Consider the following 57431-nt stretch of genomic DNA (forward strand, 5'->3'; position numbering starts at 1 on the left):
GGACTGGTGCTCTCCGCCGCCGGCGGGGCCGGTGGCCGGCTCTTCCCGCTGTTCCGCCTCGGGCTCGGCGGGCGGCTCGGTGACGGGCGGCAGTACTGGAGCTTCATCTCACTGGCGGACGAGGTCGCGGCGCTGCGGTTCCTGCTCGACCGGGACGACCTGAGCGGCGCGTTCAACCTCAGCGCGCCGGAGCCGGTCACCAACGCCGAGCTGACGGCGGCGCTCGGCCGGGCGCTGAAGCGGCCGACGCCGTTCCCGGTGCCGGAGGCGGTGCTCACGGCGGTGCTGGGCGAGCTGGCGGTCGAGGTGGTCGGCAGTCACCGGGTGGTGCCGCGACGGCTGCTGGAGGCCGGCTTCCGCTTCGCGCACCCGGATGTGGACTCGGCGGCGCGGGCGGCGCTGTAGCGGCGGGGCGGCCCCGGGACCGGGGCGGTGGGGGTGCGCGCCGGGCGGGCGGGTGCGGTAGACCGGCTGCTCCCGGTGCGGCACCCCGCCCGGGCGGTCCCGCGTACGCCCGCTACGGCATTCGCGCTGGCCGGAGGCATATGCCGAGCGGAGCCGGGCGGGGCTCCGACAGGGGGCGCACGGGAGCACGCACCGGGCGCGCCGCACGCCCCCGGTGACCGTGCGCGCCCGCCGACCCGGAAGGCGGCCGGTTGCGCGCACCGTGCGTGACCACATCCCCACCGCACGCTGTCGAACCCTCTCCGGGGCCCGGATAGGACCCGGTGTGCTTGTCTGACGCTCGCACTGACTGGGCATCACACCGTCGGACCGTGTCCCGGCACCCCGCTGCCTGCGTCGGCCGAAGCTCCGGGACCAGGGAGGGAGCACGCCAGTGCCCACATACGACTTCACTCGCCGCACCCGCCGACAGTCCGATCCGGACGTCATCGTGGTGGGCGCCGGACTCGCGGGCCTGGCCGCCGCCCGCGCGCTCACCGGCCACGGCCTGACCGTCCAGGTCCTGGAGGCCTCGGGCCGGATCGGCGGCCGGATGGCCACCCGCGAGCTGGACGGGTTCCGGCTCGACCACGGCAGCCAGCTGTTGAACACCGCCTACCCCGAGCTGAACCGTGCCCTCGACCTGGACCGGCTCGGCCTGCGGCCGCTCGCGCCCGGCGTGCTCGTGCACAGCGGCGGCCGCCGGTACCGCGCCGGGGACCCGCAGCTGACCGCCGCCCGGCAAGCGGCCTCGCGGGCACCGCTCGGCAGTCCGCTGGACAAGGCCCGACTGGGCAGCTGGCTCGGCCGGCTCGCCGCCACCCCGGCCGGCCGGCTGCAGTCCCGGCCGGAGACCACCACCGCCCGCGCGCTCGGCGAACGCGGCCTCGCACCGCGCACCGTCGACGGCTTCCTGCGGCCGCTGCTCGGCGCCCTGCTCAGCGACCCGGCCCTGGGCACCAGCAGCCGGATCGCCGACCTGGTGCTGCGCTGCTACGCGCGCGGCCGGCTCTGTCTGCCCGCCGACGGGCTCGCGGCCGTGCCGGCCCAGGTGGCCGCCGCCCTGCCGGTCGGCACCCTGCGGACCGGCGTGCGGGTCACCTCGATCGCGGCCGACGGCGTGGAGACCGCCGGCCACGGCCGGATCGGGGCCCAGGCCGTCGTGGTGGCCACCGACGCACGCTCCGCCGCCGGCCTGCTGCCCGGACTGCGGCTGCCGGACTTCCACCCCGTCACCACCTTCTACCACGCGACCGACCGGGCGCCGATCGGCGAGGCCGTGCTGCTGCTGGACGGCGACCGGCCGAACGGGCACCCGCCGCTGGTCTCGCACTCCCTGGTGCTCAGCGAGCTGCACTCCTCGTACGCCCCGGCCGGACAGGCACTGGTCGCCACCACGGTGCTGGGGCGGCGCTCCTTCGACTCCGGTGGGCCCGCCGCGCTGGAACCCGCCGTCCGCGCACGGCTGGCGGAGCTGTACGGCGCCCCGACCAAGGGGTGGCAGTTCCTGAGCGTGCGCCACGTCCCGGACGCGGTGCCCGCCATGCCGCCGCCGCACAACAACCGGCGCCCGGTGCGGCTGCTGGCCGGGCTGTACGTCTGCGGCGACCACCGGGACACCAGCAGTGCCCAGGGCGCACTGGTCTCGGGGCGGCGGGCGGCGCGCGCGGTGGTGCGCGACCTCGGACTGCCGGTCGTCACCCGGGAGTCGGAAGCGGCGGCGTAACACGCGACCGGCGGGCTGCCGGGGCGGCACGCTACAGCATGCCAGTATGCCGATATGACCGCTAATCGGATGCTTTCCGTCCAGAGCCCCCCACCCGTCGCCCGGTGAGCGCCGACTGCCCGGTCGACCCGCTCGCCCTGGTCCTGATCCCGGCCGCCGCCGTGGCCGCGCCGCTGCTCGCCGACCGGCTGCCGCGGTGGATCGCCGTCCCCACGGTGGTGTTCGAGATCGTGCTCGGAGTGCTGATCGGGCCCGATGTCCTGAACTGGGCGCAGGTCAGCGGCCTGGTCGACGCGCTCTCCGAGTTCGGCCTGGCGATGCTGATGTTCCTGGCCGGTTACGAGATCGACTTCGCCAAGCTGCGCGGCGGCCCGCTGAAACGGGCGGGCGCCGCGTGGCTGGCGTCCCTGGTGGTGGCACTCGGTGTGGGCGCGATGGTGAACCGGGACCCGCTGAACGGCGCCTTCGCCGGGCTCGCGCTCACCACCACCGCGCTCGGCACCATCCTGCCGATCCTGCGGGACTCCGGGGAGCTGCCGACCCCGTTCGGCTCGCTGGTGATGGCCACCGGGGCGGTCGGCGAGTTCGGGCCGATCATCGCGGTCGCGATCCTGCTCAGCGGCAACAGCCCGGTCCGGACCGCCGTGATCCTGGCCGCCTTCGCGGTGATCACGGCCGCCGCCGTCGGCTACGCGCGCCGGCCCCGGCCGGACTGGATGACCCGGCTGATCCGGCGGACCCTGCGCACCTCCGGCCAGTTCGCGATCCGCACGGTGGTCCTGGTGCTCGCCGCGATGGTGTCCGCCGCGATCTGGCTCGATCTGGACATGCTGCTCGGCGCCTTCACCGCCGGGATCGTCTCCCACCTGCTGCTCGCCGACGTGCCCGAGGCCGAGGAGGAGGTCATCGAGGCCAAACTGGAGGGGATCGGCTTCGGCTTCCTCGTCCCGGTGTTCTTCGTGGTCAGCGGGATGAAGTTCGACCTGGAGGCACTGCTCCGGGATCCGGGCACCCTGCTTCTCGTCCCCGTGTTCCTGCTGCTGCTCCTGGCCGTGCGCGGACTGCCGGCCGCCCTCCTGGCCCCCATCGGACTCGGCCGGCGCGACCGGGCCGCGCTCGGCCTGTACGGCGCGACCGCGCTGCCGCTGGTCGTGGTGATCACCACGATCGAGGTGGACGCCGGGCACCTGCCGTCCTCCACCGCGGCCGCGCTGGTCGGCGCCGGCATGCTCTCCGTGCTCGCCTTCCCGCTGCTGGCCCAGCGGCTGCGCGGATCCGCCCGCCCGCCGGCCGCCGAGGGCGACCGGCAGCGGGTCAACGCCGAGAGCTGGTAGCCGCGGCGGGCCGGGCCCGGCACGGCCCGCCGTCAGATCACCCCCGCCTGGCGCGCCGTCTCCTCGAAGGCGCGGGCCACCGGGCTGCCCCGGTAGGGGGTGAGCCGGCGGTGGAAGTCCCGGACGTACTCCAGCGAACGGGCCGAGCGCATCTCTCCGGCCGCCCGCAGCGCGTCGGTGGCCATGGTGCAGGCCTCGTCCAAGTCCCCCATGCCGAGCCGGGCGGTGGCCAGCACCATCCGGCAGAAGATCCGGCTGCGGGCGTAGGCGGGCGAGCGCAGCCGCAGCGACTTCTCGGCGTGCTGGGCCGACGTCCGCCACTGCTGGAGGTCCCGGTAGCAGTGGGCGAACTCGTCGGAGAGCTGCGCCTCGTCGAAGTACCGCGCCCAGGAGGGCAGTTCGTCGCCGGCCCGGGCCCCGGCCAGGGCCCGCTCGGAGCGCACCAGCGCGGTGGTGCAGGAGCGCACGTCACCGAGCAGGCCGTGCCCGCGCGCCTCGGCGGCGTGCAGCAGCGACTGCACGGTGGGCGGTACGGCGGTGCCCACGCCCTGCTGGGCGACCCGGGCCAGCTGGACCGCCTCCCGGCCGTGGCCGAGGTGCACGGCCTGCTGGCTCATCGTCACCAGGATGTAGCCGCCGAGCGCGCGGTCCCCCGCCGCCTGGGAGAGCCGCAGCGCCTGGACGAAGTAGCGCTGGGCCAGACCGTGCGCGGCGATGTCGAAGGACGTCCAGCCTGCCAGCCTGGTCAGGTCGGCGACGGCACCGAAGAGCGCCCGCCCGATCTGCTCGCCGTAGCGGCCGCGCAGCATCGGCTCCGCCTCGCTCTCCAGGTAGCGGACCAGCGCCTGGCGGGCGTGGCCGCCACCGTAGGCGTGGTCCAGCGCGCGGAAGAGGTCCCCGACGGCGCGGATGGCGGCGATGTCGCCCCGGCCGACCCGCAGCGCCGGCCTCGGCTCGCGGGCCGGGTCGGTGTACGGCGGCTCGACGGCGACGGGCGGACGGCGGCTCTGGGTCGGCACCCGGCCGAGCGCGCCGGCGGCGCCGGGCGACGCGGCGGCGGGAGCCGAGGAGGCGGCCGCACCGGCGGCGCTCCGGGCGGGCTGCGCGGCGGGCCCACCGGGCGCGCCGGGCGCCGTACCGCGCGCCGGGGCCGCACCGGGCGCGCCGGGCGCGGCCGGCCCGGCGGGCGGCGCCCCCGTGGCGGTGTCGGGCCGGGGCAGGGTGGAGCCGTCCCGGGCGACCCGCTCGTCGGTGCGGCCGATCAGCCAGTCCCGGCTGGGGACGACCAGACCGGCCGGGGTGAAGGCGATCCGGCGCAGCTCGGACTGCGGGCCGTTGTCCTTGCGCCACATGCTCGCCACGATGTCCACCGCCTCCTGCGGCGTCTCGGCGAACTCCAGGCCGGCGTAGACCGGGGCGCAGGCGTCCAGACCGAGGTCCTGGGCGGTGAGCCGGCGGCCCAGCCGGCGGGTGAACACCTCGGCGATCAGCGCCGGGGTGGCGCCGCGCGGCTGCTGGCCGCGGAGCCAGCGGGTCACGGAGGTCTTGTCGTACCGCAGGTCCAGACCGTGCTCCAGACCGAGCTGGTCCACCCGGCGGGCCAGGCCGGCGTGCGAGAAGCCGGCCTCCTCGATCAGGGCGGCCAGCTGGCCGTTCTGCGGGGCCGGACCGGTATGGGCGGCCGCCGGGGGCTGTACGGGCACGACCGGCGCGTCCGAGGGCGCCGGGGCGCTGCGCTGCCGTGCGGTCGTGACCTGCGCGGGCAGCCGCGGTTCGTCGGCGGCCGGGGCGTCGGGGGCGTCCGGAAGGGCCCGGCCGACCGGGCCCCGGTGCTGGTCGAGCGGGTCGAGCGGTCCGTACGCCGGGCTGTCGGTTGCAGGCCGTTGGGGCATAGTCAGTCAACACCTCTCGGACGCCGCACCGGCTCCACCAGCACTTCGGCTGCCTGTGGCGGCGCCCCCTGTCGGGAATCGGCGTGAATGTAGCGAGCATTCGGGCGCTATGGGCGGTTCTGACCGAGCAATCCTCCGAACGGGTGAAGCATCGGCGCCCATTGTGGGGAAGCCCGGACGGCACGGGTTTGGCCTGGGGCAGCCGGACCGCCGATCGACCGTCATAGCCGTGACCACCACAGCAGACCCGGCCACTGTGGTGCACCACCACATGGGAGCCGGGCCGCCGGATTCCTACCGTTCTCGGCCATGGACACCACTTCAGCCCGACCGCTCGACGGCCGCACGGCCCTGGTCACCGGGGCCGCCTCGGGCATCGGCCGGGCCTGCGCCGAAGCCTTCGCCGCGGCCGGCGCCCGGGTCTACGTCGTCGACCTCGCGGCCGCCCCGGCCCGGGAGCTCGCCGACCGGATCGGCGGCGTGGCGCACGTCGCCGACCTGGCCGACCCGGAGGCGGTGGAGGCGCTGCCGGACGACGCCGACATCGTGGTCAACAACGCCGGCCTCCAGCACGTCGCGCCCGTCCACGAGTTCCCGCTCGACCGCTTCACCCAGATCCAGCGGGTGATGGTCGAGGCCCCGTTCCGCATCCTGCGCCGCACCCTGCCGCACATGTACGCGCAGGACTGGGGGCGGGTGGTCAACATCTCCTCCGTCCACGGCCTGCGGGCCAGCGCCTTCAAGTCGGCCTACGTGACGGCGAAGCACGCGCTGGAGGGGCTGAGCAAGACGGTCGCTCTGGAGGGCGCGCCGTACGGCGTCACCAGCAACTGCATCAACCCGGGGTACGTCCGCACCCCGCTGGTGGAGCGGCAGATCGCCGCCCAGGCACTGGCACACGGCATCCGCGAGGACGAGGTGGTGGAGCAGATCATGCTCGACCGCACCGCCGTCAAGCGGCTGATCGAACCCGACGAGGTGGCGCAGCTGGCCGTCTGGCTCTGCTGCGCGCACGCCTCCTACATCACCGGCGCCAGCCTCCCCGTCGACGGCGGCTGGACGGCGCGCTGATGCCCCCTCACCCCACTCCCCCCTTCGAGGTGACCCCGCCCATGGCCAGTTCCCCCGCCGTCGCGAGACCAGGCTCCCCCCTGTGGAAGGTGGTCGGCGCCAGCCTCATCGGCACCACCATCGAGTGGTACGACTACTTCCTGTACGGCACGGCTGCCGCGCTCGTCTTCGGCAAGGTGTTCTTCCCGGCCAGCGATCCGCTGACCGGAACGCTGCTCGCCTTCCTCACCTATGCGATCGGCTTCGCCGCCCGGCCGCTCGGCGCGCTGGTGTTCGGGCACTTCGGCGACCGGGTCGGCCGCAAGAAGCTGCTGGTGGTGAGCCTGCTGCTGATGGGCGGCTCGACCACGCTGATCGGCCTGCTGCCGACGTACCACCAGATCGGCGCCGCCGCCCCGGTGCTGCTGACCGTGCTGCGGCTGGTGCAGGGCTTCGCGCTCGGCGGCGAGTGGGGCGGCGCGGTACTGCTGGTCTCCGAACACGGGGACGCGCGGCGGCGCGGGTTCTGGGCCTCCTGGCCGCAGGGCGGCGCCCCCGCGGGCAACCTGCTGGCGGCGGGCGTGCTGTCGCTGCTGACCACCGTGCAGTCGGACGCCACCTTCCTGTCCTGGGGCTGGCGGGTGCCGTTCCTGCTGTCGGCGGTGCTGGTGGCGGTCGGGATGTGGATCCGGCTGGCGGTGGACGAGTCCCCGCTGTTCCAGCAGGCGCTGGCCGCCGCCGAGGCCCGCAAGGCGGCGGGCCGGGCGGAGGAGCAGCCCCCGCTGGTGGCGGTGCTGAGGCACCACTGGCGGGAGGTGCTGGTGGCGATGGGCGCCCGGATGGCGGAGAACATCTCGTACTACGTGATGACCACCTTTGTGCTGGCGTACGCGGTGACCCAGGTGCACCTGCCGAAGCAGACCGCGCTGAACGCGGTGCTGATCGCCTCCGCGATCCAGTTCGCGCTGATCCCGGTGTTCGGGGCGCTCTCCGACCGGGTCGGGCGCAAGCCGGTGTACCTGGTGGGCGCGGTCGGCGTCGGGGTCTGGGCGTTCGTCTTCTTCGGGCTGGTGGACACCCGGTCCTTCGGTTCGCTGCTGCTGGCGGTGACCGTCGGGCTGGTCTTCCACAGCGCGATGTACGCGCCGCAGGCGGCCTTCTTCTCCGAGATGTTCGCGACCCGGATGCGGTACTCGGGTGCCTCCATCGGCGCCCAGTTCGCCTCGGTGGCGGCCGGCGCGCCGGCCCCGCTGATCGCGACGGCGCTGCTCAAGGACTACGGCAGCTCGACGCCGATCGCCGTGTACGTGGCCATCGCCTCGGTGATCACCGTCCTCGCGGTGCTCTGCGCCCGGGAGACCCGCGGCCGGGACCTGACCGAGCCCGGAGCCGGACCCGGAGCCGAACCGGCGGCGGCCCCGGCGGCGAACGCGCCGCAGGACGCCGTGGTCACCAAGGCCGCGAGGGCCTGACGAACCGGTGGCCGGCGCCCGTCACCCGGGAGCGCCGGCCACCCGCGCCCGCCGGGCCCGAGCGGCTAGGATCGCGCTTCCGTCCTGGCGCCCCTCGGGGCCGGAGACCCACAGCCGATTGGCGGCCGTACCGTGAACGACCCCCGTCCCGAGACCGGCGCGGCACCGGCGCTGCGGCGGTTACTGGACCTCCTCGCCTCCGGCGCCGCCACCGAGGACTTCGCCGACGTCCTGGCCGACGCGCGCCGCCGGGGGGCGCCGGCCGCCGTGCTGAGCGAGATCGACGACGCCACCTGGCAGGCGCTGCGGGTGCACCGGACCCTGCGTCAGCACCGGCGCCGCGAGGCCGAACTGACCGCGCTCTTCGACACCGCCGGCGACCTCGCCGCCTCCCGGGACCTGGACACCGTGCTGCAGGCGATCGTCCGCCGGGCCCGGCTGCTGCTCGGCACCGACACCGCCTATCTGACCCTCCCGGACGAGGCCGCCGGCGACACCTACATGCGGGTCACCGACGGCTCGGTCTCGGTGCTCTTCCAGACCCTGCGGCTGAGCCTGGGCGACGGCCTCGGCGGGCTGGTCGCCCAGACCGCCCGCCCGTACGCCACCCCCGACTACCGGACCGACGAACGGTTCCACCACACCGGCACGATCGACGCGGGCGTGCTGGACGAGGGCCTGGTCGCGATCATCGGGGTGCCGCTGCTGCTCGGCGGCCGGGTGATCGGGGTGCTGTTCGCCGCCGACCGCTCCCCGCGCGCCTTCTCCCCCGACGAGGTCGCGCTGCTCTGCTCCCTGGCCGCGCACGCCGCGATCGCGCTGGACACCGCCGGGTCGCTGGCCGGCACCCGGGCCGCGCTGGCCGAGCTGAACAGCGCCAACGAGCTGATCCGGGCCCACTCCGCCGCCGTCCAGCGGGCCGAGCAGGGCCACGACCGGCTCACCGACCTCGTCCTGCGCGGCGCCGAGGTACCGGACGTCGCCGCCGCGGTGGCCGCCCTGCTGGGCGGCGAGATAGCCGTACTGGACACCGAGGGCGACCCGCTGGCCGGCCGGGCCGGGCCCGCCGAGGGACTGGCCGAGGCCGTCGCCGCCTCCCGGGCCGAGGGCCGGTCGGTGCGGCACGGCGAGGACTGGGTCTGCGCCGTACTGGCCGGCCAGGAGCCGCTGGGGACGCTCGTGCTGCGCGGGCGGCCCGGCCTGGAGGACGCCGACCGGCGGCTGTTCGAACGGGCCGGCGTGGTCACCGCGCTGCTCCTGCTGCTGCGCCGCTCGGTGGCCGAGACCGAGAACCGGGTGCGCGGCGAACTGCTCGCCGACCTGCTGACCGCCCCCGACCGCGACCCGGCCGGCCTGACCGCGCGCGGCCGCCGGCTCGGCGTGGACCTCGGCCGCCCGCATCTGGTGCTGGTCGCCGAACCGGCCGGCGCCCCGGGCAACGCGCCGGCCGACCGCGGCCGGCTGGCGGGCGCCGCCGGGCGGTACCTGTTCGGCTCGCGCGGCATCAGCGCGGAGCACGACGAGGCCGTGGTCCTGCTGCTCCCGGACGACGGCTCGACGCTCGGCCCGGCGGGCGCCGCGGGCACGACGCGAACCGTGGCGGGCGCGCTGAGCGCCGCGGCGGGTGCGGCGGTCGCCCAGCAGGTGGCCGAGCTGGCCGCCGAGCGGCTCGCCCGGCTGGCCGGGTTCCCGGTCACGGTGGGTGTCGGCCGCCCGGCCGCCGGGCCGGTCGCGCTGGCCTCCTCGTACGCCGAGGGCCTGCGCTGCGTCCGGGCCCTGCGGGTGCTCGGCCGGGCGGGGGACGGCGCCTCGGCCCGCGCCCTCGGCTTCCTGGGCGTCCTGCTCGGCGACGGCCACGACGTGGACGGCTTCGTCGGCGCGACGCTCGGTCCGCTGCTGGACTACGACGCCCGGCGCGGCACCGAACTCGTCCGCACCCTGCGGGCCTACTTCGACTGCGGGGGCAGCCTGACCCGCGCCAAGGACGAGCTGCACGTCCATGTGAACACCGTGGTGCAGCGGCTGGACCGGGTCGAGGTGCTGCTCGGCCGGGACTGGAACCACCCCGAGCGCTCGCTGGAGCTCCAGCTGGCGCTGCGCCTGCAGCTGCTCGCGGGCACCTGAACCACCGCGTCCGGGCCCGCGGGCCCCCTCGGGCAGCCCCGGGCCCCCGGCCACCCTCGGGCACCTGAACGGCCGAAAGTGGCGCGGGCGTACAGTGGCGAGGTTGGTCTCGAACGCCTGGCAAGGAGCAGCAGTGGCCACAGAGCGCAACGAGGTGGGCGCATGAGCGGGAACGTACGGTTCGTGCGCCTGGGCACCGGCGATGCCGCCGTGCCCTACCAGGAGGCCTGGGAGGAGCAGCAGCGGCTGCACGCCCTGCGGGTCGCGGACGAGATCCCCGACACCGTGCTGCTGCTGGAGCACCCGCCGGTGTACACGATGGGCCGCCGCACCAACCCGGCCGACCTGCCGCTGGACGGCACCCCGGTGGTCGAGGTGAACCGGGGCGGCGAGATCACCTGGCACGGGCCCGGCCAGCTGGTCGGCTACCCGATCGTCAAGCTCCCCGAGCCGATGGACGTCGTCGCCTACGTGCGCCGGCTGGAGGAGGCCCTGATCCGGGCCTGCGGCGAATTCGGCGTGGAGACCACCCGGATCGAGGGCCGCAGCGGGGTCTGGGTGCTGGGCGCGACCATCCCGGACGCGGTGGTGGACCCGGCGCAGGTGGTCGACATGGGCAAGCTGACCCTGCGGATGGGCCTGCCGCTGGGCCTCGACCCGCGGCTGGCCGGCCCCGAGTACGCGCCGTCCAACGCCGGACAGCGCGGCGACGACCGCAAGCTCGCCGCGATCGGCGTCCGGGTCTCGCGCGGGGTGACGATGCACGGCTTCGCGCTGAACTGCAATCCCGACATGACCTGGTTCGACCGGATCGTGCCGTGCGGGATCCGGGACGCGGGCGTGGCCTCGCTCTCCGGTGAGCTGGCGCGGGACTTCGGGGTCGGCGAGGCGCTGTCCGTGGTCGAGAAGCGCCTGGCGGAGGTGTTCGCCGAACTGCCGGAACCGGCACTCGGCCGCTGAGTCCGAACCCGGGCGCGGGCCGACCGCGCCACCCGGGAATCTACCTGCCGGTAGCACTGTTGCCCTGCGTTTGAGGGCCACGGGCCCGGCGCAGGCCGTACAAGCACAGGCGTACCCTGGGGGTACCCCGTCTAGTTCTAGGAGTCGCACGTGTCCGCTGTCGCACCCGACGGCAGGAAGCTGCTCCGCCTGGAGGTCCGCAACAGCGAGACCCCCATCGAGCGGAAGCCCGAGTGGATCAAGACCCGCGCGAAGATGGGGCCGGAGTACAACGCCCTCCAGTCGCTGGTGAAGAAGGAGGGGCTGCACACGGTCTGCCAGGAGGCCGGCTGCCCCAACATCTTCGAGTGCTGGGAGGACCGCGAGGCGACCTTCCTCATCGGCGGTGACCAGTGCACCCGCCGCTGCGACTTCTGTCAGATCGACACCGGCAAGCCCGCCGATTTCGACCGCGACGAGCCGCGCCGGGTCGCCGAGTCCATCGTGACCATGGACCTCAACTACGCCACCATCACCGGCGTCGCCCGCGACGACCTGGCGGACGGCGGCTCCTGGCTGTACGCCGAGACGGTGCGCCAGGTGCACGCGCTGACCGCCGGCCGCGAGAGCGGCCGCACCGGCGTCGAGCTGCTGATCCCCGACTTCAACGCGGTGCCGGAGCAGCTGGCCGAGGTCTTCTCGTCCCGCCCCGAGGTGCTGGCGCACAACGTCGAGACGGTGCCGCGGATCTTCAAGCGGATCCGCCCCGCGTTCCGCTACGAGCGCTCGCTGGACGTCATCACCCAGGCCCGCGCGGCCGGGCTGGTCACCAAGTCCAACCTGATCCTGGGCATGGGCGAGACCCGCGAGGAGGTCAGCCAGGCGCTGGCCGACCTGGTCGGCGCCGGCTGCGAGCTGATCACCATCACCCAGTACCTGCGCCCGTCGCTGCGCCACCACCCGGTCGAGCGCTGGGTGAAGCCGCACGAGTTCGTCGAGCTGCAGCAGGAGGCCGAGGAGCTCGGCTTCGCCGGGGTCATGTCCGGCCCGCTGGTGCGCTCCTCGTACCGCGCCGGGCGGCTGTACCGGCAGGCGCTGGAGCACCGCGCGCGGGCGACGGCGGTCTGACCGCCGTCCGGTCCGCGCACCGGTCGGCCGCGAACGGGTCGAGCTGGAGCGGATCGAGCCGGAGCGGGTCGGCGGCGAACGGGTCGGCCCGATCGCGGTCCGGTCCGACCACCGGTCGGTTTGAGCCATCTGAGGGGCGGAGCTTCGGCTCCGCCCTTTCGGGTTCACCAGGCTTTGACTGGCAGGTCACGGGCTGGTAACACGGGGTGGTGAGGATGGAAGCGTTCGAATCATTTCCGCCACAAGAGGAGCTGTTCGACATGCAGGTCGGCATCCGGTCGATGGGCACCGCGCTGCGGCTGGCCGAGAGTGTGCTGCTCGCGGGCGGGCAGCGGCAGGCCCGGCGCAACGCCTGGGCCGCGGTCTGCGAGGACCGCCGCTACGCGGCCGACCGCGAGCGCGACGCCCTGCCGGGCGGCCCCGCGGTGGAGTCCGCACGCCGCTGACCCCGGCCCGGAACGGCCACCGTGCGCGTTCGTCCCGGGGCACTCGGGTCACGGTTCGGGGCGAACGGGTACCCGGGCTTGGTTATCCCGTACCCACGGCACGTACCATGAGCGTTATGGCGAGGGAAACATCCGAGAACCCCGGGCGACTGAAGCAGATCCGCCTGGCTTACACCATGACCAAGAAGGTCGACACCAAGATCGGCCTGATCATCGCCGGCGTCGGCCTGCTGACCTTCGGCGTGTTCCTCGCCATCGGCTTCGCAATCGACCACCCGGTCTATCTGGGCATCCTGGGCTTCATCGTGGCCTTCCTGGCCATGGCGATCGTCTTCGGGCGCCGGGCCGAACGCGCCGCGTTCGGGCAGATGGAAGGGCAGCCGGGGGCCGTGGCGGCGGTGCTGAACAACATCAAGCGAGGGTGGAGCGCGAGTTCCACCCCGGTGGCGGTCACCCGTAACCAGGACGCGGTCTACCGCGCCGTGGGCCGGGCCGGCATCGCGCTGATCGGCGAGGGCAACCCGAACCGGGTCCGCCAGCTGCTGGCGTCCGAGAAGAAGAAGATGGCCCGGGTCGTCGGCGACGTACCGGTGCACGACATCGTGGTGGGCACCGGCGAGGGCGAGATCCCGCTCAAGAAGCTGCAGATCCACCTGATGCGACTGCCCCGCGCGATCACGCCCGCCCAGGTCACCGAGACCAACGACCGCCTCCGCGCGCTGGGCGACCTGCTCTCCAAGGCGCCGATCCCCAAGGGCCCGATGCCCAAGGGTGCCCGGATGCCCAAGGGCGGCCAGGTCCGCTGACCCCCTCCCCCATCGACATGAACGGCCCCGCCGCGGAATCTCCGCGGCGGGGCCGTTCATCGTTCGGGGGGCCGGCCTGCCGGTCCGGGTCGTCCGCCCGGCGGGCGGGGGTCCGGCGGGCGGGCCGTAGGGGCTAGATGCGGACCTCGACCGTGCCGACCGCCTTGTCGTGCAGACCGCGGGTGTCGCGGTCCCAGACCAGGGCCGGCACCACCAGGCAGAGCAGCAGGGTGCGCAGCAGCACCTGCGGGATGGTGGCGCGACGGCCGTCCAGGCGGACCACCCGCAGGCCGAACAGCCGCTTGCCCACGGTCGTCCCCGTGGTGGCGAGCAGCAGCACGGTGACGGCGAAGAACAGCGGGGTGGTCCACAGGTTGGCCGAGGCCGGGGAGCCCTTGCCGAGCAGCCCGTAGGCCACCAGGGCGACCAGCCAGCCGTCGACGAACAGCGCGCCCAGGCGCCGGCCCGGGCCGGCGATCGAGCCGGTGCCCTCCCGGGGCAGTCCGAGGCGCTCACCGCGGTGGCCGAAGTCGGCACCCATCTTCTCGGCGGCCGCCTTCGGGCCGTCGATCCACGATCCCAACGCTTCTCTGGTGTCCACGAATCCACACTAACCGGGCGGACGGCGCGGCCCGGCACCGGCTCCCCCGGAGGGTGAATCGCGTCTCCCGGGGCTTCCCGGGTGGTCCAGACCACTCAACGCCCGCGATCCGGGCGGGCGTGGCATTTTGCCCCGGAGCATACGACTTTGCCGCCCACCGGAGGGCGGCGGTTAACATTCAGGAAACGACCGGGTCACCGGTTGGAAACGGCCCGTTCCTAGGGTGAGGCCCATTCGCACGCCGAGGAGGATGGATGTTCAACAACGCCGCCGAAGTGAAGCAGTTCATTCAGGACGAAGATGTCAAGTTCATCGACGTCCGGTTCTGCGATCTCCCGGGCGTCATGCAGCACTTCTCCGTGCCCGCGGCGACCTTCGACCCGTCCGAGACCCTGATGTTCGACGGTTCGTCGATCCGCGGCTTCCAGGCCATCCACGAGTCCGACATGGCACTCGTCCCGGACCTGGCCACGGCCCGGCTCGACCCGTTCCGCAGGGACAAGCACCTCAACATCAACTTCTTCATCCAGGACCCGGTCACCGGCGAGGCCTACAGCCGCGACCCGCGCAACGTCGCGAAGAAGGCCGAGGCGTACCTCGCCTCCTCCGGCATCGCCGACACCGCGTACTTCGGCCCCGAGGCCGAGTTCTACGTCTTCGACTCGGTGCGCTTCGACACCAGCGCCAACGCGTCGTACTACCACATCGACTCCGAGGCCGGCGCCTGGAACAGCGGCTCCGCCGAGGGCGACGTGCGCGGCTACAAGGTCAAGTACAAGGGCGGCTACTTCCCGATCCCGCCCGTCGACCACTTCGCCGACCTGCGCGCCGAGATGTCGCTGGAGCTGGCCGCGGCCGGGCTGGAGGTCGAGCGCCAGCACCACGAGGTGGGCACGGCCGGCCAGGCGGAGATCAACTACAAGTTCAACACGCTGCTGCACGCGGCCGACGACCTGATGCTGTTCAAGTACATCATCAAGAACGTCGCGTGGCGCAACGGCAAGACCGCCACCTTCATGCCGAAGCCGATCTTCGGCGACAACGGCTCGGGCATGCACGTCCACCAGTCCCTGTGGACCGAGGGCTCGCCGCTCTTCTACGACGAGCAGGGCTACGCCGGGCTCTCCGACACCGCCCGCTACTACATCGGCGGGCTGCTCAAGCACGCCCCCTCGCTGCTCGCCTTCACCAACCCGTCGGTCAACTCCTACCACCGCCTGGTGCCCGGCTTCGAGGCGCCGGTCAACCTGGTGTACTCGCAGCGCAACCGCTCGGCCGCGATCCGGATCCCGATCACCGGCTCCAACGCCAAGGCCAAGCGCATCGAGTTCCGCGCGCCGGACCCGTCGTCCAACCCGTACCTCGCGTTCGCCGCGATGCTGATGGCCGGCCTCGACGGCATCAAGAACAAGATCGAGCCGCTGCAGCCGGTCGACAAGGACCTCTACGAGCTGGCCCCCGAGGAGCACGCCAACGTGCCGCAGGTGCCGTCCTCGCTCCCGGCCGTGCTGGAGGCCCTGGAGGCGGACCACGAGTACCTGCTCGCGGGCAACGTCTTCACGCCCGACCTGATCGAGACCTGGATCGACTTCAAGCGCACCAACGAGATCGCCCCGATCGCCCTGCGGCCGCACCCGCACGAGTTCGAGCTGTACTACGACCTGTAGAAGGCCCTCCGGCCTGCGGGAACGCAGGTCGGTCTCTCACCGTTTCCGCAGGTCAGCACCCCGCTGGCCTGCGGAAACGTCGTTCGGCCGAGCCGCGTCGAGCTGTCACGTCGCAGGTCGGGCGTTCGGGCGGCCGGGGCGCTTCTTGATCAAGGCACGGGATCCTTCGGCAGCGCGGGCCGTGGCAGTTCACTGACGGAGCCCTGGACGGCGTTGGCTGCCGCGCGCCGCGGGCCGTGACCGGGACGGACCGCCCGGCTCTGCTCGTGCCGGGCGGTGGGCGCGGGTCGGGGCCACGGTCGGCCAGGAGAGGTCCGCGGGGTTCGGTGGACTACGGCGTGGTGGCGTCGTCGACGCGGTCGAGGACGGCGGGCAGGTCGGTGACGCTGTCGAGGATGTGGGTGTGGGGGACGGTGGCGAAGTCGGTGTCGGCGTGGGAGCCGGTGCGGACCGCGGCGGCGATACGTGCACCAGCGCGGTGGGCGGCGAGGAGGTCGCTGGTGGTGTCGCCGGCGGCGGCGAGGTGGTGGACGGACTCGGTGCCGGTGCGCAGCAGGGCGGCGAGGAGCATGTCGGGGTGGGGGCGGCCGCGGCCCGCGTCGGCGGGTGAGAGGGCGAGGGTGACGAGGTCCTGCCAGCCGAGGGCGCGCAGGATGCGGTCACGGGTGGCGGCGGAGAAGCCGGTGGTGAGGACGACGTGACGGCCGGCGGTGCGCAGGCGCTCGATGGTGTCGGCGGCACCGGGGATCTCGCGTACGCCGGCGGCGTCGATGGACTGGTCGTAGGCGGTTTCGAAGGCGTGGTTGGCGGCCCGGGCGCGGTCTTCGTCGCCCGCGGTGAGGGCGCGGAAGACCTCGATCTTGGACTGGCCCATGGTGTCGAGGGCGTAGGCGACGGCGGTGTCGTGTTCGGGGGAGCCGGTGGGGATGCCGATGGTGTCGAGCGCCTGGTGGAAGGCGGCGAGGACGGCGCCGCCGTCGTGGACGGTGGTACCGGCCATGTCGAGGCAGACGAGCTGGATGGGGAAGCGGGGGGTGGTCATGACGGAGTCCTGTTCGTCAGGGGGCGGAGGGCGGGGCGGGTCCGGCGGGCTGTCGTGAGGTAGGGGCGCGGCGGGGGCCGGGGCCTACGGCGGGTGCTGTGCGGCTTGGACATCCGGTGGCAGCTTGTCCTTACAGGAGGTCGGTTGTTCATCTGGCGGATGCCGGAGCGGGGTGGCGGATTCGCCTGGAACGCGGGCTCGGCAGGGGTCGCGGCGGGGCGGAGAACATGTGGTGACAGGTGGTTGTCGGGGGCGGGCGGCAGGCCTGTAGGGTCGGTTCCGTGAAGGAATCACTGCACGGCGTGGTCGCCGCCGAACTGCGCCGGCGGATCCGCGGCGGCTCGTTGAAGGTGGGCGAGTTCCTGCCCTCGGAGGCGGAGTTGTGCGAGGAGTTCGCGGCCTCGCGGACGCCGGTGCGACAGGCGCTGGCGGCACTGCGGGAGGAGGGACTGATCAGCGGCGGCCAGGGGCGGCGTTCGGTGGTGCTGGACGCGGTGCCCTCCCAGCCGTTCGAGTCGCTGCTCTCCTTCACGACGAGGGCCCGGCTGACCGGGCACGCCCCGGGGCAGCGCCTGCAGGAGATCGCCCTGCGCCGTCCCCAGGCGGCCGTCGCGGCGGCGCTGGAGGTGGACCCGGACGCGTTGGTGGTGCAGTTGCTGCGGCTTCGGCTGCTGGACGGGCGTCCGGCGATGCTGGAGCGGATGACGTACATCGAGGCGGTGGGCCGCCCGCTGCTGGACGCGGATCTCGACGCCGGTTCGATCTACGCACTGCTGACGGCGAACGGGGTGGAGCTGGCCGCGGCCCGGCACACCTTCGACGCGGTGGCCGCCGACGAGGTCGACGCGCAGCTGCTGGAGGTGGGGGTGGGTGCGCCGCTGCTGCGCGAGCGGCGGCTGACGACGGACGCGCGCGGGGTGGCGGTGGAGTGGTCGGAGGACCGCTACCGCCCGGACGTGGCGAACGTGACGGTCACCAACACCCGCTCGGCGCGCTCCGCGCAGCTGTAACGGTCGGCGCGGGCAGGTCGCGCTCACTGGGCGGGCGCGTGGGGGGCGAGTGCCTGGCGCGGGGCGACGCCGCTGCGGGCGGCTTCGACGGCGTCGGCGATGCGGTCGAGGGGGTGAGCGTCGGCGACCAGGTCCGCGAACGGGAAGCTGCGGTGATGGTCCGTCAGGAAGCGTACGGCGGCGTCCAGGTGCTCGGGACGGTAGTTGTGGACGCCGGTGACGGTGTGCAGGCCGCGCACCAGGCGTTCGGGGTCGAGGGCGACGGAGGGGCCCGGGGAGACGGAGCCGACGAGAACGGCCCGGCCGCCGACGGCGAGCGAGTCCAGGCAGCGCTGGACGGCGGCGGGGTGTCCGGAGAAGTCGAGGGCGAGGTCGGCTTCGCCGCTGTCCTCGGTGGTGTCGAGGGCGAAGCTCGCGCCGAAGCACAGGGCTCGGGAGCGCCGTTCGGGGTCGGGGTCGACGGCGGTGACGCGGCCTCCGGCGGCGGCGGCCATCGCGGCGGCGGTCAGGCCGAGCATGCCCGCGCCGGTGATCAGGACCCGGCGTGCGGCGAGCGGGCCGGCGGCGGCGAGCGCGGCGGCGACCGTGGCGGTGGCGCAGGAGGCGGGGCTGGCGACGGCGTCGGGCAGGTCGGCGGGGACGGCGACCACGGCGGTGCCTGCCAGCACGACGCAGTGGGTGGCGAAGCCGCCGTTCAGTGGGGCCTGCGGGGACCACGGTTCGTGGCCGTACTTGCGCAGCTCCAGGCATTTGTTCGGCAGTCCGCGGGTGCACCGTTCGCAGGTGCCGCAGGCGGCGGCGACCGACCAGACCACCCGCATGCCCTCGGTGACGGGGGTGCCGTCCACACAGCGCACGCCGCCGGCGCCGACGCCGACCACCGTGCCGACCTGTTCGTGGCCGAGCAGGGAGGGGGCGGGCGAGGGGCGGCGGCCCTCGACGGTGTGCAGGTCGCTGCCGCACACGGTGGCGAGGTCGATGCGCACCAGCAGTTCGCCGGGGCCGGGGGTACGGGCGGTGACGGTCTCCAGCAGGGCGAAGGGCCTGTCCACGCCCTCCCAGCGGGCAAGGCGGACCGGGATCGTGTCGATGGGAACGCTCATGGGCCGAACTTGTCATGAAACTCGACCGCGATCAAGTACTTGTCATGACAAGAATAGGGAAGAGTGGGTGAACCCCTGCTGCCGCGACCCGGTGAAGAGGTCGCGGCAGCAGGGGTTCGAGGGTGGGACTTCGGTGCCGGTCGGTCAGGCGGGGTGGCCGAGTTCGGTGGCGGTGCGGTGGACCTCGAACAGGCGCTTGCCGTCCCGGTTGATCCAGGTGGCGGTGAGCGTCGCCGGGGAGACGGTGGTGTCGGCGACGAGCTTGAGGAAGGTGTAGGGCTCGACGGCGCTGGACACCAGGGCGGGGTTGGCGGCGTTGAGACCGGAGATGGTGCTGCCGTGCAGCGGGCTGACGACGAACTGCCACAGGTCGTAGCCGATCCGAGGGCCGTAGTTGAGGGCCTGTGAGCTGTGGATGTCGCCGCTGAGCAGGAAGCACCCGGGGATCCGCTCGGCGGCCAGGAAGTCGAGGATCGCGTCCTTCTCGTAGGAGTAGGTCGCCCAGTCGTCGGTCTCCGCGTTGCCCTTGTCGTCCCAGATCATGCCGGAGGCGATCGCCTTGAACGGGGCGGTGCTGGCGCGCAGCGCGGCCCGCAGCCAGTCCCACTGGGCCTGCCCGAGACAGGTGGTCCGGGTGGGGTCGGCCCAGCTGGGGCCGGTGGCACTGAACCAGCGCGGGTCGAGCAGGAAGACCTCGACGGGGCCCCGGCGGAAGGAGGTGTACACGCCCTGTCCGGCGGTCCTGGCGGTCAGGCGGGTGCCGTCGGCGGCGTGGCCGAAGGAGGCGTTGGCGCGGTAGTCGACGAAGGCGGCGCGGGTGTTGGCCTTGCCGGCGAAGGAGCCGTTGACGCCGTTGGTGCCGAAGTCGTGGTCGTCCCAGGTGCCCCAGGTCGGCATGGCCGCGACCATCTTGGCCAGTTCGGGCTGGGCGAGGAAGGCCCGGTGCTTGCCGCGCGCCACCGCGAGGTCGCCGGAGTCGACGTAGGGAGTGTCGCCGAGCATGACGAAGCTGTCGCAGCCCTCGTCGACGATCCGCGTCCAGACCGTGTTCGGTACGGACGGGGCGCAGGAGCCCAGGCCCATGGTCACCACCGCGGCCGCGCCGGCGGCGGGAGAGGTGGTGAACGAGCCCGCCAACGGGGTGAAGCCGGGCGCGCTCACCACGGGAGCGATGGTGAAGGTGTAGTGGTTCGCTGGCTGCAGGCCGCCGACGTCGGCCAGCAGGGTGTTGTCGTTGGCCGTGGAGACGGGGACGTCGACGCTGGTCGACCAGCCCGCCGCCGTGCGGACGGTGCAGCGCCAGGTCGGGTAGACGGCGGGGTCCAGGCCCGGGCGCGCCCACAGCCGGGCGGTCGTGGTGTCGACATGGCCGACCAGCGGGCCGACGGGGGCCTGGGCGGGCATCGGGGTCGGGGTCACGGCGGGGGCGGTGCCCGCGCGCACCCGGGCGACGTAGGAGGCGAGAGCGGTGAAGAAGGTGACGCTGTCCTGCACCGCGGCGGCCGGCTGGACCGCCGCTCCGGTGCTGTCGAAGCACTTGTCGACGGTCAGACTGGTCACCAGGAACCGGCCCGCGCCGTGCGCGCCCTCCAGTAGGGCGGGGGTGGCACCGCCGGTGGTGCAGGCCATCAGGACCCGCATCGACGTCCAACTGCCGACGGTCTCCCAGCTGACCCGGATGCCGGTGGCACGGCCGGTCAGCACCTTGCCGGAGGCCACCGGCAACGCCGACACCAGCGGGTGGTCGGTGGCGACGGGCAGGATCGTGTCGTAGTCGGCGTCGGTGCGCACCGCGCCGAGGGCGGGCGGCAGGTAGGAGACGGCAGCGCCGTACTGGTCGGACTGGGCGAGGTCCAGCACCACGCCGCCGCCGGCCGCGAAGTCGCGCAGCGAGGCGGCCTGCGCGGCCACGTAGGCCGGGTACTGGGAGCCGTTGTTGGTGAAGCTGCCGAACGCGATCAGGTCGACGCCCTGCGCGGTGGCCGCGCGGGCGGTGTCCAAGGGGACGACGGTGAAGCCGGCTCGGCGCAGCAGTTCGGCCAGGCCGGTGGCCTTGGTCCACTGGTCGGCGTACTCGAGCACCGCGGCGCGCGGTGGCACGGCGGTGTCGGCGCCGGCCGGGTGGGCGGTGGCGACAGTGGTGGCGACGGCGGTGGTCAGGGCGGCTGCGCCGCCGACCAGGAAGGACCGTCGGTGGATTCCGTCTGAGCTCATGATGGTGTTCCTCCTTCGGCGGAAACCGTCGCAGCGAACCTCGCCCACCGGCAATAACCTGTCACGACAAGTCATTCACTGTTCACTCCGCAGGCCTGCGGGGCGAACGGGCCGGGCAAGCAGAGAGACCCGTCCGACTGCCCCGATCGACCCTCGGGCCTGCCCAATTCGTCCACTCGCTCCGCCTGTCGGCCCGCCCGGCCGACCGGACAGGCGAGGTCACGGGCGGATGAACAGGAAGTGACTTGTCACAACAAGCGGTTGACCTGTGACGGCGGGGCCTGACAGCGTTCCGGTTGCCGGCCCTTCGACGGCGCCCCGAGCGGTCACCGCCGGCCCGCGCCCCGGCCCCTCCCAGCTGCTCACCCCGGAGCCCCCCGTGCGCGTTCGTCCTCTCGCCCTCCTGCTCACCGGCGCCCTCGCCGCGCTGTCGCTGACCGCCTGCGGCAGCGGCGGCTCCTCCTCGGCCGCGAAGTCCGCGACCTGCCAGGGAGGGAAGATCCGCTTCGGCGTGGAGCCCTTCGAGGACCCGGCCAAGCTCACCCCCGCCGCCCAGGTGCTGGCCGAGTCCCTCGGTGAGCAGCTGAAGTGCCCCGTGCAGCTCACCATCACCGAGGACTACTCCGCCGAGGTCCTGGCCCTGCAGAACGGCAAGCTCGACATCGCCATGTTCGGCCCGCTCGGCTACGTCTTCGCCCAGCAGCGCGCGGGCGCCGAGGCCGTCGCCTCCTTCGGCGACAGCTCCGGCAAGGTCTCCAGCTACACCGCCGGCATCTGGGTCCCCGCCGACTCCCCCGTCCAGAGCGTCAAGGACCTCGCCGGACACTCCCTCGCCCTGTCCTCGGTCGGCTCCACCTCCGGCGACGCGCTGCCCCGCAAGGCCGTCATCGACGCCGGCCTGAAGCCCGAGGACGTCAAGGTCAACTACGCGGGCGGCCACGCCGAATCGCTGCTCGCCCTCGCCAAGGGCACCGTCGACGCCGCCGAGATCAACTCCCAGCAGCAGGCCAGCGCCACCGCCTCCAAGACCTTCGACCCCGCGAAGTTCCGCAAGATCTGGGCCTCCGACGCCATCCCCAACGACCCCATCACGGTGCGTGGCAACCTCGACCCCGCGTTCAAGCAGGCGGTCGCCGACGCCCTGCTGCACCTGCCCGCGGACAAGGTCGGCCAGATCGGCGCCCTGCTCGCCGTCAAGCCCGCCGCCCCCCTGGTCGCCGTCGACAAGAGCACCTACCAGCCGCTGTTCGACCTCGCCGCCACCCTCCACCTCACCGACAAGGACCTGTGATGCTCGCGCTCGCCGGCATCACGGTGCGCTACGGCGAACGCGAGGTCCTGCGCGGTGTCGATCTCACCGTCCCGCGCGGCCAGTTCCTCGCGGTGCTCGGGGCCAACGGCTGCGGCAAGTCCACCCTGCTGCGCGCCGCCGCCGGCCTGCAGCCGATGGCGGAGGGCGAGGTGACCCTCGACGGCGGGGCCGGTGACCCGCTCGTCCTCGCCATGGTCTTCCAGCAGATCCACCTGGTGGCCCGGCGCACCGTCCTGGACAACGTGTGTGCCGGAGCCCTCGGGCGCCTGCCGCTGCGGCACTCGCTGCATCCCCGTCTGTTCCCCCGTGACCTGCGCGAGGAGGCCATGGCCTGCCTGGACCGGGTCGGACTGGCCGACCGCGCGCACGACCGCGCCGACCGCCTCTCCGGCGGTCAGCAGCAGCGCGTCGCCGTCGCCCGCGCCCTGTGCCAGCGGCCTTCCGTCATCCTCGCCGACGAACCCGTCGCCGCCCTCGACCCCGCGGCCTCCGAACAGGTCCTGGCCCTGCTCGCCGAACTCGCGCACGACGAAGGGCTCGCCGTGGTCGCCGTCCTGCACCAGCCCTCGCTCGCCGCCCGCCACGCCGACCGGATCGTCGGCCTGCACGGGGGCCGGATCCTGCTCGACGGACCGCCCGACCAGGACGTCGACATCCTCTACCAGCCCCAGACCCGGCCCGAACCCGCGAAGAGCCTGTCATGACAACCGCCCCCCGAGGCCTGCGCCGCCTTCCCGTCCCGGCCCGCCCCCGCCGCCCCCGCGCCGTCGCCACCGCGGTCGCGGTCACCGGCGCCCTGGCCGCCGTCCATGTCATCGCCTGGAACACCACGGAGATGTCCCTCGGCGCCCTCGCCGACGGCTGGCACGGCATGGCCTCCTTCCTCGCCGAGGCCTTCCCGCCGAGGCTCGAATGGTCCGTCCTCAAGCCCAGCCTGGACGCTGCCCTGGTCACCCTGTGGATCGGCCTGCTCGGCACCACCCTGTCGATCCCGCCCTCCCTGCTGCTCGCCCTGCTCGCCGCCCGCGACGTCGCCCCCTCCGGCCTCGTCTACCAGACCGCCCGCTCCGTGCTGTCCTTCCTGCGGTCCGTGCCCGACGTCGTCTTCGCGCTGGTCTTCGTCACCGCCGTCGGTCTGGGCCCGTTCCCCGGCGTCCTCGCCCTGGTCGCCCACAACGTCGGCGTGATGGGCAAGCTGTGGGCCGAGGCCATCGAGGACGCCGACCCCGGCCCCTCCCGCGCCCTGCGCTCCGCCGGCGCCAGCCGCGTCCAGGTCGCCCTGCACGCCCTGCTGCCCACCGTCACCCCCCGGCTCGCCGGCCTGCTCCTCTACCGCCTGGACGTCAACGTCCGCGCCTCTCTGATCCTCGGCCTCGTCGGCGCGGGCGGCATCGGCTTCCTCATCAACCAGTCCATCAAGCTGTTCCGCTTCGACGAGATGCTCACCCACATCCTCGTGGTCCTCGTCCTCATCGTCGCCGTCGACCTGCTCTCCGCCGCGGTCCGCCGCCGCCTCGCCTGAGCACGCCGACAGGCCGGACACCCGGGGGTGGGGAGGTCCGCGGCGGAGACGGTCCCGCACGACAAGGGCCGCCGCCGGCGCCGCACGCCGAACGTGTGACCGGGGCGCGGGCGGGCGGGCGGGGCCGCGCGAGGGCCGTCAGGCGGGGGTGAGGGCGAGGACGGCGAGGTCGTCGGCGAGCAGGCCCGCGTAGGCGTGGACGTCCTGGGCGAGGAAGGAGACCAGCCGGTCCGGGGCGGTCGTGCCGAGGGCGGCGAGCCGGTGGGCGAGCGGGTAGAAGGCGCCGGAGGCGTCCCGGGCCTCGCTGACGCCGTCGGTGTAGAGCAGCAGGGTCTGGCCGGGCGCCAGCGGGACGGTCGACGGTCCGGGACGGGCGGGCCGGTCCGCTCCGGACAGGGCCGCTCCGGGCCGGTTGAGATGGCCGAGGCCGAGCGGCAGGTCGAACGGGCAGTGCACCGGGGCGATGCCGCGGTCGGCGAGCAGCAGCGGCGTGACGTGGCCCCGGTTGACGATCTCCACCTCGTTCGAGCCGGACCGGTACTGGAGCAGGACGGCCGTCACGAACAGCTCGTCGTCGCCGCGGTCGGCCGCGTCCCGCAGGACCGCGCGGTCCAGTTGCTCGGCGAGCTCGACCAGGTCGGCGGTGTCGTGCGCGGTCGCCCGGAACGCGCCCAGCACGTCCGCGACCGTCCGGACCGCGCCGAGGCCCTTGCCCCGGACGTCGCCGAGCAGCACCCGGACCCCGAAGGGGGTGTCGCACACCTCGTAGAGGTCGCCGCCGATCAGCGCCTCGGCCTGTGAGGGGCGGTACAGGCCGGCCACCCGCAGCCCGCCGGCCCGCTCGGGGACCGGGCGCAGCACGGTGCGCTGCAGGGTCTCGGCGACCGTCCGGGTGCGCAGCAGGGTGCGGTGCTGCCGCGTCCGCTGCCAGGACAGCGCGGTGCCCATCACGCCGGCCAGCAGGGTGGAGATGTAGACCCAGACGTGGTGCTGCTCGTAGAGGTGTCCGGCCCGCCCCGCCAGGGCGAGTTGGAGCCCGAGGGCCCCGGCGGTGGCACCGGCGGTCAGCACCGGGCCGTAGGAGAACGCCACCACGACCGGCAGCGCGGTGAGCAGGAACCCGGCCGCGACCGCGTCGGGGACGACCGCCTCGGCCACCAGGTCGAGCAGGACCAGGAGCACCGGCAGCCAGGCCACCCAGCGGGGTGCGCTCGGTTCCACGGCCGCCCGGTCCGGCGGACGGGGCGCTGTGGGCACGGCGGGGACCTCCTGGCCGACCGGCAGGGGCCGCGGTCGGGGTGACCGGGCCGGAAACGACCGGTTCGTCCCTTCCATGCTCTCCCACCGCCGCCCGAACGGCCCCCTTGCTTTGGTCCCGGCCGCCCGGGCCCAACGGCCCGTTTCGGAGCCGGCCCGGCGCCCCCGTGCGGAGCCGCCCGGCGGCTCAGCGGACGGTGACCGGCAGGGTCTCGAAGCCGCGCAGGACGAGCCGGTCCCGCCGGGTGGGCACACCGCCGGGCGCGAGCCGCGGGAAGCGGTCCAGCAGGGCCGGCACCGCGACCTCGGCCTCCAGCCGGGCCAGCTGGGAGCCGAGACAGAAGTGCGGGCCGCCGCCGAAGCTGAGCGGCTGGCTGTCCGTCCGGCTCGGGTCGAACAGTTCCGGGCGGTGGTAGCGGGCCGGGTCGTGGTTGGCGGCGGCCAGCAGGATCAGCGCCATGGTGCCGGGCGGCACGGGCACACCGGCCACCGAGAGCCCCTCGGCGGTCGCGATCCGGGTGGTGAGCTGGACCGGCGAGTCGTGGCGCAGCACCTCGTCGGTGAACCGGGCCGGGTCGAGTGCGCCGGTGCGCAGCCCCTCCATCGCCCGCGGGTGCCGGAAGAGCAGGGCGAGCCCGTTGCCGAGCAGATTGGTGGTGGTCTCGAAGCCGGCCACCAGCAGCAGGACCAGGTTGGCCAGCAGCTCGCGGCCGGAGATCCGCTCCGGGGCGTCGGCGGCGATCCGGGCGAGGTCGCTGACCAGGTCGTCCTTCGGGCGGGCCAGCCGCTCGGCCACCAGCGCGGTGAAGTAGCCGGACAGCTCGTCGGCGGCGGCGTCGGCGACCGCCAGCTCGGCGAGGTCCTGGACCAGTTCCAGGGCGATGGTCAGGTCCCCCGCGAGGCCGCGGAAGCGGTAGCGGTCCGGCTCCGGGACGCCCAGCAGCTCGCAGATGACCTCGACCGGCAGCCGGAAGGCGAAGGCGTCCATGAAGTCGACCGGTGAGCCGTCCCCGCCCTGCTCCGCCATCGTGTCCAGCAGCCGGCCGACCGCGGCCCCGACGACCGGTCGCAGCGCGGCCACCCGGCGGGCGTTGAAGGCCGAGGCGATCAGCGAGCGCACCCGGGCGTGGTCGGGGGCGTTGCGCTGCAGGATCGAGCGGCCGAGCAGGGTCACCGACGCGTGCCGGGCCAGCTCGGCGTCCGCCTGCCCCAGCAGCTCGATGTCCGCCAGGCCGAAGCCGGGGTTGCGCAGCACCTGGTTGGCCGCGGTGTGCCCGACCACCACGACCGTGCCGGGCCCGGCGGCGAAGGCCGCGCCGAGCTCGTGCGCCCGCGCGTACAGCGGGTACGGATCGGCCGTGCCCCTGTCGGCCGTCAGCCTCTCGATGATCGACGCGCCGTCCACCCGGTGCTCCCCTCCCGCGACCCGCTCCCGGGGCCGCGCTCCCGCGGTCCCGCTGCCGGTTCGTAAACCGCCGGTGGACGCACGGTAGTTCCCGCGAACCCGGGTTCACCCGATCGGGGACCGGCGGTCGGTACCCTGGCGGCATGGAGATCTGGATCAACCCCCGCTGCGGGAAGTGCCGTACCGCGCTCGGCGCGCTGGAAGCGGCCGGCGCGAAGTACACCGTGCGGCGCTACCTGGAGGACCCGCCGACCGCCGCGGAGCTGGAGCAGGTCCTGGAGCGGCTGGCGCTGGAGCCGTGGGACATCACCCGGCTCGACGAGCAGACCTCCCAGGACCTGGGCATGAAGCGCTGGACCAGGGAGCCGGGCGACCGGGCGCGCTGGATCGCGGCGCTGGCCGACCACCCGATCCTGATCCAGCGCCCGATCATCACCGCGGACGACGGCCGCGCCGTGGTGGCCCGCACCCCCGACGTCCTCAAGTCCGTCCTGCCGTAGCCGGGGCGGCCGCGGTCAGTGCCGCTGGATCCGCCGTACCGGCTCCCCCGGGTGCCAGGAGGTGATCCACAGGTGGTCGTCGCCCACCGTGGTGTGCACCACCTGCTCCAGCTCCAGCCGGAAGGCCTGGAAGGGACCGGGCGGCGGCTCCGGCAGGTCCGCCGCGTAGGCGGCCAGCTCGGTCTCGTCGGTGATCTCGACGGCCCGGCCGGAGACCTTGGAGTCACCGCCCGCCAAGGTCTCGTCGCTGGGATTGCTGTGCAGCGCGAAGCGGGCGTCCCGCTGGAGGTCGCGCGCCTTCATCGCGCCGTGCATCGACCCGAGGGTCAGATCGGCGCCGTTGAAGTCCACCTCGGTACCGCTCACCCGGGGTGAGCCGTCGCTGCGCAGCGTCGCCAGGACGTGGTGCTTGTTCGCCTCGAAGCGGGCCCGCACGGCGGAGGCCAGCTCGGGTGCCTCGTGCTCGAAATCCTGCCAGGTAGCCATGGCGCCAGTCTGGCACCGGGCACCGACGGCCGGCCTCCGGTGGCCGTCTGTGGCCGGTGGTGCCCGGTGCTTGTCGGTGGCCGCTGCCAGACTGGGCGGGTGACCACCACGACCACGTACATCGCGTTCCTCCGGGCCGTCAACGTCGCCGGCCGGACGGTGAGGATGGAGCGGCTGCGCGCCCTCTTCACCGAGCTGGGCCTCGACGAGGTGCGCTCGTACATCCAGAGCGGCAACGTCTTCTTCCGCACCGCCGAGCCGGACCGCGCCGCGCTCACCCGGCGTATCGAGGAGCACCTGGCCGAGGCGCTCGGCTACCCCGTCCCGGTGATGCTGCGCACCGTCGACGAGGTGGCGGAGCTGCTCGCCGCCGAACCGTTCGCGGGCATCGAGGTCACACCGGAGATCCGACTGGTGGTCAACTTCCTCTCCGAGCCGCTGCCGGCGGACTTCCCGGTCCCGTACACCTCGCCCAAGGGGGACTACGAGGTGGTCGGTGCCGACGCCGGCGCCGCCTATGTGGTGGTCCACCTGAAGGACGGCAAGTGGCGGGCCGGCCGCAAGCTCTTCGGCCCGTCCTACCAGGGCTCGGCCACCGCCCGGTTCCTGCACACCACCGTCAAGATCCTGGCCGCCGCCCGGAAGTCCTGACCCCGGAGGCCGGGCCGCCGTCCCGGGGGCGGCGTGCCCCGACGGACCGGAGCACCCGGCAATCTGGACAGCCGGGGGCGGCCGAGCCGACAATCGGGCCATGACGTCTCCAGAGATCCGGACGAGCGTGGTCCGGCCGTCCGAGGCCGAGCGGGACCACGCGCTCGGGGTCCTGCGAGAGGGTGCGGGCAGCGGCCGGCTGTCCCACGACACCTTTCTCGGGCGGATGGAGCTGGTGCTGCACGCCAACAGCCGGGCCGAGCTCGACCGGGCGATGGCCGACCTGCCGACCGGCAACCCGGTCGGCCGCTTCGTGCTGCGGACGGTCGGTCAGCTCTCGTCCTTCGGGGTGCGGTTGCGCGGGGCCTGGCGGACCGAGCGCCTGCCCGGACTGAGCCTGCCGCACCCGGCGGCACGGCAGTTGACGATCGGCCGGATCCCCGGCTCCGGCCTGCGGCTGCACGACGCCTCGGTGTCGCGCCACCACGCCGAGCTGCGGCGGGAGGGCGACGACTGGGTCCTGTACGACCTCGGCTCGACCAACGGCACGCATGTGAACGGCCTCCGGGTCGCGGGCGGCGTCCGGGTCCGCCCCGGGGACCAGGTCCGGTTCGGCAACCTGGAGTTCCGGCTGGCCCCGGGCTGAGCGCCCGCCCCCGCGGGAGGGGCGCCCCAGCGCGGGAGCACCGGCCGCCGTCGACTCCGGCCGCCATCGGCTCCGGCCGCCGTCAGTGCGGGAACTGGCGGGGCGGGCGCTGGGCCGGCAGGCCGTCGCGGAACTCCTCGATCACACTGCTGATCTGCCGGGTCAGCACCGTGCGCTCGATCAGGTGCAGGTAGCGGTGTTCGGCCGCCAGCGCCTCGACGGTGACGCCGAAGTAGAGCGTCATCAGGGGATTGACGAACAGCGGGCCGCCCTTGGTGCGGTCGGTGAAACGGACGTCGCCGAACTCGCCCCGCAGCGCGGCCGCCACCGAGCCGTTGACGATGCTCGGGTGCTCGGGGAACGCCGCCCTGGCGTGTTCGACGGCGTCCAGGTAGAGCACGCCCTCCCGGCTGTCGCGCGGGATCGAGAAGGCCCCGAGGTAGCCGCCGGCCCGCTCCAGCGCGGCGAGGTTCTCCAGCACCAGGGCGTGGTTGACGCCGTGGAAGGCATCGATCCCGAAGCCCAGACAGGCCACCAGGCGTTCGGGGACCTCCGTCAGCCCGGCGACCGCGCCCAGGCTGGCCATGTCCTCCTCGGGCGTGCCGAGCCCCGCCTCGTCCCCGCGCATCAGGATGTCGGTGCCGCCGTCGACCAGCAGCACGGCGTCGACGGCGAGGTGGGCGGTGAGCGCCCGGTAGGCGGCGCGCAGCGGCCGCACACCGACCGAGGGGAACGCCCAGACGGTGTCGGGCATGCCGTGCCGGTGCAGCCAGCGGGCCAGCGTCCGCTCCGGGAAGTAGCCCTCGGGGGCGGCGGTGTCGGGACGGATCCGGGCGACGTCCTGCTCCCACCAGGCCTCGGCGGGCAGGCCGTAGAGGTGGCTGAAGGAGAGGTTGGCCAGGTGCACCTCCTTGCCGGCCGCGCGCAGGGCGAGCGCCAGCGGCAGGCCCGCGTACACGTCGAATCCGCCGCCGGCGCCGGCGACCAGGATGCGCTCGGCACCCAGCAGACGGGTCATCAGGGGCGGTTCGAGGAGGGAGGGCATCGGGGGACATCAGCACCGGGGGCGGTCGGCGGGACTGTCGGTGGTCGGTGCGAGGATGCGGGCATGAACCAGGAGACCGAGCTCAGCTTCGAGGTACGGCGCGAGGCCGAGGAGCGTGCCCGCGAGTTGATCCGCTGCGGCTTCCAGGAGCCGGACGAGATAGCCGAGTCCCTGGTCGACGAGTTCGAGGACCAGGGACTGGAACCGGAGGACGCCGAGGAGATCGTCGCCCCGGTCTGGCAGGAGCGGCTGGCCGAGCAGGCGTCGTGGCCGGAGACGACGGACGTGGACCGGCTGGAGGAGGCCTTCGACGCGCTGGAGGAGCAGGGCATCGTCGCGGCGATGGACTTCACCTGCTGCGCCGGCTGCGGCTACGCGGAGATCGGCGGCGAGGCGGACGAGGACTCGCGCGGCTTCGTCTTCTTCCACCAGCAGGACACCGAAGGGGCGGCCGCCGGGCTCGGCCTGATGCTGCGCTACGGCGGATTCCGGGCCGAGGACGAGAGCACGGAGTCGGCGGAGCGCAGGACGGTGGAGATCGGCCGCGCGGTGGTCGCGGCGCTGGAGGCGGCCGGCCTGTCGGTGGAGTGGGACGGTTCGCCGCAGAAGGCGATCGCGGTGACGCCGCTGACCTGGCTCAACCGGCTGCCCGAGTAGCGGGTGCGGCACTCGACGGGCACAGGTCTCGGCGGGCGCGGCACTCGGCGGGTGCGGTGTTCGGCGGGTGCGGTGTTCGGCGGATACGGGGGCTCAGCGGCTGACGTGGAGTTCGGCGTAGTGGTCGTGGGCGTCGGCCTTGCGCAGAGTGATCTTCGCGGTGCCGACGGCGGTCTCGGCCCCTTCGGTGATGGTCCTGGTCTCGTCGCCGATCTTCACCTCGGCCGCTTTATCGGTGATGTGACTGATGGTCAGCTTCACGGTCCGGTCGCCGCCGAAGACCTCGACACTGTGCGTGGCGTCACCGCCGTCGGTGCGCACGACGACGTCGCAGCTGGTGTCGGTGGTGCAGAGCGAGGCACCGCCCTTGCAGGCGGTCAGACCGGCTCCGAGCAGCAGCACGGCGGCGGCCGCGAGCAGGGCCGGGCGGACCGGTGCGGGGCGGCGTGCGGGGCGCGCGGTGATGGTCGTTGTGGTCATGGCTCCGACGGTAGGCGGCGGCCCGGGCCGCGCCATCGACCCCCGGCGGTACCCTCCCCCTGGCCGCCCCCGGAGCGCCCGGGCCACCCCGCCCCGAAGGACACCGGGGTGAATCCCCTAGGGGATACCAGGAGTTGACGGTCCGAGGACCTTCTCCACGCCGGCCACGACGACGGCCAGACCGCGCTCGAAGCGCTGCTCGAAGCCCCCGAAGAAGTCCCGCCCGGCCGCGGCGGCCAACCCGTGCGCGGGATCGATGGCGGCGGCCCGCTCCGCCGGGTCGTAGCCGGGAGCCCGCTCCCCCGGCACGGGGTGGACGGCCTGCTCCTCGATCACGAAGCCGATGGTGTACGCGTACGCGGTCGTGAACGCCTGTGCGGCGTCGCCGAGTTCGAATCCGGCGCGGACGAACACGGCCAGCACGGCGTTCTGGCCCTCGATGTGGCCGTAGTCGGTGAGCCGCGTCCCGCTGAAGACCTTGGCGCCGTCCCGGTAGCCGAGCAGGGCGGCCCGCAGGGTCCGACAGGTGCCGGTGAGCGCCTCCTGCCAGGACTCCGGCACCGCCGGGCCGGCGGACATCCGGCGCAGCATCTCGGTGGCCATCTCGTCCAGCAGGGCCTGCTTGTTGGCGAAGTGCCAGTAGAGCGCGGGCGCCTTGACGTCCAGCGCGGTGGCGATGCGACGCAGGGTGAGACCGTCGAGCCCGGTCTCGTCGAGCAGGCGCAGGGCGGCGTCGACCACCTGCGCGCGGTCCAGCTTCGACGGCATCCCGGCCGCCCCTTCCTGTCGTCCCGATCCCCGGCATTGACAATTTAACACCGTTAAGCCCATGCTCTCCCCATCGGCCAACTTAACGTCGTTAAGGAGAGTCCTCATGACGCCTGCCCAGCAGCAGCCCACCCCGCAGCGGCCCGCCCGGCACCCGGATCGCACCGACGTCCTGATCGTCGGCGCCGGACCGGCCGGCCTCACCCTGGCCTGCGACCTCGCCCGCCGCGGCGTGGACGCCGTGCTGGTGGAACGCGCCGGAGCACTGTTCCCCGGCTCGCGCGGCAAGGGGCTGCAGCCCCGCACCCAGGAGGTCCTCGACGACCTCGGCGTCCTGTCCGCCGTGCGGGCGTACGGCGCGCCGTACCCCCGGATGCTGTCCTGGCAGGACGGCGAGCGGCAGGGCGAGTGGGACCTCGTGGACCGGAGCCTGCCCGACCCGACCGTCCCGCACCCGGACGTCTGGATGATCCCGCAGTGGCGCACCCAGGAGCTGCTGCACGCCAGGCTGGTGGAGCTCGGCGGCCGGACCTCCTTCGACACCGCGCTCACCGGCCTCGACCAGTACCCCGACCGGGTCGGGGCCACCCTGACCGGCCCGGACGGCATCGGGCGGACCGTCTCGGCCCGCTACCTGGTGGCCGCCGACGGCGGACGCAGCACGGTGCGCCGCGCGGTGGGCATCACGATGGCCGGCGAGGAGGTCGACCCCCGGCCGGCGCTGGTCGCGGACGTCGGGATCGACGGCCTCGACCGCGGCAACTGGCACGTCTGGCCCCACGGGCCCGGCGGGCCGCTGCTGCTCTGCCCGCTCCCCGGCACCACCGACTTCCAGTTGTTCGCCCAGTTCGACCCGGACGAGACGCCGGACACCTCGCCCGACGGGGTACGCCGGGTGATCGCGGCCCGGACCCACCTCGCCGCGTCGGCGGTCGGCGAGGTGCGCTGGGCCTCCGACTTCCGCCCGCGCGCGGCGCTGGCCGAGCGGTTCCGGGCCGGCCGGGTCTTCCTCACCGGGGACGCCGCCCACATCCACTCCCCCGCGGGCGGGCAGGGCCTGAACACCGGCGTCCAGGACGCCTACAACCTGGGCTGGAAGCTCGGCCAGGTCCTGCGGCACGGCGCACCGGAGGAGCTGCTGGACAGCTACGAGGCGGAGCGGCTGCCGATCGCCGCCGACGTCCTGGAGCTCTCCACCCGGCTGCACCGCGCGGGCGGGGTGCAGGACGGCGGACTGCGCCGGGGGCCCCGGACGGAACAGCTGGGGCTCGGCTACGAGCACGGCCCGCTGACCGTGGAGGCGCGCTCCGGCCTGGCCGAGGACGCGCTGCGTGCCGGGGAGCGCGCGCCGGACGCACCACTGGACGCGGCACCGGGCACGGCGGGAACCCGGCTGTTCGACGTGTTCCGGGGCCCGCAGGTGACGGTGCTCGCGGTCGGTCACGAGCTGCCGGACGTCCCGGCCGGCGTGCGGACGCACCGCGTCGACGACGGGGTGACGGCCGAGGCCTACGGCCGCGGGCTCTTCGTGGTCCGGCCGGACGGCTATCTCGGACTGGCCACCCACGACCCGGCCGACCTGCCGGGGTACCTCGCCCGGCTCGGCCTGCACCGGTCCTGAACGGGGCCGGGGCGGGAGCGGGGGCTCGACGCGCCGGAAGGGTTCGACGCGCCGGACTGCGTGGCACGGGCCTCCGGCATATGCCACGCGCGTAGATCAAGGGCCCGAAAAAGACCCGCCGCTCACTCGGCGGAGCCGTCCGAGGTGTCGGCGGGCCCCCACAGCAGGGCGGTGCAGCGCTGGTAGGTCGCGTGCCAGTGCGGCCAGTTGCGGGCCACGTCGTCGTCGCAGTCGGCCAGCAGCCGTTCGACCACCGCGGGCTCGACACCGTCCAGCAGCCAGGCGAGCGCGTCGGCACTGCCGGGGCCGTCGGCGGAGCGCAGCAGGTCCAGCAGCTCCGGCAGGCCGCCGACCCGCGAGGTGTCCGCGAAGACCCGCTCCATCCGGGGCAGCAGCTGACGCTCCTCGATCCGCAGGTGGGTCTCCAGCCGGGCCGCCAGGTCGTCCATCGCGTAGGCGACCGGCCAGGCACTGCCCGCGTCCCGGCTGGCGATCCGGACCAGGGTGGTGACCCGGGTGAAGGAGTGGTCCAGGTTGTGGTGGTCGGCCTCCAGCCAGTTGAGCAGCAGCCGCAGCTCGGGCGCGAACCGGCGGACGATCGGCCAGATCCGGGTGTCCTGCTGCTCGTGGTGGCAGGTCAGCATCGCGGTGACGAAGGTCCAGTGCCGCAGCAGCGCCTCGCCCTTCTCGTCCTCACCGGGCTGCAGCAGCCGCAGCGCGTTGGGCAGCCGGGCGAGGTCGCGGCGGAGGGCGTCGTGCACCAGTCGCAGTCCGGCGAACCGGACGGCTTGCGACTCCTCGTCGGCGGCCCGCTGACGCTGGGAGCCCGCCTGGGCGGGCACGGAGGGGGACGCTACGGGCAGCAGGTGGCTCGGCATGGCACTCTCTTCACGACTTGGCACGGCGGGCTTGCACGGCATGGCACGACCGGGTTCACGGCCGGGTTCGCGGCTGGCGGCACTGGCGGAATGCGGTCCCATCACAGTGGCCGTAGTCGATCAGAGGCGAATCAATGTCCGATTGACGTGCAGGTCAGCGGCCTGGCGCGGGGCGTCGCGGCGGCTCCGCGCACCGCGGGCCGAGTGCGCGCGGGGCCGTGCCGGGGTGCGTCGGCGAGACGGTGGAGGTGCGGGCCGGCGGGGCCGGGGCGGGCACCCGACGGGCCGGGGCGCGGGCACGCACGCAGCGGGCACGTACGGCAGCGGGCGCGAACGGCAGCGGGCGCGGGCGCCCGGGCGCCGGCACCGGACGCGTCCGCGGTGCTTCGCCGGCGCACCGGAGGCGGACGGTCAGACGGTCGGCGGGCCGGCCGGACCGCCCGACGGGCGGCCGGTGCCCACGCCCACCGGCCACCCCCGCGGGGTCAGTCGCTCTGCGGCCCCGCGAGGTTCTTGGTCAGCCACTGCAGCGTGTCCGGGATCATCTTCTTGAAGTCAGTGGTCAGGTGCTTGCCACCGGCCTGCTCGTAGTACTCGACGGTGAGCGGCGCCGCGGCCTTGCCGACCCACGCCTTGACCAGCTTCATCTCGAACGGGTTGGCGCCGCCCGCGGTCGCGAGCAGCCTGACGTCGGCCTTGCCCTGAGCGACCATCAGCTCGGGGCTGTTGGCCTGGCGCTCCGCCTCGTGGCCCTTCCAGAGCGGCGAGTCCGGGTTGAAGTAGCCGTCGATCGGGACGGCGGCCTTGAACTTGTCCGGGTGCTGCAGCGCCAGCTTGGCACTGCAGAACGCGCCGGTGGAGGCACCCATCAGCCCCCAGCCGTCGCGGCCCTTCACCGTCCGGAAGTTGGCGCGGACGAAGTCCGGGATGTCCTCGGCCATCCAGGTGCCCATCTTGGGCTGCCCCGGGATGTCGGCGCACTCCAGGGCCTTGGCCTCGTTGGAGTCGAGGTTCTGCACCGGCATGATCATGATGAACGGGTGCGCCGTGCCGGCCGCCGCCAGGTTGGCGTCGATCTCCTGGATCGGCAGCTGGTTGTCGGTCCAGGTGTTGTACCCGGCGCTCTGGCCGCCCGCGTAGAGGGTGAGCACGGGGAAGCCGGTCCGGGCGAACTTCGGGTCGTTGTACTGGGGCGGCAGCCAGACCCAGACCTTGCCGGAGACGCCCGACTTGGGACCGTTCAGCGTGGTCACCATGATCTGCCCGGCCGCGGTGTCGCGGGCCTTGGTGAAGGCCGTGGCCGGACCGGCGGGCATCAGGACCTTGCCGGCCGGGCTCGGGGCCGGCGGCGTGGTCGCGCTGCCGGAGGCCGTCGGGGTGCCCGGCGCGGTGGTACCGCTCGCCGTGCCGCCCTTGGCGGCGTTCCCCTTGACGGCGTCCCCCTTTCCGCTGCCGTCCGTACTGCCACAGGCTGCCAGCGAGGCGGCCAGGGCCAAGGCGGCGGCGCCGGTCAGGACGGCGCGGATACGGGTGGACTGCGGCTGCACGGTGAGGACTCTCCGACCGATCTCGCGCCCGCTCCCTCGGGAGCCGGGCGGCGGCCCCCGGGTGGGGCCGGACAGACCCGGGGTGCGACGTCGTGCCTGCCCCCGGGGCGGCGGCGCGCCGTCCCTCGCGGGAGCGCGTCGTCCTGCGATCTTATGACGTGGTCCCGGGCGGCCCGGTTGCGCCGGACCCGGCGTCGGCCCAAGGTTTGTCCCCGATCGGGTAAAGGCCGGCGGGTGGCTCTGCCGATCGGCGGGGGAAGCCCCCCGCCGGGTGGCGGGGAGGGAGCCCTCCACAGCCGGCGGCCCGCCGGACGGGCCGGACTTTGGGGCCTTCCACCAGTGACTCCGGGCCGCGGATCGGGAACGATCGGCACACCCGCCGTCGACCGACGAGCCGCCCGAAGACCCCCGAGGAGTACCGCCATGCCGCAGCAGATCGCCGTCGTCACCGGAGCCGGCAGCGGGGTGGGGCGCGCCGTGGCCGTGGAGCTGGCCGCCGCCGGGTGGCGGCCGGTGCTCGCCGGGCGGCGGGAGGAGCCGCTGCGCGAGACGGCCCGGCGCTGCGCGGCGGCCGGACCGGGCGGCGACGTGGCCGTCGTGGTGCCGACCGACGTCACCGACCCGGCGGCGGTGGACGCGCTCTTCGCGGCGGCCGCCGAGCGGTTCGGCCGGGTCGACGTGCTGTTCAACAACGCCGGGACGTTCGGCGCGCCCGCCGCGGTGGACGAGTTGGACATCGCCGAGTGGCGGGCCGTGGTCGACCTCAATCTGACCGGCGCCTTCCTCTGCGCGCGGGCCGCGTTCCGGCAGATGAAGGCGCAGGACCCGCAGGGCGGCCGGATCATCAACAACGGGTCGATCTCCGCGCACGTGCCGCGGCCGCACTCGATCGCCTACACGGCGACCAAGCACGCCGTCACCGGGCTGACCAAGTCGCTGTCGCTGGACGGGCGGCCGTACCGGATCGCCTGCGGGCAGATCGACATCGGCAACGCGGCGACCGAGATGACGGCGCCGATGAGCCTCGGGGTGCGGCAGGCGGACGGGCGGGTCGCGGTGGAGCCGACCATGGACGTCGCGGACGTGGCCCGCACCGTGCGGCACATGGCGGAGCTGCCGCTGGAGGCCAATGTGCAGTTCGCCACGGTGATGGCGACCGCCATGCCGTACATCGGCCGGGGCTGACCGGGCGGCGGCGGGCGGCGGGCGCTACTCGTCGTGGGAGTAGCGGTAGTGCCACCGGCCTCCCGTGTCGTCCAGCCGGTAGACGCAGGTGGTCGGCCAGTACTCGCCGGCCTCGGCGGCGGGCAGTTCGGCCCGCAGCGCCATCCGCAGCGACGGTGGCGGGGCCGTGGCGTTGACCCGCTTGCGGTGGCCGTCCCAACGGCCGCCGAGGAGTTCGACGTCGAGGACGACAGGGGTGGCTCTCATCCCGTGATGCTGGCAGCGCCGGCCCGTCCCGGCGGGTGGAACCGGGGCGGCGCCACCCGCGCGGGCGAATTCCCGGACGGCGCGCTGACGGCCGCCGCCCTCCCCCGCGCCGGGCGCGGGACGGAGGGCGGCGGCCGGCGCGGTGAATCAGGCGCGCCAGGTGTCGTTCAGCGCCACGCCGCCCGAAGTCGGCACCGTCGCCGTGCGGTTGGCCCCGGACTCCCAGGTCACCGCCCCGGAGGCGTCCTTGCGGACGTACTTGTACTCGAACGCCGTCCCGGCCGGCATCGCCACGTCGAGCTTCCAGACCGGGTACCCGGCCGAGGAGAGCGGCAGCGCCTTCGCGGTGTCCCAGGCACCGAGCGCGGCCGTGTTGCCGACCACGAAGACGTTCTGCCCGTAGACGGTGGTCGCGTTGACCGCGAAGGACGCGCCGCCGCTCACCGGTGTGCCGCCGCCGGAGCCGCCGGGAGCGCCCACGTACAGCGCCACCGCGTCACCCGCGCCGACGGTGGCGGTGAAGCGGCCGTCGGACCCGACGGTGTAGGACGGGCCGGTGCAGCCGCCCGACGCCGGGTCACCGTGCTGGACGTCGCAGTAGGAGCCGGCCGGCAGCGAGGTCTGGAAGGTCTGGGTGACCGGGCCCGACTCGCGGTTGATCGCCACGAAGCCCTTGCCCCCGCGCCCGAAGGCGATCGCGTTGTTGCCGTTGGACCACCAGTTGGTGATCCCGGTCCCCGCCACCGCGTTGCGGAAGCCCACCATGTTGGCGACCTGGCGCCAGGCGTGGGTGCAGTTCCAGCCGTCGCTGTAGCAGGCGTTGACGGTGCCGCCGTTCGGCGGGCCGTCGTCGTGCCCGGAGAAGGCGTAGCCGGAGTACACGTTGGGCGAGCCGTAGGGGCTGGCCAGCATGAAGACGTTGGCCAGGGTGTAGGCGGAGCCGTCCTTGTAGGTCAGCGTGGAGCCGTTGCGCTCGGTGTCCCAGTTGTCGACGAAGGTGCGGGCCTTGTCGCTCGGCAGCAGCCCGGAGCCCCAGCTGCCGAGGTCGGCGATCCGGCCGCCCTGGAAGGCGCTCTTCAGCCAGGTGCCCGAGCGGAACTCGTCGACGTCGCCGGTCCCCGTGTACTCGGTGGGCTGGATCGGCTCGCCCGCGCCGTAGATGACCTCCTGCACCCAGTACGCGTTGGGGTTGGCGGTCTTCGCCTTGATCGCGGCGAGGTCGGCGGCGGCGATGTGCTTGGCCGCGTCGATGCGGTAGCCGTCGACGCCGAGCGAGGCCAGGTCGTTCAGGTAGCCGGCGATGGTCTGCTGGACGTAGCCGCTGCCGGTGTTCAGGTCGGAGAGGTTGACCAGCTCGCAGTTCTGCACGTTCGAGCGGTCACCGTAGTTGCTGATCGCGGTGCGGCAGGAGTGGAAGTCCTGGTCCTGGTAGTACCCGGGGTAGGTGTACTTGGTGTAGTTCGTACCGCCGGTGCCGGTGCCGGAGCCGGCCGACATGTGGTTGATCACCGAGTCGGCGATCACCTTGACGCCCGCCGCGTGGCAGGTGTCGATCATGCTCTTGAAGGACGCCCGGTCGCCGAGGCGCCCGGCTATCCGGTAGCTCACCGGCTGGTAGGACGTCCACCACTGGCTGCCCTGGATGTGCTCCTGGGGCGGCGAGACCTCGACGAAGCCGTAGCCCTTGGGGCCGAGGGTGTCGGCGCAGGCCTTGGCGACGGAGTCGAAGCGCCACTCGAAGAGCGTGGCCGTGACGTCCTTGCCGCTGCCCGGCGGGGCGGCCTGGGCGGTGGGGGCGGCGCCGAAGGCCGCGGTGAGCGAGAGCGCGAGCGCCGCCGAGGCGGTGAGCGCGCCCGCCGTCCGGGCAGGCCGGCGGGTGGGGGCGATGGTGACCACGATGTCTCCTGGGGGCTGGGGTGGGGGCAGCCTGGGGTACCGCTCGTGAAAGATTGCTGAAACTTGCTGGAAACTTGCAGCGCTGAACCTAGGGTCGCGATGAGGGCCCGTCAAGGCCTTGGGAGCAACGTTTCTGCAGCCCCGGAAAGCTCGTGTGCGACTCGTCCGCGCGCCACGGCGTGGACAGTGGCGACAGCGCAGGACGGCAGAGGGCCGACCGCGGAGGGCGGCGGCCGACAGCGGGACCGGACACCCGCCGACGGGCGCCGGCCGGCCGGCGGAGGACCACAGCCGGCGAACGGCACACGGGGGCGGCTGAGCAGGGCGGGCGACTTCGAGGACTTCGCGGCGAAGCGGGCCGGACGGCTCTTCCAGGTCGCCTGCCTGATGTGCGGCGACGGGCAGCAGGCCCGGGACCTCGTCCGGCCCGCCCTCGCCCCGATGTTCCCGGTCCGGGGCCGGCTCCGGCGCGGCGAGAAGGGCCCCTCGCCGGACACCTGCGCGCGCAGGGTGCTGCCGCGCCACGACGACGGGAACGACACCGGCACGGTGCCGGCCGAGGTGTTCGACCCGGCCTCGCAGGCCACCGCGCCGGCCCGCGGCAGCCGCGGCAGCCGCGGCGGGACGGACGGACGGCGAGTCGCGGCTCAGCCCGTGCCCCACCCGGGCCGGGCCACCGTTCACGCTCGGGCCGTGGCAGCAGACCGCCGCCGACAGCCGGCCGGCCCGGACCCGCCGCCGACGGCCCGCCGGAACTGCGGGCTGCCCGGACCGCGCGGCACCCGGACCGCAGGACGCCCGGACCGCGCGGCGGAACCACCCGGCGTCGGAACTACCCGAACTACACCGCGTCCGGACCGCGTTCGCCGGTACGGACCCGGACGACGGTCTCCACCGGCACCGCCCAGACCTTGCCGTCGCCGATCTTGCCCGTCCGGGCGGCCCGGACGATCTCCTCGATCACCTGCTCGGCATCGGCGTCCTCGACCACCACCTCGATCCGGGCCTTGGGCACCAGGTCGATCCGGTACTCGGCACCCCGGTAGACCTCGGTGTGGCCGTGCTGGCGCCCGTACCCACTGGCCTCGGTGACGGTCAGTCCGTGCACGCCGATGGCCTGCAGCGCGTTCTTGACCTCGTCCAGCTTGAACGGCTTGACGATCGCGGTGATCAGCTTCATGCGGAGGGGGTCCTGTCGGACGAGTGCGTGAGCACGGTGGTGGCGTGGGCGGTCGTGCCGTGGCCCAGGACGCCGTGATCGTACGCGGTCTCGGCGTGCACGGCGAGGTCCAGACCGGTGAGTTCGTGCTCCTCCGTGGCGCGGAAGCCCATCACCCGGTCGATCACCCGCCCGATCCCGTACGTCATGGCGAAGGCGTACCCGGCGACGGCGGCCACCGCGGCGAGCTGCTTGCCGAGTTGGCCGAGGCCACCGCCGTGCAGCAGCCCGACCGGACCGCCGGTCATCACGGCGCTCGCGAACAGGCCGATCAGCGCGGTGCCGATGGCCCCGGCCACGAAGTGCACCCCCACCACGTCGAGCGAGTCGTCGAAACCGAAGCGGAACTTCCAGCTGACCGCGTACGAGCAGACCACACCCGCCACCAGCCCGATCACCAGCGCGCCGAGCAGGTCGACGCTCCCGCAGGAGGGGGTGATGGCGACCAGGCCGGCCACCGCCCCGGAGGCGGCGCCCAGCGTGGTGGCGTGGCCGTCCCGGAGCTTCTCGACCAGCAGCCAGCCCAGCAGCCCGGTGCAGCCGGCCGCCTGGGTGTTGAGCAGCACGGACGCGGCCAGGCCGTTGGCGCCCAGCGCCGAGCCCGCGTTGAAGCCGAACCAGCCGAACCAGAGCAGGCCCGCGCCGAGCAGCACCAGGGGCAGGCTGTGCGGGCGCATCGCCTCCTTGCGGAAGCCGATCCGGGGTCCGAGCAGCAGCGCCAGGGCCAGTCCGCCGGCCCCGCAGTTGACCTCGACCACGGTGCCGCCGGCGAAGTCGAGCGCGCCGAGCCTGGCCAGGATCCAGCCGCCGGGCGCGAACACCCAGTGCGCCACCGGGACGTAGACCAGCAGTGTCCAGACGGCGGTGAAGGCGACCCAGGAGCCGAACCGCGCGCGGTCGGCGATGGCGCCGCTGATCAGGGCGGCGGTGATGATCGCGAAGGTCAGCTGGAAGGTGGCGAACAGCACCGTGGGGACGTGGCCGGTGAGCGAGGAGGGAGTGATCCCGGCCATCCCGAGGTGGTCCAGGCCGCCGATCAGGCCCCACCCGCCGACGTCCGGCCCGAACGCGAGCGAGTAGCCGGCCAGCAGCCAGACCACGGTGACCACGGCGATGGAGACGAAGCTCATCATGATCATGTTGAGCACGCTCTTGGTGCGGACCATGCCGCCGTAGAAGAGCGCCAGGCCGGGGGTCATCAGCAGGACGAGAGCGGTGCTGGCCAGCAGCCAGGCGGTGTCACCGGTGTCGAGGCCGGACGACGGGTCAGCCAGGAACATAGGGGCGTGCCTTCCCACGGGCCCGCGCCAGGGGGGAGCGCGGGTCGGTTGGGAGAGTGTCGCGAGGGCGGATTTCTGGTTGCGGACGGACACGTTTCGCCCGTGTTTCGTGTTGCCCGGCGGTTGCCCCGCAGTTGCCGGGCGGTTTCCGAAAGCTCACTCCCCCGCGTCCGGCGGCCGGGCCGGAAAGCACCGCACCGGGCACCGCCGACCGGCCCGGAACGCACCGCGGACCGGCCCGGACGGACGGACGCGGGGCCCGGCAGCCGTGGCTGCCGGACCCCGCTCCCTGTCCTACTTGGTTCTACCGACCGCCGAGGCGGGTCAGCTGGTGGCGATCGAGGTGTCGTCGATCACGAAGCTCGTCTGCAGCGAGGCGTCCTCGGTGCCGGCGAACTTCAGGGTGACCGTCTGGCCCGCGTAGGACGAGAGGTCGAAGGTGCGCAGCTGGTAGCCGGCCGCGGCGTCCACGTTGGAGTAGGTCTTCAGCGCGGTGCCGTTGACGGTGACCGCCAGCTTGTCGTACGCCGTGGAGCCGGTCTCCGCGGTGTCCACGTGCAGGTAGAAGCTGAGCGAGGCCTTGCAGCCGGCCGGGATGGTCACCGTCTGCGAGAGGTTGTCCGAGTGGGTGGAGCCGTAGCCGTTCAGCCAGGACTTCCACGACCCGCCGTGCGCGGCCTGCGAGGCGCTGTTGTCGACGACCCCGCTGGAGGCGGTCCACGGCGCGGCGGTGCCGGTCTCGAAGCCGGCGTTGCCGAGCAGCTGCGCCGGGGTGCAGGTGCTGCTGCTGTCGCTGACGGTCCAGGTGAAGCTCGCGGTGCCGGTCTTGTTGGCAGCGTCCTTCGCCGTGACGGTCACGGTGGACGTGCCGATCGTGGTCGGGGTGCCGGTGATCAGGCCGGAGGAGGCGTTGATCGACAGGCCGGCGGGCAGGCCGGTGGCCGAGTAGGTGAGCGGGGCGGTGCCGCCGCTGGCCTTGATGCTCAGGCTGACCGCGGTGCCGACCTTGGTGCTCTGGTTGCCCGGGCTGGTGACGGTGACGCCGCCCGGGTTGTTGGGCAGGCTGCCGACGTTGACGGCGGCCCAGGCGGTGCCGACCGCGATCAGCTCGGGGCTGCCGGCGCCGTACAGGTCGGTGGCCGCCTTCTCCGTCGCGGTGCGCGCCGCGGCGTAGTTGGTGGTCGAGGTCATGTACGAGGTCAGCGCCTTGTACCAGATCTGCAGCGCCTTGTCCCGGGTGATGCCGGTGACGGTGATGTTGTTGACCGTCGGGCTGTTGTAGCTGACGCCGTTGACGACCTTGGCGCCGCTGCCCTCGGCCAGCAGGTAGAAGAAGTGGTTGGCGACACCGGACGAGTAGTGGACGTCCAGGTTGCCGACGCCCGAGTACCAGGAGTCGGCCGAGCCGCCGTCCTTGGAGGGCTTGTCCATGTAGCGCAGCGGCGTGCCGTTGCCGTTGATGTCGATCAGCTCGCCGACCAGGTAGTCCGGGTTGTCGGCGGGCAGGTTGGCGTAGAACTCGACGGCGTTGCCGAAGATGTCCGAGGTGGCCTCGTTGAGGCCGCCGGACTCACCCGAGTAGTTCAGGTTGGCGGTGGCGGAGGTGACACCGTGGCTCATCTCGTGGCCGGCCACGTCGAGCTCGGTCAGCGGGTGGGTGTTGCCCGACCCGTCGCCGTAGGTCATGCAGAAGCAGCCGTCGTCCCAGAAGGCGTTGACGTAGCCGCTGTCGTAGTGGACGCGGCTGAACGCGCCGACACCGTCGTTGCGGATGCCGCTGCGGCCGAAGGTGTTCTTGTAGAAGTCCCAGGTGGCGGCGGCGCCGTACTGGGCGTCGACGGCCGCGGACTCCTTGTTGCTGGCCTGGCCGTTGCCCCAGGTGTCGCTCGTCTTGCTGAACAGCGTGCCGTTGCCGGTCGTGCCGTTGTTCATGTTGGTCGTGTACTGGCCCCCGCGGGTGCCGTCCTTGAGCTGGTAGTTCGACCCGCTCTGGGTGGTGGTCAGCGGCACGTTGCCGACGAACACGCCCTGGCCGGTGCCGGTCTTGATGCCCTCGGCCTGGCTCAGGACGGCGCCGGTCTTGGCGTCGGTGACGACGTGCAGCCGGCTCGGGGTGCCGTCCGACTCCTTGCCGGAGACGACGGTCTCCCAGGCGAGCTTCGGGGTGCCGTCGGCGGCCCAGACGACCAGCCGCGGGGCGGTGTCGAGGGCGGAGCCGGCCTCGGCGGCGAGCGCGGCCTCCTGCGCCTTCGGCGCGGCCAGCGCGGGCGTGGTGTTCACGCCGGTCAGCACGGCCTCGCTGGCCTTGGTCACACCCTGGGTGGCGCCGGTGGCGTCCTGGTGGACGATCAGGTCGCCGCCGAGCACCGGAAGTCCGGCGTAGGTGCGCTCGTAGCGCAGGTGGCGGGCGCCGTTGGCGTCCTGGACGACGTCCTTGGTGACCAGCTTCTCCTCGCTGCCGAGGCCGAGGACCTGGGCGAGGGTGCCGGTCTGCTGGGTCGCGGAGGCGATCAGCTGGGCGCGGCTCGCCTGCTGGGCGGCGACGGCAGCCGGCGCGTCCGAAGTGGCGGCCTGCGCGATGACGGGGATACCGGTCACCAGCAGCGCGGTGGTGGCGGCCATGACAACCGCTGCCTTCCGAGCCTGGGTGTAACGCGACATGCGGACTCCTTTTCCGACCGACGCGGGGTGCGCGTGCGGTGGAGAGAACCTGGCCGCAGGGTTGCGGCGCAGTGGGGGCCCCCGCCGCCGGGTGCGCGGCGCGGGTGCGGTTGCGGAGCAATGTGCCGAACAGTTGCTGACAGGAAGAGGCGCTGTACCTGACCTGGGACAGCCGCACCGGGGGGTGGGGCCCCCTCGTCTGCAGCCGGGGGAATCGTGGCAGCAAACGAGCCGTTAATGACAGATGCATGCCACGGATTGGCCGATTCGCTACCGGGCCCGTTCACCCGTCGGACCGCCCCGCGTGTTACGGGCGTGCGATCTACCGACGACGGTTTTCATTGCCGCCGCAAAAGTTCGATCACCTCCGGCGGGCACTGACCAGCGCTCAGGGCCCGCTCGGAGTCCGCATGGTGGACCGCGTCGTCGGGTGGATCGGGCACCCCACCTTTCCGGCCGTGCCGGGGGCGGTTTTCGGCCACCCGCTCACCGGGCACCGGCGGGAAATACCACGGCCCCGCGCCACCCGGGGGTGGCGCGGGGCCGTGTGCGACGATCCGTCAGCTCTGGACGAAGACCGCCACGGTGCGACCCGGCACGGTGAAGGTGCCGGTCCCGGCGGCGAAGCCGGCCTGCCTGACCACCGGGTCGGCCCCGCCCGCCTGCACCGGGTGCAGTGCCTGCGCCGTCCCCCGCAGGGCGGCCACGGTCTGGCTCTGCGCGGTGGGCGTGGCGTTGAACACCACCGTGATGCCCTTCTCCGCGCCCGCCAGCCCGGTCCCGTCCAGATGCAGCGTGATCACCCCGGGCGTCTCGCCGGCCGTGCCGGAGAGCGGGTAGGAGAGCCGCTGCTGGACGGCGGCCAGGGTGGGCAGCGAGAACAGCGGCGAGCCCTGCTTGATCCGCAGGAACTGCTGGTACTGCGCGGCGGTCGCCCGGATGTCGGCGGCGCCCACCACCAGCCGCGGATCGGCCAGCAGGGACTTGGCGGCCGGCCACATCTCCTTGTTGTCGGCCGCCATCGGCACCCCGCGGCCCCAGCCGTTGCCCCGCGAAGGGTCCCACTGGACGGCGTTGAACCAGTCGCCCGAGTCGTAGGAGTTGGCGTCCAGCGACTTGGAACGCAGCAGGTCGCTGCCGGCCTGGACGAAGCCCGGCCCCTGGGTGAGCGCGGTCAGCGAGAGCGCGAGCGCCTGCGCCCGGGCCCGGTCGGCGGGCGCGGTGGCGGTGGGCAGCTTGTACGCGAGCGCGTCGAACAGGTCCGCGTTGTCGTGCGCGTCCACGTACTCCACGGACTCGCCGGGCTTCGCCGCGTACCCGGTCGGGGCGCCGTTGTAGTCGACGCCCGCGCCGGTGACGGCCCGGCCCGAGCTGTCGGTGAAGGAGTAGCCGGCCAGATTGCCGGTGAGCGCCACCTTCAGCTGGTCCATCTGCTGGAGCAGCCGGGCCTTCTGCTCCGCCGGGGTGCCGTTCGCGGGCGAGCCGTTGGGATCGGTGAACAGGCCCGAGGCGAAGCCCTGCTGCGGGGCCGAGGAGAGCTGGAAGTTGCCGCCGCGCGCGGCGTCCCGGACCCGGTCGTCGAAGGTGGCGATGCCGGTGCCGGCCATGTTCAGCTGGGTGGCCTGCTCGAACCGGGCGTTGTTCGCGACGACGCCGAAGTTCCAGCCCTCGCCGTAGAGGAAGACGTTCTTCCCGTCGACCCCGTCCGAGTCCGGCGTCATCTTCCGCAGCGCCGCCCGCACGTCCAGCATGGTGGACTTCGGGTCCAGGCCCATCAGGTCGAAGCGGAAGCCGTCCACCTTGTACTCACGGGCCCAGGTGGTCACCGAGTCCACCACCAGGCGGTTCATCATGGCGTGCTCGGGCGCGGTGTCCGCGCAGCAGCTGTCCGTCGTCACCTTGCCGTTGGCGTCCAGCCGCTGGTAGTAGCCGGGGACGATCCGGTCCAGCACCGAGTGCTCGGCCTGACCGGCGGCGGCGGTGTGGTTGTAGACCACGTCCAGCACCACGCGCAGCCCGGCCGCGTGGATCGCCTGCACCATCTGCCGGAACTGCACCGTACGGGCGGTGCCCTCCGGGTCGGTGGCGTACGAGCCCTCCGGCACGTTGTAGTGCAGCGGGTCGTAGCCCCAGTTGTAGGCGTCCTCGGCGGCCACGGCCGCCACGCACTCCTGCTGCTTCTCGCTGTCCGCCGCCAGGGCCCCGAGGTCGCAGGCGGGCAGCTTCTGCTCGGCCCGGTTCTCCCGGATGGTGGCGATGTCGAAGGTGGGCAGCAGGTGGACGGTGGTCACGCCGGCCCCGGCCAGCTCGCGCAGGTGCCGCATGCCCGCCGACTGGGACTCGGTGAAGGCCAGGTAGGTGCCGCGCTCGGCGGCCGGCACGGTGGTGTCCTCGACCGAGAAGTCCCGGACGTGCAGCTCCTGGATCTGCTGCTGCGCGGGCGGGACGGCCTTCGGGACGGCGTGGTTCTCCCAGCCGGCGGGCTTGAGCTCCTTGGCGGCGAGGTCGGCGACCAGGCTGCGCCCGGAGTCGGTGGAGAGCGCCACCGCGTACGGGTCGGTGACGGCGTTGACCACCGTGCGCTGGACGGACGGCGCCCAGACCTTCACCTGGTACAGGTAGTACTTGCCGTCCAACTCGGCCTTGTCCCGGACGAGTTCCCAGACCCCGGTCTCGTCGTCCAGCGTCAGCGGCACGGTCTTCGGAGTACCGCCGGCCGGGCCGTCGAAGAGCTGGACGGAGACCTCCCGCGCGGTCGGCGCCCAGACCGACAGCGCCACCTTGCCGTGGTAGTAGGCCGGCCCGAAGTCCACCCGGCCGGTGCGGCCCGCGTACAGGTCGTCCAGCACGCCCGGGATCTGCACCCCGGTGGCGGCCGTCGCGGCGCCGCTCGGCAGGTGCTCGGTGAAGAGCAGCTGGCTCCGGAGGGCGTCGGGCACCCGGGCGGCGTCGCGGGCGTCCACGGTGAAGGCCCGGTAGCCCGCCAGGTGCGGGTACTTCGCCTTCTGCGCGGCGGTCGGGCCGCCGGGGACGGGCGTCAGCCGGATCCACTGTCCGGGCTTGCTCAGCACGCCCTTGTCGGCGCGGATGCCGCCCTCGGGGTCGTACACCAGCTGGGCGCTGGTGCCGCCGGCCAGGGCGGCGTCGTCCGCTCCGTAGCCGGCCGGCACCACCACCGTCCGGGCGTCGATCCACTGGGCCTTGGCGGAGCCGAGGTCCACCTGGGCGGAGGCGGCGGCGCTCTGCGGCAGCAGGTGGCCCGGCCGGCCGCCGAGGATCCAGACCTCACGGCCGCTGACGGCGAGGTCCAGCGACTGGTCGTCGGGCAGGTCCTTGTCGTTGCCCCGGTGCAGGATGTAGCTGAGGCTGGTCGCGCCGGGTGCCAGCGGCACCTCGAAGACGGCGCCGAACGCGTCGCGGCGGGCCGGCAGCAGCGGGTTGCCCCAGTCGGTCGGGGTGGCGGCGCCGGTCCAGTCGTGCAGACCCCAGCCGTCGTAGTTCCCGTCGGCCCGGTTGTAGTGGATGACGGCGGTGTTCGCGGGCTGGGTGTTCACCGGCCCGGGGTTGGCCGTCCGGACGGCCGGGTCGCCCTCCTTGAGCCAGATCTCGCCGGTCGCGCCGACGTCGAGGTGGCGGTCCGCGTCCACGTCCTTGACGCCGTCCTTCTCGACCACGAAGCCGACGTCCGAGGCCCCCTCCCTCAGCTTCACGTAGGCGAAGGCGCCGTACGCGTCCCGGCCGGTGAAGCCGTGCCCGGCCGGCCAGGTGGTGGCCTCGCCGTCCGCGAGGTCGCCCCAGGCGTAGAGGTTCCAGCCGTCGTAGTCGCCGTTCCCGCGCTGGTAGTGCACGACGGCGTACGGGCGGGCGGTGGCGCTGGGCGCCGGTACGGGGGCCGGCGCGCCGGTGGTGAAGCTGCCGGTGGCCGAACGCAGGTGGCCGCCGGAGTCCTGGACGACGGCCTTGTAGCGGACCACCGTGCCGGGCCGCACGGCGCCCAGGTCCTGGGTGACCCGGTACGTCCCGTTGTCGGCGGTGCCGAGGGTCTGCCAGGGCGCGTCGCCGATCTGCGCGGCGAAGGTGACCCGGTCGAAGCCCCCGCCGTCGACGTCCGCGCCGACGGTGACGGTGCCGGTGGAGCCGTCGGCCGGGGTCCGCAGCGCGAGCCGCGGGGCGGCCGCGACGGGCGCGAGCTTCGCGGCGGCCTTGAACACCACCGAGGAGAGCGCGGGGACGGTGACGGTGACCTTGCGGTCCGCGCCGGCGGTCAGCCGCTCCCCCGCCGCCGGGTAGATCCGGTCGAAGCCCTGACCGGCCGAGAAGGTGTCCAGGGTGACGGTCTTCGCCCCGTCCGCGTTGTTGACCGCGACCAGGTACTCGACCTGCTGCCCGGCGTCGATCCGGGAGAAGGCGTACACGCCCGCGCCGTCGGCGGCGTACCGCTCGATCTGGGCGCCGTCGGCGAGGGCCGGGTGGTCGCGGCGCAGCGCGGCCAGCCCGGCGATGCCCCGGTAGAGCCCGCCGCCCTGGCCGTAGCGGTCGGCGGAGCCGGCGGGGCCGCCGAGCACCCGGTCGCTGTTGTAGGAGGGCGTCTGCGAGGCGAAGAGGTCCTGGCGGGCGTCCTTGTCGCCGCCCGCGCCGGTGAACCCCTGCTCGTCGCCGTAGTAGACGACCGGCTGGCCCCGGGTGAGGAACTGCAGCTCGGTGCCGAGCCGGTCCTTCTTCAGCAGGGTGTCCTCGTCGGCGCCCGGGTTGTCGCCGACCAGGAAGGACCCGAAGCGGCCCATGTCGTGGTTGCCGAGGAAGGTCGGCAGCTCGTAGGCGTCGGTGTCGGCGGTGGTGTAGCGGTAGTCCTGCCCGTACACGTCGGCGAGGCCGCGCGCCGAGCCGCCCTGGGAGACGTAGGAGCGGGCGGCGTTCTGGAACGGGAAGTCCAGGGTGGCCTGGAGGCGGCCCCTGGTGACGTACGGCGAGGTGATCGCCGGGTCCCCGGAGTAGACCTCGCCGAACATGAAGAACTTCTTGTTGCCCTGCTTGGCGGCGAAGTCCTTGAGTGTGGGCGCCCACTGCTGCCAGAAGGCCATGTTGACGTGCTTGACGGTGTCGATCCGGAAGCCGTCCACCCCGGCGTCCTTGACCCACTGCTGGTAGACCTTCTCGAAGCCCTTCACCACCTTGGGGTTCTGGGTGTCGAGGTCGTCCAGGCCGGAGAAGTCGCCCTCGGTGGCGGACTCGCCGACGAAGGTCGAGTCGCCCCGGTTGTGGTAGAGCGCGGGGTCGTTGAGCCAGGCCGGGGTCTTGGCCCCGGCGTCGGCCGGGTCGCGGAAGACCGGGCTGTAGGGGAACGAGTCCTTGGTCAGCTTCGGCCAGGCGGCGCCCGCGTCGGCGACGGCGGTCTCGTCCACCGGGCGGCCGTCGGCGTCCAGTACCGGGTAGGCGCCGGTGGAGCGGTAGCCGTACTGCCGCTGCCCGTTGTCGACGACATCGGCGGTGTGGTTGGTGATGACGTCGAAGAAGACCTTGATGCCCCGGGCGTGCGCCTTGGCTATCAGTTCCTTGAGCTGCTCGTTGGTGCCGAAGTGCGGGTCGACCTGGGTGAAGTCGGTGATCCAGTAGCCGTGGTAGCCGGCGCTGGTGTTGTCGCCCGTGCCCTGGACGGGCTTGTTCTTGAAGATCGGCGCCATCCAGATCGCGGTGGTGCCGAGGTCCTGGATGTAGTCGAGCCGCTGGATCAGGCCGGCGAGGTCGCCCCCGTGGTAGAAGCCCTTGTCGGCCGGGTCGAGGCCGTGGTCCAGCCGGCTGCCGGTGATGCCTCCGGTGTCGTTGCCCCGGTCGCCGTTGGCGAAGCGGTCCGGCAGGACGAAGTAGAACTGCTCGCGGGTGAGGTCGTGCCGCCCCGCGGTGGCGGCCAGCGCGGCGTCCGAGGGCGGGCCGGGCGGGGCCGCGGCGAGGGCCGCGGGAGCCGCGGTGCCGAGGGTGGCGGCGGTCAGCGCGGCGGCGAGCAGCACGGCCGTGCGACCGGGTCTGCGGGTCGGGGTGGTGCTCCGCCGGCGGCGGGGCGGGACATCGGCCACTGAGGGCTCCCTTGCGGGGGTAAGGGGTGTCGAGTTGCCAGGACGCTAGCGGTCTGCAATCTGTTTCAGCAAGATGCAGAAACGGTTTCGGCCCTGGAAATTTCGGCCCCCGCGCGCCGTTGTCCGCCCCCCGATTGCGCCACCCGGACCACCCGGCGTGACAATAGGACGTATGCCCGTCCCACCGGTTCGTACCAGACCCCAGAGCACCCCCTACCCCGGTGGGAGCCGTCCCCTAGCCCTCAAGGGGGACAGTCGGTGAAGAATCCACTTCCAGAGGATGAGCAGACGGCTACGGGACGTCTGGCAGACTTCTCGTCCATGGGGGAACCGACCGAGATCCAGCAGACCGGCGCCGAGCGCGCCGGAGCGGCGCACGGTGGCGGTTCCGCGACGGGCCCCGCCACCTCCGGCCGGACGCCCGACGGAGCCACCCGCGTCGCCCAGTCCCGCTCGGCCGCGCTGCGCGGCCGCATCCGTGACCAACGCCGTTCGCCGGCCCGGCCACGGATCTGGTTCGAGCTGGCGCTGATCGGGATCAGCTACTGGGTCTACTCCCTCGTCCGCAACGCCGTCCCCGAGCAGGAAGCGATAGCCCAGCGGCACGCGAGCCTGATCTGGGACTTCGAGCACAGCCTCGGCGTCGCCGTCGAGCGCTCGGTGAACCACGCGGTCGACAGCGTCACGTGGCTGATCGTCGGGATGAACTACTACTACGCGACGCTGCACTTCATCGTGACCATCGGCGTCCTGGTCTGGCTCTACCACTGGCACCCCGGCCGTTACGTGGCGGCCCGCACGGTGCTGTTCGTCACCACCGGCATCGCCCTGGTCGGGTTCTACTTCTTCCCGCTGGCCCCGCCCCGGCTGATGACGGACGGCGGCTTCATCGACACCCTGAAGATCCACAACACCTGGGGTTCGATGGCCTCCGGGCCGGCCACGCACGTCTCCAACCAGTACGCGGCGATGCCCTCGATGCACATCGGCTGGTCGCTCTGGTGCGGTCTGACCATCTTCTTCCTGGCCCGCGCCACCTGGGTGCGCGCGCTCGGCCTGCTCTACCCGGTGGCCACCCTGGTGGTGATCGTCTCGACCGCCAACCACTTCTGGATGGACGCGGTCGGCGGCGTCGTCTGCCTCGCGGTCGGCTTCGTCGCGGCCCGGCTGATCTACCACGTGTGGGTCTACCGCCTGCCGAAGATCCCGGCCCGGGAGACGGCGGAGGAACCGATCACCGTGCCCGAGCAGTGGAGCGCGCCCGCGGTGAGCGCCGGGCGACGCTGAGGCCGCCGACAGGGCGAAGGGCCCGCGGAGCTTTCCGCGGGCCCTTCGCCGTGTCCGCCTCCGGTGGGTCCGGGCGGCTCCCGCCGTACCCGGGGGCGCGGGGCTCACCCGTAGAACAGCCGCTCCACCACCGCCCGGGCCCGCCGGGTGGTGCGCCGGTAGTCGTCGACCAGCTCGCCGCTGTGCCCGGCCCCGTAGCCGAGGTAGCGGGCCACCCCGGCCAGCTCCCGGGCGTCCCCGGGGAAGCTGTCCCCGGGCCGGCCGCGGACCAGCATCACCGCGGAGCGCACCCGGGAGGCCAGCACCCAGGCGGCGTCCAGCACCGCCGCGTCCTCCGCGCCGACCAGCCCGGCCCCGGCGGCGGCCGCCAGCGCCGGCCTGGTCCGGGTGGTGCGCAGCGCCGGCAGCTCGTGCCCGTGCTGGAGCTGGAGCAGCTGGACGGTCCACTCCACGTCGGCCAGCCCGCCCCGGCCGATCTTGGTGTGGGTGGTCGGGTCGGCGCCGCGCGGCAGCCGCTCGGCCTCGATCCGGGCCTTGATCCGGCGGATCTCCACCACGTCCCGCTCGGGCACCCCGGCGCCCGGGTAGCGCAGCGGGTCGATCAGCTGCCGGAACCGCTCCCCCAGGCCCGTGTCCCCCGCCACCGGCTCCGCGCGCAGCAGCGCCTGGCTCTCCCAGGCGTGCGACCAGCGCCGGTAGTACGCCGCGTACGAGGCGAGGGTGCGCACCAGCGGTCCGTTGCGGCCCTCGGGGCGCAGATCGGCGTCGACCACCAGCGGCGGCTCGGTGGACGGCCCGGAGAGCAGGGTGCGCAGTTCGTGGCAGACCGCCTGGGCGGCGCGGGCCGCGTCCTGTTCCAGCGAGCCGAGCAGCGGCTCGTGGACGAAGAGCACGTCCGCGTCGGAGCCGTAGCCGAGTTCGCGCCCGCCGAACCGGCCCATCGCGATCACCGCGATCCGGGTGGGCAGCTCCCCGTGCCGGGCCTCCCAGGCGGCGGTGCAGGCGCGCAGCGCGCCCTGCAGGGTGGCCGCGTTGAGCGCGGTGAGCGCCTCGCCCGCGGCGTCCAGGGCCTCGGCCGGGTCGTCACCGAGCCGCCCGAGGACATCGGCGGCGGCGGTCCGGAAGAGCTCCCGGCGCCGCACCGACCGGGCGGCGGCGACGGCCGCCGGGGCCGAGTCGGCCCGGCCGACGGCGGCCAGTATCTCCTGCTCCAGGGCGGGCCGGCCGCGTGGCGTCAGGCCCTGCGGGTCGCCCAGCATGGCGACCGCCTCGGGGGCGCGCAGCAGCAGGTCGGGGGCGAGCCGGCCGGCCGAGAGGACCCGGGCCAGCTGCTCGGCGGCGGCGCTCTCGTCGCGCAGCAGCCGCAGGTACCAGGGGGTGCGGCCGAGCGCGTCGGAGACCTGGCGGAAGTTGAGCAGCCCGGCGTCCGGGTCGGCGGAGTCGGCGAACCAGCCGAGCAGTACCGGCAGCAGGGTCCGCTGGATGGCGGCCTTGCGACTGACCCCGGAAGCCAGCGCGGTCAGGTGGCGCAGCGCGGCGGCCGGGTCCGCGTACCCGAGCGCCTCCAGCCGGGCCCGGGCGGCGTCCGGGGTCAGCCCGGTCGCGCCGGTCGGCAGCTCGGCGACCGCGTCCAGCAGCGGCCGGTAGAACAGCTTCTCGTGCAGCCGGCGGACCTCGACGGCGTGCCGCTTCCACTCCCGCTGGAGGGCGGCGACCGGGTCGGCCCGGGTGTCGTCGTTGATCAGCGGGGCGAGCGAGCGGGCCAGCCGGCGCTGGTCCTCCTCGCCGGTGGGCATCAGATGGGTGCGGCGCAGCCGGTGCAGCTGGATCCGGTGCTCCAGCGAGCGCAGGAAGCGGTAGGCGGTGTTCAGCGAGGCGGCGTCGGCCCGGCCCACGTAGCCGCCCCGGGAGAGCGCGGCGAGCGCCTCCAGGGTGTTGCCGCTGCGCAGCGACGGGTCGGTGCGCCCGTGCACCAGCTGGAGCAGCTGGACGGAGAACTCGACGTCGCGCAGGCCGCCCGGGCCCAGTTTGAGCTGGCGGTCCAGCTCGGTGACGGGGATGGAGTCGATCACCCGGCGGCGCATCTGCTGCACGTCGGTGACGAAGTTCTCCCGGGCGGCGGCCTGCCAGACCATCGGCTCCAGCGCCGCCAGGTAGGCGACGCCGAGCTCGGCGTCACCGGCGACCGGGCGGGCCTTGAGCAGCGCCTGGAACTCCCAGGTCTTGGCCCAGCGCTGGTAGTAGGCCCGGTGGCTGGCCAGGGTGCGGACCAGCGGGCCGTTGCGGCCCTCGGGGCGCAGGTTGGCGTCCACCGGCCAGATGGTGCCCTCGCCGGTGGTGTCCGCGCAGAGCCGGGTGAGCGCGGCGGCCAGCCGGGTGGCGGCCTTGAGTGCCTCGTGCTCGTCGACGCCGTCCTGCGGCTCGGCGACGAAGATGACGTCCACGTCGGAGACGTAGTTGAGCTCGCGGCCGCCGCACTTGCCCATGCCGATGACGGCGAGGCGGCAGGCCCCGGCGGCCTCCGGATCCTCCTCGGCGGCGATGTCCAGGGCGGTCTGCAGGGTGGCGCCGGCGAGGTCGGCCAGCTCGGCGGCGGTCTGCGCGAGGTCGGTGGTGCCGGTGAGGTCACGGGCGGCGATGGCCAGCAGGCAGCGGCGGTAGGAGACCCGCAGCGCGTCCGCCCGGCTGCCGGCGGGCTCCGCCGCCACGCCCTCGCGCAGCGCGCGCCGGAAGTCGTCCGGGCCGGGGTGCATGTCGCGCAGCTCGAAGGTGACCAGGACGTGCCAGTCGTGCGGGTGCCGGGCCAGGTGCTCGGCGAGCGCGGTGGACGCGCCGAGCACACCGAGCAGCCGGTCGCGCAGCGGCTTGGAGGTGGTGAGGGTGTCGCGCAGGGTGTGGCGCTCGGTCTCGTCGGCGCCCTCCAGCAAACGGGCCAGGCCGAGCAGGGCGAGATCCGGGTCGGCGGTGGCGCCGAGCGCGTCCAGCAGCACCGGGTCGTCGGCCAGCCCCTCCAGGCCGGGTCCGGCGAGCAGCCGGACGGCCTGCGCCGGATCGGTGAACCCGCGCCGGACCAGCCTGATCTCCGGCCGGCTCACCCGGCTCCCGGCCCGCTGCTCCTCCACCGTCATCGCCCCTCCGGCTCCGGCCCGCGCGGGCCGTGACCGCCCGGTCCGACCCGCCTCCAGCAGGGTACGCGGCCGGGCTCCGCCCCGCGCTCCCCGGCGCGACGACGCGACCGTGCCGGGGCGTGTCCCGGGTCGACCCCGACTCGTTGGACCGGCGCCGGCCCGACGCACGCGGCGCCGGCCGGCCCCAGCCCGACCCGACCCAGCCCGACCCGACCCGCGGAGCGCCCGATGCCCACCCGACTGCCCTCGCTCACCGGGCTGCGGTTCTGGGCCGCGCTGCTGGTGGTGCTCTACCACCTCGCCCGGAAGGTGGGCGAGGTGCCGCTGCTGGGCCCGCTCGCCTGGTACGGCCGCAGCGGCGTGACGTTCTTCTTCGTGCTCTCCGGCTTCGTCCTGGCCTGGACGTACGACGGCGTGCCGACCACCGTGCGGCGCTTCGCCCGCCGCCGGTTCGCCCGGATCTGGCCCCTGCACGCGCTCACCACGGCGCTGTCGCTCGGCGCGGACGCCGTGACCGGCGCGGCGCTGCCGCTGGCGGCGGCGCTCTGGTCGCTGCCGCTGGTGCACCCCTGGGCACGCGAGACGGTGTTCGGCGGCAACCCGGCCTCCTGGTCGCTCGGCGCGGAGGCCTGGTTCTACCTGCTCTTCCCGTTCCTGCTGCGCGCGCTGGCCCCGCGCCGCCGGCTCCGGGCGCCGCTCGCCGCGGTGTGCGCGGCCCTCGGCCCGGTGCTCTGGGCGGCGGGCGCCCTGCTCCCGGCCGATCCGGCGGTGCGCGGCTGGCTGCTGGACTACCTGCCGTTGACCCGCACCCCGCAGTTCGTCCTCGGTGTGGTCACCGGGCTGGCCGTCCGGCACGGTCGGCTGCCCCGCGTCCCGCTCACCGCCGCCGCGGCGGCGGTGGCCGGCTGGCACCTGCTGCTGGTGCCGTGGCACGCGGCCGCGCCGGACTCCGTCTGGTGGGGCCCGTACAGCGCGTCCCAGCTGGTCCCGGCGCCGCTGTTCGCCGCGCTGCTGGTGGCCGCCGCGCAACGCGACCGCACACCGTCCGGCGGGCCGCGCCTGCTGGCCGGCCGGGTGGCGGTGCGGCTCGGCGAGTGGTCCTACGCCTGGTACCTGGTGCACGAGATCGGCATCCGCTGCTGGCTCCGGGTCGCCGGCCGCCCGGAGCCCGGCGCGGCCACGGCGGCGGTCTGGCTGCTGCTGGCCGGTGCGAGCCTGCTGGTGGCCGGCGCGCTGTACCGCTGGGTCGAGCGGCCCTGCGAGCGGGCGCTGCGCGGGCGTACCGCGCGCACGACGGCGCCGCCGCCGCTCCACCCGGCGCGGGTGGTGCGGCAGCGGCGCCGTTCGGTGAGGCCGGGTCAGCCCTCCAGCGAGCCGTCCAGGTTCACGTAGGCGTAGAAGACGCCCAGGTCGTAGCCGTCCTTGTCGGTGTCGAACTTGATGGAGATGTCGGTGTCCCCGTTGCGCAGGTAGGGCGAGATGTCCCACCGGTTGGAGTCGTAGCCGAAGTTGTTGCGGTTGTACGGGTTCCGGGCGAACTGGTCGGCCGGGGTCAGCTCCTCGATGGTGGAGTTGAACGAGTCGTTGACCGCGTGGTTCACGTCCTGGAAGGGCGTCAGCGGGCCGTTGGTGGACTTCATCGCGAGGGTGTCGCCGGTCCACTTCAGGTCGCCGTCGTAGACCACGAAGCCGAGCTTGCCGGCGACCGGCCCGGTGGCCGGGGTCCGCAGCCCGGTCAGGTCGAACTCGCGCGGCGGGCTGTCCGGCAGCTCGACCTGGAAGCCGTCCCACACGTGGACGTGGCGCAGCGGCTTGCACGGGTTCTCGTACGCCACCACGATCGTCCAGCCGCCCCAGCTGTGCGGCTTGACCACGGAGTCCATGTTGGCCGCGGTGTAGGTGCCGTTGCCGTGCTTCTTCACCAGGTCGGTGATGTCGGCGGAGGCCTGGTAGCTGCTCTCCTCGGTGGTGGTGATGTAGCCGATCGACGGCTGGTCGTTGGCGATGTTGGTGTACTGGCTGTCGCCCGGGAGCTTGAGGTAGATCTCGTCGATCTGGTTCTCCGGCAGCACGGTGTCGCCGATGCCCCGGGTGCCGCCCCAGTACAGCCGGGCGTACTTGATCTCGGAGCCCTCCAGCAGGCCGAGGTCGGCGGAGCTGGCGGAGTAGATCGGGTCGCCGAGCGGGCCGATGGAACCGGGGTCGATGTTGATGTACTTCATCTGGTAGTTGTTGTTGATCGGGCGGCTGCCCGCCCCGGTGCGGGCGTCCACGCAGGCGGGCTGCGCCGGGTCGACCGGCGGCTGGGTCTCGTCGCAGGTCATCAGCGAGTTGCTGATCCGGGTCACCGACCCGTGGAAGTCACCCTCGAAGCGGGTGGTGAAGGGGATCGGGTTCGAGGCGATGGTGTCGGCGCGGAGCCCGGGCTGCTTGGGGCCGGAGCCGCGGGCGTCGGCGACCGGCGAGGCCAGCGTCGCGACGGCGGCGAAGGCCGCCCCCGCGACGCCGATCCGGCGGGCGAGCAGGCGGGCGGCGGCGGCACGGCTGACGGTGGAGGAGGGCATGGGGTCCTCTCGGGGTGGGGAGGGGTGGATCTCGCTTATCGGATCACAACCCACCGTCACAATCCCCTCACATACCGCCATCGGGGAGCGTGGCAACCCAAACGGCGGGCCCGCCGTCATC

General features: G+C 73.7%; 44 protein-coding genes (1 of these 44 cut by a window edge). 23 read left to right on the forward strand and 21 right to left on the reverse strand.

Going from position 1 to position 57431, the window contains the following annotated elements; genetic code table 11:
- The 3 genes from ACIQTO_RS06880 to ACIQTO_RS06890 form a co-directional block, all read left to right on the forward strand.
- Positions 1-405, forward strand: partial view of a TIGR01777 family oxidoreductase gene (locus ACIQTO_RS06880; RefSeq protein ID WP_402383856.1) — the end only. The gene continues 501 nt to the left of window position 1, outside the view; only the last 405 of its 906 coding nucleotides appear in the window; its start codon lies beyond the left edge, outside the window; its stop codon occupies positions 403-405.
- A gap of 433 nt (positions 406-838) precedes the next feature.
- On the forward strand, positions 839-2170 hold the full coding sequence (locus ACIQTO_RS06885; RefSeq protein WP_402383859.1) for an NAD(P)/FAD-dependent oxidoreductase: 1332 nt from the start codon (positions 839-841) through the stop codon (positions 2168-2170).
- 104 nt (positions 2171-2274) lie between these two features.
- Positions 2275-3504: a cation:proton antiporter gene (locus tag ACIQTO_RS06890; RefSeq protein WP_402383862.1), complete on the forward strand. Its 1230-nt coding sequence runs from the start codon at positions 2275-2277 to the stop codon at positions 3502-3504.
- A gap of 32 nt (positions 3505-3536) precedes the next feature.
- Here the strand turns inward: ACIQTO_RS06890 and ACIQTO_RS06895 are convergent, their stop codons facing one another.
- Entirely contained in the window at positions 3537-5396 is a 1860-nt protein-coding gene (locus ACIQTO_RS06895; protein WP_402383865.1) for a regulator, read from the reverse strand.
- Between the two features lie 309 nt (positions 5397-5705).
- Here ACIQTO_RS06895 and ACIQTO_RS06900 point away from each other — a divergent pair, with 309 nt between their 5' ends.
- The 7 genes from ACIQTO_RS06900 (at position 5706) to ACIQTO_RS06930 (ending at position 13361) form a co-directional block, all read left to right on the forward strand.
- Entirely contained in the window at positions 5706-6467 is a 762-nt protein-coding gene (locus tag ACIQTO_RS06900) for a 3-hydroxybutyrate dehydrogenase (protein ID WP_402383868.1), read from the forward strand.
- Positions 6468-6508: 41 nt separating this feature from the next.
- Entirely contained in the window at positions 6509-7918 is a 1410-nt protein-coding gene (locus ACIQTO_RS06905) for an MFS transporter (protein ID WP_402383871.1), read from the forward strand.
- 132 nt (positions 7919-8050) lie between these two features.
- Positions 8051-10042, forward strand: a complete 1992-nt coding sequence (locus ACIQTO_RS06910) for a helix-turn-helix domain-containing protein (protein WP_402383874.1) — start codon at positions 8051-8053, stop codon at positions 10040-10042.
- Between the two features lie 162 nt (positions 10043-10204).
- Complete coding sequence (gene lipB, locus ACIQTO_RS06915; RefSeq protein ID WP_402383876.1) at positions 10205-11002, forward strand: lipoyl(octanoyl) transferase LipB; 798 nt, start codon at positions 10205-10207, stop codon at positions 11000-11002.
- Positions 11003-11152: 150 nt separating this feature from the next.
- Positions 11153-12109 (forward strand): lipoyl synthase, encoded by a 957-nt coding sequence (locus tag ACIQTO_RS06920; protein ID WP_402383879.1) that lies wholly within the window; start codon positions 11153-11155, stop codon positions 12107-12109.
- 215 nt (positions 12110-12324) lie between these two features.
- A complete protein-coding gene (locus ACIQTO_RS06925) occupies positions 12325-12555 on the forward strand; it encodes a hypothetical protein (protein ID WP_402383881.1) in 231 nt (76 codons plus the stop codon).
- 116 nt (positions 12556-12671) lie between these two features.
- Positions 12672-13361, forward strand: a complete 690-nt coding sequence (locus ACIQTO_RS06930) for a DUF4191 domain-containing protein (protein WP_360627933.1) — start codon at positions 12672-12674, stop codon at positions 13359-13361.
- A gap of 133 nt (positions 13362-13494) precedes the next feature.
- On the opposite strand, the gene ACIQTO_RS06935 is transcribed toward ACIQTO_RS06930, so the two are convergent.
- A complete protein-coding gene (locus ACIQTO_RS06935) occupies positions 13495-13962 on the reverse strand; it encodes an RDD family protein (RefSeq protein ID WP_380577554.1) in 468 nt (155 codons plus the stop codon).
- A gap of 254 nt (positions 13963-14216) precedes the next feature.
- Here ACIQTO_RS06935 and glnA point away from each other — a divergent pair, with 254 nt between their 5' ends.
- On the forward strand, positions 14217-15629 hold the full coding sequence (glnA, locus tag ACIQTO_RS06940) for a type I glutamate--ammonia ligase (RefSeq protein ID WP_402383884.1): 1413 nt from the start codon (positions 14217-14219) through the stop codon (positions 15627-15629).
- A 331-nt stretch (positions 15630-15960) separates the two neighbouring features.
- On the opposite strand, the gene ACIQTO_RS06945 is transcribed toward glnA, so the two are convergent.
- A complete protein-coding gene (locus ACIQTO_RS06945; RefSeq protein ID WP_402383886.1) occupies positions 15961-16671 on the reverse strand; it encodes an HAD family hydrolase in 711 nt (236 codons plus the stop codon).
- Between the two features lie 281 nt (positions 16672-16952).
- On the opposite strand from ACIQTO_RS06945, the gene ACIQTO_RS06950 reads away from it, so the two are divergent.
- Positions 16953-17681: a GntR family transcriptional regulator gene (locus ACIQTO_RS06950; RefSeq protein WP_402383888.1), complete on the forward strand. Its 729-nt coding sequence runs from the start codon at positions 16953-16955 to the stop codon at positions 17679-17681.
- A 23-nt stretch (positions 17682-17704) separates the two neighbouring features.
- Here ACIQTO_RS06950 and ACIQTO_RS06955 read toward each other — a convergent pair whose 3' ends face one another.
- A complete protein-coding gene (locus tag ACIQTO_RS06955) occupies positions 17705-18784 on the reverse strand; it encodes a zinc-binding dehydrogenase (RefSeq protein ID WP_402383891.1) in 1080 nt (359 codons plus the stop codon).
- 144 nt (positions 18785-18928) lie between these two features.
- Positions 18929-20998, reverse strand: coding sequence for an alkaline phosphatase D family protein (locus tag ACIQTO_RS06960; protein WP_402383893.1), 2070 nt, complete (start codon positions 20996-20998; stop codon positions 18929-18931).
- 379 nt (positions 20999-21377) lie between these two features.
- Here ACIQTO_RS06960 and ACIQTO_RS06965 point away from each other — a divergent pair, with 379 nt between their 5' ends.
- Genes ACIQTO_RS06965 through phnE form a run of 3 tightly spaced genes read left to right on the forward strand, consistent with a single transcriptional unit; the run spans position 21378 to position 23832 of the window.
- A complete protein-coding gene (locus ACIQTO_RS06965) occupies positions 21378-22289 on the forward strand; it encodes a phosphate/phosphite/phosphonate ABC transporter substrate-binding protein (RefSeq protein ID WP_402383895.1) in 912 nt (303 codons plus the stop codon).
- Positions 22289-23014, forward strand: coding sequence for a phosphonate ABC transporter ATP-binding protein (locus tag ACIQTO_RS06970; protein ID WP_402383898.1), 726 nt, complete (start codon positions 22289-22291; stop codon positions 23012-23014). The genes ACIQTO_RS06965 and ACIQTO_RS06970 overlap by 1 nt, the downstream gene beginning before the upstream one ends.
- On the forward strand, positions 23011-23832 hold the full coding sequence (gene phnE, locus ACIQTO_RS06975) for a phosphonate ABC transporter, permease protein PhnE (RefSeq protein WP_402383900.1): 822 nt from the start codon (positions 23011-23013) through the stop codon (positions 23830-23832). Before ACIQTO_RS06970 ends, phnE begins: the two co-directional genes overlap by 4 nt.
- 138 nt (positions 23833-23970) lie before the next feature.
- Here phnE and ACIQTO_RS06980 read toward each other — a convergent pair whose 3' ends face one another.
- Positions 23971-25089, reverse strand: coding sequence for a PP2C family protein-serine/threonine phosphatase (locus tag ACIQTO_RS06980; protein WP_402383902.1), 1119 nt, complete (start codon positions 25087-25089; stop codon positions 23971-23973).
- A 187-nt stretch (positions 25090-25276) separates the two neighbouring features.
- Positions 25277-26494 carry a cytochrome P450 gene (locus ACIQTO_RS06985; RefSeq protein WP_402383905.1) on the reverse strand — a complete coding sequence of 406 codons (1218 nt, stop codon included), beginning with the start codon at positions 26492-26494 and terminating at the stop codon, positions 25277-25279.
- 143 nt (positions 26495-26637) lie between these two features.
- On the opposite strand from ACIQTO_RS06985, the gene ACIQTO_RS06990 reads away from it, so the two are divergent.
- Positions 26638-26994 carry an ArsC/Spx/MgsR family protein gene (locus tag ACIQTO_RS06990; RefSeq protein WP_402383907.1) on the forward strand — a complete coding sequence of 119 codons (357 nt, stop codon included), beginning with the start codon at positions 26638-26640 and terminating at the stop codon, positions 26992-26994.
- A gap of 15 nt (positions 26995-27009) precedes the next feature.
- On the opposite strand, the gene ACIQTO_RS06995 is transcribed toward ACIQTO_RS06990, so the two are convergent.
- Positions 27010-27480 carry a pyridoxamine 5'-phosphate oxidase family protein gene (locus ACIQTO_RS06995; RefSeq protein WP_380577543.1) on the reverse strand — a complete coding sequence of 157 codons (471 nt, stop codon included), beginning with the start codon at positions 27478-27480 and terminating at the stop codon, positions 27010-27012.
- A gap of 99 nt (positions 27481-27579) precedes the next feature.
- Here ACIQTO_RS06995 and ACIQTO_RS07000 point away from each other — a divergent pair, with 99 nt between their 5' ends.
- A complete protein-coding gene (locus tag ACIQTO_RS07000; protein ID WP_402383910.1) occupies positions 27580-28131 on the forward strand; it encodes a DUF1697 domain-containing protein in 552 nt (183 codons plus the stop codon).
- Positions 28132-28231: 100 nt separating this feature from the next.
- Entirely contained in the window at positions 28232-28777 is a 546-nt protein-coding gene (locus tag ACIQTO_RS07005; RefSeq protein WP_402383913.1) for an FHA domain-containing protein, read from the forward strand.
- Between the two features lie 82 nt (positions 28778-28859).
- Here the strand turns inward: ACIQTO_RS07005 and ACIQTO_RS07010 are convergent, their stop codons facing one another.
- Positions 28860-29822: a DUF1152 domain-containing protein gene (locus ACIQTO_RS07010; protein ID WP_402383916.1), complete on the reverse strand. Its 963-nt coding sequence runs from the start codon at positions 29820-29822 to the stop codon at positions 28860-28862.
- Positions 29823-29885: 63 nt separating this feature from the next.
- On the opposite strand from ACIQTO_RS07010, the gene ACIQTO_RS07015 reads away from it, so the two are divergent.
- Entirely contained in the window at positions 29886-30479 is a 594-nt protein-coding gene (locus ACIQTO_RS07015; RefSeq protein ID WP_402383919.1) for a DUF6891 domain-containing protein, read from the forward strand.
- A 93-nt stretch (positions 30480-30572) separates the two neighbouring features.
- Here the strand turns inward: ACIQTO_RS07015 and ACIQTO_RS07020 are convergent, their stop codons facing one another.
- The gene (locus ACIQTO_RS07020; protein WP_402383921.1) at positions 30573-30959 is read right to left on the reverse strand and encodes a hypothetical protein; all 387 of its coding nucleotides are present in this window, start codon (positions 30957-30959) and stop codon (positions 30573-30575) included.
- 117 nt (positions 30960-31076) lie between these two features.
- On the reverse strand, positions 31077-31727 hold the full coding sequence (locus ACIQTO_RS07025; protein ID WP_402383924.1) for a TetR/AcrR family transcriptional regulator C-terminal domain-containing protein: 651 nt from the start codon (positions 31725-31727) through the stop codon (positions 31077-31079).
- 106 nt (positions 31728-31833) lie between these two features.
- On the opposite strand from ACIQTO_RS07025, the gene ACIQTO_RS07030 reads away from it, so the two are divergent.
- The gene (locus tag ACIQTO_RS07030) at positions 31834-33348 is read left to right on the forward strand and encodes an FAD-dependent monooxygenase (protein WP_402383927.1); all 1515 of its coding nucleotides are present in this window, start codon (positions 31834-31836) and stop codon (positions 33346-33348) included.
- A gap of 122 nt (positions 33349-33470) precedes the next feature.
- On the opposite strand, the gene ACIQTO_RS07035 is transcribed toward ACIQTO_RS07030, so the two are convergent.
- Both ACIQTO_RS07035 and ACIQTO_RS07040 read right to left on the reverse strand, forming a co-directional pair.
- Positions 33471-34226 (reverse strand): hemerythrin domain-containing protein, encoded by a 756-nt coding sequence (locus ACIQTO_RS07035; protein ID WP_402383930.1) that lies wholly within the window; start codon positions 34224-34226, stop codon positions 33471-33473.
- 485 nt (positions 34227-34711) lie between these two features.
- Positions 34712-35773, reverse strand: coding sequence for an alpha/beta hydrolase (locus ACIQTO_RS07040; protein WP_402383932.1), 1062 nt, complete (start codon positions 35771-35773; stop codon positions 34712-34714).
- A 423-nt stretch (positions 35774-36196) separates the two neighbouring features.
- Between ACIQTO_RS07040 and ACIQTO_RS07045 the strand changes: the two genes are divergently transcribed.
- On the forward strand, positions 36197-36958 hold the full coding sequence (locus ACIQTO_RS07045) for an SDR family oxidoreductase (RefSeq protein ID WP_402383935.1): 762 nt from the start codon (positions 36197-36199) through the stop codon (positions 36956-36958).
- A gap of 24 nt (positions 36959-36982) precedes the next feature.
- Here ACIQTO_RS07045 and ACIQTO_RS07050 read toward each other — a convergent pair whose 3' ends face one another.
- The 6 genes from ACIQTO_RS07050 to pulA form a co-directional block, all read right to left on the reverse strand.
- Entirely contained in the window at positions 36983-37204 is a 222-nt protein-coding gene (locus ACIQTO_RS07050; protein ID WP_402383938.1) for a hypothetical protein, read from the reverse strand.
- Between the two features lie 147 nt (positions 37205-37351).
- Positions 37352-39100: a carbohydrate-binding module family 20 domain-containing protein gene (locus ACIQTO_RS07055; RefSeq protein WP_402383940.1), complete on the reverse strand. Its 1749-nt coding sequence runs from the start codon at positions 39098-39100 to the stop codon at positions 37352-37354.
- An 841-nt stretch (positions 39101-39941) separates the two neighbouring features.
- Positions 39942-40280 carry a P-II family nitrogen regulator gene (locus ACIQTO_RS07060; protein ID WP_402383943.1) on the reverse strand — a complete coding sequence of 113 codons (339 nt, stop codon included), beginning with the start codon at positions 40278-40280 and terminating at the stop codon, positions 39942-39944.
- A complete protein-coding gene (locus ACIQTO_RS07065) occupies positions 40277-41599 on the reverse strand; it encodes an ammonium transporter (protein ID WP_402383945.1) in 1323 nt (440 codons plus the stop codon). Before ACIQTO_RS07065 ends, ACIQTO_RS07060 begins: the two co-directional genes overlap by 4 nt.
- Positions 41600-41923: 324 nt before the next feature.
- Positions 41924-44260: a M4 family metallopeptidase gene (locus ACIQTO_RS07070; protein WP_402383947.1), complete on the reverse strand. Its 2337-nt coding sequence runs from the start codon at positions 44258-44260 to the stop codon at positions 41924-41926.
- A gap of 560 nt (positions 44261-44820) precedes the next feature.
- Positions 44821-50331 carry a pullulanase-type alpha-1,6-glucosidase gene (gene pulA / locus ACIQTO_RS07075; protein WP_402383950.1) on the reverse strand — a complete coding sequence of 1837 codons (5511 nt, stop codon included), beginning with the start codon at positions 50329-50331 and terminating at the stop codon, positions 44821-44823.
- A gap of 321 nt (positions 50332-50652) precedes the next feature.
- On the opposite strand from pulA, the gene ACIQTO_RS07080 reads away from it, so the two are divergent.
- Positions 50653-51618 (forward strand): phosphatase PAP2 family protein, encoded by a 966-nt coding sequence (locus ACIQTO_RS07080; RefSeq protein WP_402383952.1) that lies wholly within the window; start codon positions 50653-50655, stop codon positions 51616-51618.
- 104 nt (positions 51619-51722) lie between these two features.
- On the opposite strand, the gene ACIQTO_RS07085 is transcribed toward ACIQTO_RS07080, so the two are convergent.
- The gene (locus ACIQTO_RS07085) at positions 51723-54746 is read right to left on the reverse strand and encodes a bifunctional [glutamine synthetase] adenylyltransferase/[glutamine synthetase]-adenylyl-L-tyrosine phosphorylase (protein ID WP_402383954.1); all 3024 of its coding nucleotides are present in this window, start codon (positions 54744-54746) and stop codon (positions 51723-51725) included.
- Positions 54747-54974: 228 nt separating this feature from the next.
- Between ACIQTO_RS07085 and ACIQTO_RS07090 the strand changes: the two genes are divergently transcribed.
- Positions 54975-56138 (forward strand): acyltransferase family protein, encoded by a 1164-nt coding sequence (locus ACIQTO_RS07090; RefSeq protein ID WP_402383957.1) that lies wholly within the window; start codon positions 54975-54977, stop codon positions 56136-56138.
- On the opposite strand, the gene ACIQTO_RS07095 is transcribed toward ACIQTO_RS07090, so the two are convergent.
- Positions 56105-57310 carry a hypothetical protein gene (locus tag ACIQTO_RS07095; RefSeq protein WP_402383960.1) on the reverse strand — a complete coding sequence of 402 codons (1206 nt, stop codon included), beginning with the start codon at positions 57308-57310 and terminating at the stop codon, positions 56105-56107. The two genes, ACIQTO_RS07090 and ACIQTO_RS07095, sit on opposite strands and share 34 nt — an antisense overlap.
- Positions 57311-57431: the final 121 nt, after the last annotated feature.

This window comes from Kitasatospora sp. NPDC091207, assembly GCF_044768625.1.
Taxonomy (GTDB): domain Bacteria; phylum Actinomycetota; class Actinomycetes; order Streptomycetales; family Streptomycetaceae; genus Kitasatospora.

Excerpts from the sequence above, each read along its gene's own strand:
- ACIQTO_RS06895 (WP_402383865.1), bottom strand. The coding sequence starts at position 5,396 with ATGCCCCAACGGCCTGCAACCGACAGCCCGGCGTACGGACCGCTCGAC.
- ACIQTO_RS06930 (WP_360627933.1), top strand. The coding sequence starts at position 12,672 with ATGGCGAGGGAAACATCCGAGAACCCCGGGCGACTGAAGCAGATCCGC.
- ACIQTO_RS07025 (WP_402383924.1), bottom strand. The coding sequence starts at position 31,727 with ATGCCGTCGAAGCTGGACCGCGCGCAGGTGGTCGACGCCGCCCTGCGC.
- ACIQTO_RS07010 (WP_402383916.1), bottom strand. The coding sequence starts at position 29,822 with ATGCCCTCCCTCCTCGAACCGCCCCTGATGACCCGTCTGCTGGGTGCC.
- ACIQTO_RS06995 (WP_380577543.1), bottom strand. The coding sequence starts at position 27,480 with ATGGCTACCTGGCAGGATTTCGAGCACGAGGCACCCGAGCTGGCCTCC.
- ACIQTO_RS07005 (WP_402383913.1), top strand. The coding sequence starts at position 28,232 with ATGACGTCTCCAGAGATCCGGACGAGCGTGGTCCGGCCGTCCGAGGCC.
- ACIQTO_RS06990 (WP_402383907.1), top strand. The coding sequence starts at position 26,638 with ATGGAGATCTGGATCAACCCCCGCTGCGGGAAGTGCCGTACCGCGCTC.
- phnE (WP_402383900.1), top strand. The coding sequence starts at position 23,011 with ATGACAACCGCCCCCCGAGGCCTGCGCCGCCTTCCCGTCCCGGCCCGC.
- ACIQTO_RS06900 (WP_402383868.1), top strand. The coding sequence starts at position 5,706 with ATGGACACCACTTCAGCCCGACCGCTCGACGGCCGCACGGCCCTGGTC.
- ACIQTO_RS06955 (WP_402383891.1), bottom strand. The coding sequence starts at position 18,784 with ATGAGCGTTCCCATCGACACGATCCCGGTCCGCCTTGCCCGCTGGGAG.
- glnA (WP_402383884.1), top strand. The coding sequence starts at position 14,217 with ATGTTCAACAACGCCGCCGAAGTGAAGCAGTTCATTCAGGACGAAGAT.
- ACIQTO_RS07080 (WP_402383952.1), top strand. The coding sequence starts at position 50,653 with ATGGGGGAACCGACCGAGATCCAGCAGACCGGCGCCGAGCGCGCCGGA.
- ACIQTO_RS07015 (WP_402383919.1), top strand. The coding sequence starts at position 29,886 with ATGAACCAGGAGACCGAGCTCAGCTTCGAGGTACGGCGCGAGGCCGAG.
- ACIQTO_RS07095 (WP_402383960.1), bottom strand. The coding sequence starts at position 57,310 with ATGCCCTCCTCCACCGTCAGCCGTGCCGCCGCCGCCCGCCTGCTCGCC.
- ACIQTO_RS07090 (WP_402383957.1), top strand. The coding sequence starts at position 54,975 with ATGCCCACCCGACTGCCCTCGCTCACCGGGCTGCGGTTCTGGGCCGCG.
- ACIQTO_RS06945 (WP_402383886.1), bottom strand. The coding sequence starts at position 16,671 with ATGACCACCCCCCGCTTCCCCATCCAGCTCGTCTGCCTCGACATGGCC.
- ACIQTO_RS07085 (WP_402383954.1), bottom strand. The coding sequence starts at position 54,746 with ATGACGGTGGAGGAGCAGCGGGCCGGGAGCCGGGTGAGCCGGCCGGAG.
- ACIQTO_RS07045 (WP_402383935.1), top strand. The coding sequence starts at position 36,197 with ATGCCGCAGCAGATCGCCGTCGTCACCGGAGCCGGCAGCGGGGTGGGG.
- ACIQTO_RS06970 (WP_402383898.1), top strand. The coding sequence starts at position 22,289 with ATGCTCGCGCTCGCCGGCATCACGGTGCGCTACGGCGAACGCGAGGTC.
- ACIQTO_RS06925 (WP_402383881.1), top strand. The coding sequence starts at position 12,325 with ATGGAAGCGTTCGAATCATTTCCGCCACAAGAGGAGCTGTTCGACATG.
- lipB (WP_402383876.1), top strand. The coding sequence starts at position 10,205 with ATGAGCGGGAACGTACGGTTCGTGCGCCTGGGCACCGGCGATGCCGCC.
- ACIQTO_RS07035 (WP_402383930.1), bottom strand. The coding sequence starts at position 34,226 with ATGCCGAGCCACCTGCTGCCCGTAGCGTCCCCCTCCGTGCCCGCCCAG.
- ACIQTO_RS07070 (WP_402383947.1), bottom strand. The coding sequence starts at position 44,260 with ATGTCGCGTTACACCCAGGCTCGGAAGGCAGCGGTTGTCATGGCCGCC.
- ACIQTO_RS07020 (WP_402383921.1), bottom strand. The coding sequence starts at position 30,959 with ATGACCACAACGACCATCACCGCGCGCCCCGCACGCCGCCCCGCACCG.
- ACIQTO_RS07065 (WP_402383945.1), bottom strand. The coding sequence starts at position 41,599 with ATGTTCCTGGCTGACCCGTCGTCCGGCCTCGACACCGGTGACACCGCC.
- ACIQTO_RS06960 (WP_402383893.1), bottom strand. The coding sequence starts at position 20,998 with ATGAGCTCAGACGGAATCCACCGACGGTCCTTCCTGGTCGGCGGCGCA.
- ACIQTO_RS07030 (WP_402383927.1), top strand. The coding sequence starts at position 31,834 with ATGACGCCTGCCCAGCAGCAGCCCACCCCGCAGCGGCCCGCCCGGCAC.
- ACIQTO_RS07050 (WP_402383938.1), bottom strand. The coding sequence starts at position 37,204 with ATGAGAGCCACCCCTGTCGTCCTCGACGTCGAACTCCTCGGCGGCCGT.
- ACIQTO_RS07060 (WP_402383943.1), bottom strand. The coding sequence starts at position 40,280 with ATGAAGCTGATCACCGCGATCGTCAAGCCGTTCAAGCTGGACGAGGTC.
- ACIQTO_RS06905 (WP_402383871.1), top strand. The coding sequence starts at position 6,509 with ATGGCCAGTTCCCCCGCCGTCGCGAGACCAGGCTCCCCCCTGTGGAAG.